Annotated in this window: 51 protein-coding genes and 1 tRNA gene (2 of these 52 running past the window's edge); 38 read left to right on the top strand and 14 right to left on the bottom strand. The window is 42.2% G+C overall.

Annotated features, from left to right (window positions below; all coding sequences use genetic code 11):
• From GLIP_RS05530 to GLIP_RS05430, 21 genes are all read left to right on the top strand, one after another.
• On the top strand, positions 1-218 hold the final stretch of the coding sequence (locus GLIP_RS05530; protein WP_008843606.1) for an ExeA family protein. The gene continues 688 nt to the left of window position 1, outside the view; only the last 218 of its 906 coding nucleotides appear in the window; its start codon lies off the left edge, out of view; it ends in the stop codon at positions 216-218.
• Complete coding sequence (locus GLIP_RS05525; RefSeq protein WP_083880068.1) at positions 161-1,396, top strand: tetratricopeptide repeat protein; 1,236 nt, start codon at positions 161-163, stop codon at positions 1,394-1,396. The genes GLIP_RS05530 and GLIP_RS05525 overlap by 58 nt, the downstream gene beginning before the upstream one ends.
• Positions 1,396-3,168, top strand: coding sequence for a GspE/PulE family protein (locus GLIP_RS05520; protein ID WP_008843604.1), 1,773 nt, complete (start codon positions 1,396-1,398; stop codon positions 3,166-3,168). Before GLIP_RS05525 ends, GLIP_RS05520 begins: the two co-directional genes overlap by 1 nt.
• Positions 3,155-4,384, top strand: a complete 1,230-nt coding sequence (locus GLIP_RS05515) for a type II secretion system F family protein (RefSeq protein WP_008843603.1) — start codon at positions 3,155-3,157, stop codon at positions 4,382-4,384. Before GLIP_RS05520 ends, GLIP_RS05515 begins: the two co-directional genes overlap by 14 nt.
• A gap of 33 nt (positions 4,385-4,417) precedes the next feature.
• Complete coding sequence (locus tag GLIP_RS05510) at positions 4,418-4,948, top strand: hypothetical protein (protein ID WP_008843602.1); 531 nt, start codon at positions 4,418-4,420, stop codon at positions 4,946-4,948.
• 39 nt (positions 4,949-4,987) lie between these two features.
• Entirely contained in the window at positions 4,988-5,629 is a 642-nt protein-coding gene (locus GLIP_RS05505) for a prepilin-type N-terminal cleavage/methylation domain-containing protein (RefSeq protein WP_008843601.1), read from the top strand.
• A 126-nt stretch (positions 5,630-5,755) separates the two neighbouring features.
• Positions 5,756-6,268 carry a prepilin-type N-terminal cleavage/methylation domain-containing protein gene (locus tag GLIP_RS05500; RefSeq protein WP_008843600.1) on the top strand — a complete coding sequence of 171 codons (513 nt, stop codon included), beginning with the start codon at positions 5,756-5,758 and terminating at the stop codon, positions 6,266-6,268.
• Between the two features lie 42 nt (positions 6,269-6,310).
• On the top strand, positions 6,311-6,844 hold the full coding sequence (locus GLIP_RS05495) for a type II secretion system protein (protein WP_040521924.1): 534 nt from the start codon (positions 6,311-6,313) through the stop codon (positions 6,842-6,844).
• Positions 6,831-7,445: a type IV pilus modification PilV family protein gene (locus GLIP_RS05490; protein WP_008843598.1), complete on the top strand. Its 615-nt coding sequence runs from the start codon at positions 6,831-6,833 to the stop codon at positions 7,443-7,445. Before GLIP_RS05495 ends, GLIP_RS05490 begins: the two co-directional genes overlap by 14 nt.
• Positions 7,445-8,266 (top strand): prepilin-type N-terminal cleavage/methylation domain-containing protein, encoded by an 822-nt coding sequence (locus tag GLIP_RS05485; protein ID WP_008843597.1) that lies wholly within the window; start codon positions 7,445-7,447, stop codon positions 8,264-8,266. Before GLIP_RS05490 ends, GLIP_RS05485 begins: the two co-directional genes overlap by 1 nt.
• Entirely contained in the window at positions 8,256-8,690 is a 435-nt protein-coding gene (locus tag GLIP_RS05480; RefSeq protein ID WP_008843596.1) for a hypothetical protein, read from the top strand. Before GLIP_RS05485 ends, GLIP_RS05480 begins: the two co-directional genes overlap by 11 nt.
• 2 nt (positions 8,691-8,692) lie before the next feature.
• Positions 8,693-13,798: a DUF6701 domain-containing protein gene (locus GLIP_RS05475; RefSeq protein ID WP_040521920.1), complete on the top strand. Its 5,106-nt coding sequence runs from the start codon at positions 8,693-8,695 to the stop codon at positions 13,796-13,798.
• A 322-nt stretch (positions 13,799-14,120) separates the two neighbouring features.
• Positions 14,121-15,164, top strand: a complete 1,044-nt coding sequence (locus tag GLIP_RS05470) for a rod shape-determining protein (RefSeq protein ID WP_008843593.1) — start codon at positions 14,121-14,123, stop codon at positions 15,162-15,164.
• A gap of 73 nt (positions 15,165-15,237) precedes the next feature.
• Complete coding sequence (gene mreC, locus GLIP_RS05465; protein WP_008843592.1) at positions 15,238-16,104, top strand: rod shape-determining protein MreC; 867 nt, start codon at positions 15,238-15,240, stop codon at positions 16,102-16,104.
• Between the two features lie 2 nt (positions 16,105-16,106).
• The gene (gene mreD, locus GLIP_RS05460; protein ID WP_008843591.1) at positions 16,107-16,583 is read left to right on the top strand and encodes a rod shape-determining protein MreD; all 477 of its coding nucleotides are present in this window, start codon (positions 16,107-16,109) and stop codon (positions 16,581-16,583) included.
• Between the two features lie 7 nt (positions 16,584-16,590).
• Positions 16,591-17,175: a Maf family protein gene (locus tag GLIP_RS05455; RefSeq protein ID WP_008843590.1), complete on the top strand. Its 585-nt coding sequence runs from the start codon at positions 16,591-16,593 to the stop codon at positions 17,173-17,175.
• Positions 17,165-18,631 carry a ribonuclease G gene (gene rng / locus GLIP_RS05450; RefSeq protein WP_008843589.1) on the top strand — a complete coding sequence of 489 codons (1,467 nt, stop codon included), beginning with the start codon at positions 17,165-17,167 and terminating at the stop codon, positions 18,629-18,631. The genes GLIP_RS05455 and rng overlap by 11 nt, the downstream gene beginning before the upstream one ends.
• Positions 18,628-22,479 (top strand): YhdP family protein, encoded by a 3,852-nt coding sequence (locus tag GLIP_RS05445; RefSeq protein ID WP_008843588.1) that lies wholly within the window; start codon positions 18,628-18,630, stop codon positions 22,477-22,479. Before rng ends, GLIP_RS05445 begins: the two co-directional genes overlap by 4 nt.
• A 2-nt stretch (positions 22,480-22,481) precedes the next feature.
• Positions 22,482-23,294, top strand: coding sequence for a carbon-nitrogen hydrolase family protein (locus GLIP_RS05440; RefSeq protein WP_008843587.1), 813 nt, complete (start codon positions 22,482-22,484; stop codon positions 23,292-23,294).
• Positions 23,287-24,732, top strand: a complete 1,446-nt coding sequence (gene tldD / locus GLIP_RS05435; protein ID WP_008843586.1) for a metalloprotease TldD — start codon at positions 23,287-23,289, stop codon at positions 24,730-24,732. The genes GLIP_RS05440 and tldD overlap by 8 nt, the downstream gene beginning before the upstream one ends.
• Positions 24,713-25,153 carry a hypothetical protein gene (locus tag GLIP_RS05430; protein WP_153886271.1) on the top strand — a complete coding sequence of 147 codons (441 nt, stop codon included), beginning with the start codon at positions 24,713-24,715 and terminating at the stop codon, positions 25,151-25,153. The genes tldD and GLIP_RS05430 overlap by 20 nt, the downstream gene beginning before the upstream one ends.
• Here GLIP_RS05430 and GLIP_RS05425 read toward each other — a convergent pair.
• A complete protein-coding gene (locus tag GLIP_RS05425; protein WP_008843585.1) occupies positions 25,110-26,285 on the bottom strand; it encodes an IS4 family transposase in 1,176 nt (391 codons plus the stop codon). The genes GLIP_RS05430 and GLIP_RS05425 overlap by 44 nt on opposite strands.
• Positions 26,286-26,401: 116 nt before the next feature.
• A complete protein-coding gene (gene yjgA, locus GLIP_RS05420) occupies positions 26,402-26,911 on the bottom strand; it encodes a ribosome biogenesis factor YjgA (RefSeq protein WP_008843584.1) in 510 nt (169 codons plus the stop codon).
• Positions 26,912-26,999: 88 nt separating this feature from the next.
• On the opposite strand from yjgA, the gene pmbA reads away from it, so the two are divergent.
• Positions 27,000-28,331 carry a metalloprotease PmbA gene (gene pmbA, locus GLIP_RS05415; RefSeq protein ID WP_008843583.1) on the top strand — a complete coding sequence of 444 codons (1,332 nt, stop codon included), beginning with the start codon at positions 27,000-27,002 and terminating at the stop codon, positions 28,329-28,331.
• A gap of 2 nt (positions 28,332-28,333) precedes the next feature.
• On the opposite strand, the gene GLIP_RS05410 is transcribed toward pmbA, so the two are convergent.
• From GLIP_RS05410 to GLIP_RS05370, 9 genes are all read right to left on the bottom strand, one after another.
• Positions 28,334-30,169 (bottom strand): putative bifunctional diguanylate cyclase/phosphodiesterase, encoded by a 1,836-nt coding sequence (locus GLIP_RS05410; RefSeq protein WP_153886270.1) that lies wholly within the window; start codon positions 30,167-30,169, stop codon positions 28,334-28,336.
• Positions 30,170-30,405: 236 nt separating this feature from the next.
• The gene (gene arcA / locus GLIP_RS05405) at positions 30,406-31,110 is read right to left on the bottom strand and encodes a two-component system response regulator ArcA (protein WP_008843581.1); all 705 of its coding nucleotides are present in this window, start codon (positions 31,108-31,110) and stop codon (positions 30,406-30,408) included.
• A gap of 62 nt (positions 31,111-31,172) precedes the next feature.
• On the bottom strand, positions 31,173-31,703 hold the full coding sequence (locus GLIP_RS05400) for a YfiR family protein (protein ID WP_008843580.1): 531 nt from the start codon (positions 31,701-31,703) through the stop codon (positions 31,173-31,175).
• The gene (locus tag GLIP_RS05395; protein WP_008843579.1) at positions 31,704-33,347 is read right to left on the bottom strand and encodes an ATP-binding protein; all 1,644 of its coding nucleotides are present in this window, start codon (positions 33,345-33,347) and stop codon (positions 31,704-31,706) included. It lies immediately after the preceding gene.
• A gap of 133 nt (positions 33,348-33,480) precedes the next feature.
• Entirely contained in the window at positions 33,481-33,843 is a 363-nt protein-coding gene (locus GLIP_RS05390; RefSeq protein ID WP_040521912.1) for a hypothetical protein, read from the bottom strand.
• Complete coding sequence (glgA, locus tag GLIP_RS05385; protein ID WP_008843576.1) at positions 33,837-35,255, bottom strand: glycogen synthase GlgA; 1,419 nt, start codon at positions 35,253-35,255, stop codon at positions 33,837-33,839. Before glgA ends, GLIP_RS05390 begins: the two co-directional genes overlap by 7 nt.
• 165 nt (positions 35,256-35,420) lie before the next feature.
• Positions 35,421-36,440, bottom strand: coding sequence for a methyltransferase (locus tag GLIP_RS05380; protein ID WP_008843575.1), 1,020 nt, complete (start codon positions 36,438-36,440; stop codon positions 35,421-35,423).
• On the bottom strand, positions 36,440-37,159 hold the full coding sequence (gene trmB / locus GLIP_RS05375) for a tRNA (guanosine(46)-N7)-methyltransferase TrmB (protein ID WP_008843574.1): 720 nt from the start codon (positions 37,157-37,159) through the stop codon (positions 36,440-36,442). Before trmB ends, GLIP_RS05380 begins: the two co-directional genes overlap by 1 nt.
• Before the next feature lie 78 nt (positions 37,160-37,237).
• The gene (locus tag GLIP_RS05370) at positions 37,238-37,954 is read right to left on the bottom strand and encodes an alpha/beta fold hydrolase (protein ID WP_008843573.1); all 717 of its coding nucleotides are present in this window, start codon (positions 37,952-37,954) and stop codon (positions 37,238-37,240) included.
• A gap of 85 nt (positions 37,955-38,039) precedes the next feature.
• Between GLIP_RS05370 and mutY the strand changes: the two genes are divergently transcribed.
• The 3 genes from mutY to GLIP_RS05355 all read left to right on the top strand — a co-directional run bounded on the left by mutY (position 38,040) and on the right by GLIP_RS05355 (position 39,817).
• The gene (gene mutY, locus GLIP_RS05365; protein ID WP_008843572.1) at positions 38,040-39,101 is read left to right on the top strand and encodes an A/G-specific adenine glycosylase; all 1,062 of its coding nucleotides are present in this window, start codon (positions 38,040-38,042) and stop codon (positions 39,099-39,101) included.
• Positions 39,102-39,125: 24 nt separating this feature from the next.
• Entirely contained in the window at positions 39,126-39,398 is a 273-nt protein-coding gene (locus GLIP_RS05360; protein ID WP_008843571.1) for an oxidative damage protection protein, read from the top strand.
• Positions 39,399-39,741: 343 nt separating this feature from the next.
• A tRNA-Phe gene (locus GLIP_RS05355) sits at positions 39,742-39,817 on the top strand.
• A 186-nt stretch (positions 39,818-40,003) separates the two neighbouring features.
• Here the strand turns inward: GLIP_RS05355 and GLIP_RS05350 are convergent.
• The gene (locus tag GLIP_RS05350; RefSeq protein ID WP_008843569.1) at positions 40,004-40,879 is read right to left on the bottom strand and encodes a hypothetical protein; all 876 of its coding nucleotides are present in this window, start codon (positions 40,877-40,879) and stop codon (positions 40,004-40,006) included.
• A gap of 371 nt (positions 40,880-41,250) precedes the next feature.
• Between GLIP_RS05350 and GLIP_RS05345 the strand changes: the two genes are divergently transcribed.
• From GLIP_RS05345 to GLIP_RS05315, 7 genes are all read left to right on the top strand, one after another.
• The gene (locus tag GLIP_RS05345; RefSeq protein ID WP_008843568.1) at positions 41,251-42,480 is read left to right on the top strand and encodes a hypothetical protein; all 1,230 of its coding nucleotides are present in this window, start codon (positions 41,251-41,253) and stop codon (positions 42,478-42,480) included.
• Between the two features lie 163 nt (positions 42,481-42,643).
• On the top strand, positions 42,644-43,588 hold the full coding sequence (locus GLIP_RS05340; protein ID WP_008843567.1) for a hypothetical protein: 945 nt from the start codon (positions 42,644-42,646) through the stop codon (positions 43,586-43,588).
• Between the two features lie 126 nt (positions 43,589-43,714).
• A complete protein-coding gene (locus GLIP_RS05335) occupies positions 43,715-44,629 on the top strand; it encodes a tyrosine-type recombinase/integrase (RefSeq protein WP_008843566.1) in 915 nt (304 codons plus the stop codon).
• Positions 44,626-46,638 (top strand): AAA family ATPase, encoded by a 2,013-nt coding sequence (locus GLIP_RS05330; RefSeq protein WP_008843565.1) that lies wholly within the window; start codon positions 44,626-44,628, stop codon positions 46,636-46,638. Before GLIP_RS05335 ends, GLIP_RS05330 begins: the two co-directional genes overlap by 4 nt.
• Positions 46,639-46,660: 22 nt before the next feature.
• On the top strand, positions 46,661-47,095 hold the full coding sequence (locus GLIP_RS05325; protein WP_008843564.1) for a DUF6641 family protein: 435 nt from the start codon (positions 46,661-46,663) through the stop codon (positions 47,093-47,095).
• Positions 47,096-47,272: 177 nt separating this feature from the next.
• The gene (locus tag GLIP_RS05320) at positions 47,273-47,680 is read left to right on the top strand and encodes a DUF2787 family protein (RefSeq protein WP_008843563.1); all 408 of its coding nucleotides are present in this window, start codon (positions 47,273-47,275) and stop codon (positions 47,678-47,680) included.
• Positions 47,681-47,745: 65 nt separating this feature from the next.
• On the top strand, positions 47,746-48,042 hold the full coding sequence (locus GLIP_RS05315) for an RNase H1/viroplasmin domain-containing protein (RefSeq protein WP_008843562.1): 297 nt from the start codon (positions 47,746-47,748) through the stop codon (positions 48,040-48,042).
• A 1-nt stretch (position 48,043) separates the two neighbouring features.
• Here GLIP_RS05315 and GLIP_RS05310 read toward each other — a convergent pair whose 3' ends face one another.
• Positions 48,044-48,793, bottom strand: a complete 750-nt coding sequence (locus GLIP_RS05310) for an NYN domain-containing protein (protein ID WP_008843561.1) — start codon at positions 48,791-48,793, stop codon at positions 48,044-48,046.
• Between the two features lie 18 nt (positions 48,794-48,811).
• A complete protein-coding gene (locus tag GLIP_RS05305; RefSeq protein ID WP_008843560.1) occupies positions 48,812-49,570 on the bottom strand; it encodes a DUF2034 domain-containing protein in 759 nt (252 codons plus the stop codon).
• A gap of 128 nt (positions 49,571-49,698) precedes the next feature.
• Here GLIP_RS05305 and GLIP_RS05300 point away from each other — a divergent pair, with 128 nt between their 5' ends.
• The 6 genes from GLIP_RS05300 to GLIP_RS05275 all read left to right on the top strand — a co-directional run.
• Positions 49,699-50,703, top strand: coding sequence for a DUF429 domain-containing protein (locus GLIP_RS05300; protein ID WP_008843559.1), 1,005 nt, complete (start codon positions 49,699-49,701; stop codon positions 50,701-50,703).
• Positions 50,704-50,775: 72 nt separating this feature from the next.
• Positions 50,776-51,669 (top strand): WYL domain-containing protein, encoded by an 894-nt coding sequence (locus GLIP_RS05295; protein WP_008843558.1) that lies wholly within the window; start codon positions 50,776-50,778, stop codon positions 51,667-51,669.
• A complete protein-coding gene (locus tag GLIP_RS05290) occupies positions 51,666-52,238 on the top strand; it encodes a DUF6933 domain-containing protein (protein WP_008843557.1) in 573 nt (190 codons plus the stop codon). The genes GLIP_RS05295 and GLIP_RS05290 overlap by 4 nt, the downstream gene beginning before the upstream one ends.
• A 32-nt stretch (positions 52,239-52,270) precedes the next feature.
• Complete coding sequence (locus tag GLIP_RS05285) at positions 52,271-53,923, top strand: class I SAM-dependent DNA methyltransferase (protein WP_008843556.1); 1,653 nt, start codon at positions 52,271-52,273, stop codon at positions 53,921-53,923.
• Positions 53,913-55,274: a restriction endonuclease subunit S gene (locus GLIP_RS05280; protein WP_083880066.1), complete on the top strand. Its 1,362-nt coding sequence runs from the start codon at positions 53,913-53,915 to the stop codon at positions 55,272-55,274. The genes GLIP_RS05285 and GLIP_RS05280 overlap by 11 nt, the downstream gene beginning before the upstream one ends.
• 5 nt (positions 55,275-55,279) lie before the next feature.
• Positions 55,280-57,671, top strand: the 5' portion of a protein-coding gene (locus tag GLIP_RS05275) for a type I restriction endonuclease subunit R (RefSeq protein WP_040521991.1). Its footprint extends 917 nt past the window's final position; the window shows 2,392 of its 3,309 coding nt (coding positions 1-2,392); its start codon is at positions 55,280-55,282; its stop codon lies off the right edge, out of view.

The following is a 57,671-nucleotide window of genomic DNA, read 5'->3' as shown; positions in this document are numbered from 1 at the left end:
GAACGCCAAGAATTGTCAATGTGTTGTGCCATAAGTCTCTGATGTTGGCATACGGTGAAGGTAAAAAAGAAGTCACGATTCAACATGTGAATCTAGCCATACAGGATACGGAAGCTGCACTTTTGCCGAATAGTCACATGCGATTAATTGTTATCATTGCATGCATTATATTATTAGCACTGGCGGCGACATTCGCTTACGAGAGTTGGCTGCTATGAGTGTCGTCAATAAAATGCTGCAAGATCTAGAAGATCGTAAAGCTAAACCAGACTACTCAGCAGATTATCAGCCTGAAAATGGCAAAAAAGTATCCTTGCGTAGCATTTATATATTGCTCGTGGTGCTGTTGTTTGCTGGCGCAGTTTGGTTCTATAAAGACGCTCTCTGGCTTTACAATAATTCTTCTAATCAAGTTGAAGAATTCGTAGTTTCTACTGAAAAGCCGCAGCTACAACCGGAAAGTAAGATAGAAAAAGATAACAATATAGAATCTAGTCAGGTTAATACATCTAAATTAGAAGTCTCAAGCGAGTTGGCTAAATATGATCAAAAACCCATTTCGGATGAAAATGCGAATACGCAAGTGCCCCGTGACTTGCAGGATATTAATCAGCAGAAGCAGACATTACAACCGGCAGATACTGAGCTTGTGCAAGCTGTTGAACAAAATCAGCAACGAGCAGATTCTGAAAACAACTTAGGGTTAAAAAACGAAGCGCAGATTGATAATAATGTGCCCGCTTTTAAACAAGTGACATCGAAACAAGCGTTGCAACTAGATTCCGAGGAAGGCTCTTTTGAAATTAAATCTAGTGACAAACCGTTAAACAAAGATGAATTGAAACAACAAGTTCAACTAGCGTTAAAACGCGGAGATGAACAAAGCGCAATCAAACTGTTAAACCAGTTGGTTAATGTGACTCCTGAGAATACTTCGGCAAGAAAAAGACTGGCAGCTATGCTGTTTGCTCAAGGTAATCACAGTCGCGCAAATGAGGTACTAGAGCGGGGAATTATTTTGTATCCCGGCAATGTAGAGCTGCGAATTATGCAGGCCAAGCTTTACGAGCAAGCAAAAAAACCAATGCAAGGATTTGAGCTTCTTTTAAGCCACCCGGTTTCAGCCTATCAATCGCCAGATTACATTGCTTATCGAGCGGCGTTGGCACAGAAAGTAGAGCGATTTGAGCAAGCTAAATTGGATTATCAACAGTTAGTAAAAAGCCAATCCGCTAACGCAAAATGGTGGCTTGGTTTAGCAGTAGTCGAAGAACGACTAGGTAACATGGTGGCAGCGTTGGACGCTTATCAGCATGTTAAACAATTATCCCAAATGTCCGTTGAGGTTGAAGAATTTGTTGAGCAAAGAATACGCTATTTGGCAGAGGTTAAATAATGCAGCCTAAAGCTAAAATACGTTTAGGTGATTTGTTGGTTCAAAACAACATTATAACCGAAGAACAACTTATGCAGGCGTTGTCAGCGCAACGTGAATCAGGCCGCAAGTTGGGTGCTGTGCTGGTTGAACAGAAATTTGTTTCTGAGCATGAACTACTGACGTTTTTATCTCAGCATTTAAACGTACCGCTGATTAATATTCCTGAATATCGTGTACAACCGGAAAGCGTCAAACTGCTTCCAGAAGTACAAGCAAGACGCTATCGCGCAATTGTTTTGGATGACAAAGAAGATCATTTGTTAGTGGGGATGAGTGATCCGGCTGACATTAATGCCGTTGATGCATTATCTGCACTGTTATCCAAACCATTGAAGTTGGCCGTTGTTTCTCAGGCCCAGCTCTTCGACGCATATGATAGCTTTTACCGTAGAACTGAAGAAATTGCATCTTTTGCACAAGAACTTGCAGAAGAGTATCAAAATGAAGATGAGTTCGATTTCACCAGCGGATTAGAGTCTGAACAAGACACTGCAGTAGCTAGATTATTACAATCGATCTTCGAAGATGCGGTCCAAGCCAAAGCTTCGGATATACACATTGAGCCTGACGAAGGGCTATTGCGTATCCGTCAACGCGTAGATGGCGTATTGCAAGAAACTATCATTAAAGAAAAGAATATTGCATCTGCGTTGGTTTTACGATTAAAACTAATGTCTGGTTTGGATATTTCCGAAAAGCGTCTACCCCAAGATGGTAGAACTCAGGTGCGCATTAAAGGTCACACAGTTGATGTACGTTTATCTACTATGCCGGTGCAAAATGGCGAATCGGTAGTTATGCGTTTGCTTGACCAATCAGCTGGTCTGTTGACGCTCGACCAAACAGGTATGCCAGGGCCTGTATTACGTAGATTGCGGATTTTATTACAACGACCACACGGTATGATTTTGGTCACGGGGCCTACCGGTTCGGGTAAAACCACAACCTTATATGGCGCAATGAGTGAACTGAATAAACCTGATACTAAAATCATTACCGTAGAAGATCCGGTTGAATATCGATTACCCAGAATTAATCAGGTGCAAATCAATAATAAAATTGATTTAACCTTTTCGAATGTGCTTAGAACTACGCTTCGCCAAGACCCCGATATTATTATGGTGGGGGAGATGCGTGACACTGAAACCGTCGAAATTGGTTTGCGTGGTGCATTAACTGGTCACTTAGTACTGTCTACGTTGCACACAAACGACGCCATCAGCAGCGCGATTCGTTTGCTTGATATGGGAGCGCCGGGCTATCTAGTTGCCAGTTCATTGAGGGCAATCATCGCGCAACGACTGGTGCGCCGAATTTGCGACAATTGTCAGGTTGAATATACGCCAAACGAAGAAGAAATGTTTTGGTTAAAAAACATAGACGCTACTGCTAATACAGCGACGTTCAAAAAAGGAGCAGGGTGCCAATCTTGTAATCAGAAGGGATATCGTGGTCGACTCGGTGTATTTGAATTGTTAGAAATGACAGAGCCAATGATGGATGCATTGAAAAGCTCAGATACAGTAGCCTTTAGCAAAGCCGCACAAAACAGCCCAGGTTATTCACCCTTGGCAAAAGTGGCCTTGTCCTATGCCAAGCTCGGTTTTACAACAGTAGAAGAAGTACTGCGATTGGTTGAGATGGTTGCGGATAGTGAAGGCAAAGTAGACCGTGAACTCGCACCAGAAGAAACTGAACACAAAGAAGGTGGAGTAGATGGCTCAGTTTAATTACACCGGCAGGACATCCAATGGTGAATTAACCAGCGGCTTGATTGACGCTGTTGACGCTTCTACTGCGGCCAAAACGCTACAGAGTCGTAACGTGACTCCGTTGAATATATACGAAACAACTGAGCAAAGTACTGGGAAAAAACAAAACGACGAAATTAATTTTTTTACACCGAATGTCAGTCTCGAAGATCTAGTTATTTTTGCCCGTCAAATGTATTCGCTTACGCGTTCAGGCATCCCAATTTTACGCGCTGTGAACGGCTTAGCAGATACAACGAATTCGAAACGCATGGCGGTTGCATTAAATGATGTAGTGGAACAGTTGGAGCGAGGCCGCACATTCTCATCCGCTCTACATCAACACCCAGAGATATTTAACCAGTTGTTTGTGTCTGTTGTGCATGTGGGTGAAAACACCGGTAAATTAGATGAAGCATTTCTACAGCTATCAGATTATCTGATTCGCGAGCAGGAAACGCGCAAACAGGTTAAGTCGGCCATGCGCTATCCAACGTTTGTGATTATTGCGTTAGTCGCAGCACTAGTTGTTATGAACATATTTGTTATTCCTGTATTTGCCGATATGTTCAGGAAGTTTGATGCAGAACTTCCATTGATGACGAGATTCTTAATTGGTATGTCTGACATGTTCGTGACTAAATGGCCGATTATGCTCATTGTCATTGGCGGCATAATATTTGGCGTGACACGTTACTTGAATAGCGATGTAGGTCGTTACAAATGGGATAAACGCAAATTAAGGTTGCCGGTAGTAGGAGGCGTACTCGAACGCACCTTGTTAGGCCGTTTTGCGCGCAGCTTTTCCATGATGTTGGTATCAGGTGTACCGTTGACTGCTGCATTAAACTTAGTGGCTGATGCGGTAGATAATAAATATATGTCGGAACGCATTTTGAATATGCGTCGCAGTATCGAAAAGGGTGAAAGTTTGTCCCGTGTGGCTTATGCAAGTAATTTATTTACACCGTTGGTTATGCAAATGATCACTGTAGGTGAAGAAACTGGTCGGGTAGATGAATTGTTAGCGGAAGTAGCAGATTACTACGAACGTGAAGTTGATTATGATTTGAAAAGTCTAACGTCTAAAATTGAGCCTATACTCATCGTTATAGTGGCGGTCATGGTTCTGATTTTAGCATTGGGTATCTTTACTCCGATGTGGGAAATGATGGGCGCATACAAAGGTAGCTAAGAGATCAGTAGAGTGTGAAATTAGGAAACGAGATTGGATAAGAATCAGGCTGGGCAAGAAAGCACCAGTAAATTATTTGGTAAAATAATCGTGTTAATAGTGTTTGTCACTATTATCACTAGTTTTATTTTTTATTTTAATAGTAGCTCGCCTGATATGAAGTATGTAGCGATGGAAAATTTGCAACAGCGATTTTCTCAAAGTGTGACTAATTCGCACTGGCAGTGGCAAGCCGAAGGTCGCCCAAGGATGATAGTGCTAGTGCACTATGAATCCCGTCCCGATGACAATAGACAAGCCGTTGAAAAAGATAGACGGCCAATTGAAATGGGGCGAAATGGTTATCCTAAAACCATCGGTAGTACAGAGGGGTGTGCCAAGTTATGGCAGACCATATTGAATATTTCAATGACTGTAGAAGGCTTCAAGGTCTACGCGGACTATTACAGTGATAGTGATCCGGAAGACAGTATCGACGATGCAAAATGTCGATTTAGGTTATCGGTAGGCCCGTATTTTGATTATCAAATAGCCAATGGACACGTGAGCGCTTTGAAAAAATGATCAACAAAAAATATAAATTAAAAAACTTAGGAGGTGGATATGAACAGGCTTAAAGAAACCTCTTTTCAGCATAAGGGTGAGTTAATAATGAATACAAAACAGCGAGGTTTTACCCTCATCGAACTGGTAGTCGTGGTCATTGTATTGGGGCTGTTAGCCGCTACCGCTTTACCTCGAATGTTAGATATAACCAAAGATGCTGAAGATGCCACAGTTGAAGGTGTTGCTGGTGGATATGCTTCAGGGGTAGGTCTGGTCAGGGCTGCTTGGGAACTAGAAGGCCGTCCAGAAGAAAATTTTGGTACTAACAGTACAGCAATCGTAATTGATGGTGTGCAAGTGGGTATTGATAAAGATTCAGGTTATCCCACGGGGCAGTTAAGTAATGATGCTAGCAGTGAAGATGACAATATGAACAACTTAGATTGTGAAAGTATCTTTAATCTGATTATGCAAAGTGCACCAACTATTTCTTCTGATTGGAATAATCGTCCTTTTGAAGACTTCAGATATTTTACTAATGCCAGTGAAGGTACTGGTTCTGGTGGCAACGATTTATGCTTTTATTACTTAACCCAGACGATTAAAAACCGTACTGTAGAGCCGACTGATAGAACGGTAGGGAACGGTTTTATTTACGATCCAAGAATTGGGCAAGTAATTGTTTTTAGTAATAATTAATCCAATTTTTAGCATTATGAAAAATGATAGCCAGGTATAAAAAAACATACCTTTAAATCGCCCTAACCTATATTAAATAGAATAAAAATTTGTCATTATAATTTTTGAAAAACTGAGGATAATACCATGCAACAACAACGCGGATTTACACTAATAGAATTGATCATTGTAATAGTGATTTTGGGGATCTTGGCAGTGACGGCTGCACCGAGATTTATTGATTTAAGCAGTGATGCTACCGCTTCTACACTTAAAGGTGTAAAAGCAGCAATGCAAAGTGGTGCGCAGCTAGTTTATGCAAAATCAGCTATTGCTGGTCAGCAAACAGTTGGTAATGCGGGTGACGCGACTTCACAAGTCTCTGTGAGTGGCGTAGACGTACAAACTGATTTTGGTTACCCAGATGCTGAACTGATGACAGAAGCTATGCTTGCTGGTTGGGTACAACTAGATATCGGCGTTGACTTCAATTTGGTCATTGGTGATGGTGACGCAGATACTCCAGCTGCAGGCACTTTTGGTATTGCACCAGGAGCAACTGCTACAGACTACACTAGTGATGCTTGCCATGTAATTTATGAAGATGCAGCCAGTGCTAATGGCGCTCCGACAATTACAGTAGTTGATACTGGTTGTTAATTAGCAAAGCCACTTTAAAACTGGTTTTGCAGATGTACAACGGTGAGGAACTCATCAGCCATTAATCATTCAATCGGCTTCACTTTAGTGGAGCTGATTGTTGTGGTTATATTGATTGGAATTCTTGCCGTTACCGTGGCCCCCCGTATTCAAAGCGGCGGGGGCGTAGCGGAATATACATATCAAGCGCGGCTCATATCTTCGTTGCGTACTATGCAACAACGCGCAATGAATGACACCCGCGATGGTTTTTGTTTTCAAGTCAACGTATTTACTGACGCAAACTCATCTTTTGGACCGCCAACTCTTACTTATTCCAACACCAATAAAACACTTTCCTGTTCGTCCACGATAGATACCAGTGAAAGCGCCGAATACGTAGTAGCAAACATAGATGAAATGTTAGCGGATAATGTGACTATCACCAGCGGTGGTGGCAGCATTAAGTTTAATCGTTTTGGTTGCCCAGATACAGGCAATGGCTTTTGCGCAAATAACGTAGAGGTGATTTTTCAGGGGGAAAGCACAGTAGGGGTTTGCATTGAGTCACAAGGGTATATTCATGCCTGTGATTAATCATAATCAACTAACAGTCCAACGCGGCTTTACGCTAATTGAGTTAATCGTCGGTATCGTGATTTTTGCAATCGCACTGACCTTTGTTACTAGCTTGATTGTTCCTCTTTCAGGAAAAAGTGTCGATCCGATTATGCAAGTTCGGGCTACTGAGTTGGCGAATACCTTTATTAAAGAAATTACAGCTAAAGCCTATGATGAAAATAGTTTGGGAAATAGGCGCTGTAACGACGATCTGAATAATGATGGCGACTATGATGATGCTGGCGAAATCGCTTGTACTGCATCTAACAATTTAGGACCCGATGCATCTGAAACTCGCACAGCTAGTCTCTCTAACTTTGATGATGTAGATGATTATAACGGCTTGCAACAGGGACGCGGATATACAGATTCGGTTATTCGCAATTCGTTAGGTGAAGAATTAATAATTGATGGTCAAAACCTTTATGCAGGCTTTAGTGTCTCAATAACGGTGACCTATGATGGCGACTTGAATGGCACTTCGGATTCTAATCAGTCGTCAAAATTGATTTTAGTGAATGTTGTAACCCCCAGTGATGAAACGTTGCAGTTTTCTGCATATCGGAGTAATTACTAATGCGCCGTTTTAAACATCAAGGCTTTACTCTTATTGAGCTCATAACGGTACTCGTGGTGTTAAGTGTAGTGTCGGTAGGTATAGCTGGGTTTATTCGCACAGGAACTGATATTTATGTTGATGTTGCTGAGCGTGACAAGTTGTTGAGTCAAGGTCGGTTTGCAGTTCAGCGTATGAATTTAGAAATACGTAATGCGTTACCTAACAGCTTACGGATCGCCGGCGATAGCAGTATTCAGTGTCTTGAATTCCAACCTATTTTGTTTAGCAGCTTCTATTTTGATATTCCGGTAGCCCCCGAGCCTGCAACCAATGAAATCAAGCTGATTGCCACCGATGCAGCCATTAATGAGTACAGTTATGAAAGTGGACAGGCATTGATTGTTTATCCCACTTCTGTAGATGATGTTTATGATATATCTTCGCGCAGGTACACACTTGGTGGGGAACCGGAACTTGATCCCTCAGACTCTAAAAAATTGCTCGTCACTTTAGCGTCTAATAGCCAATTTGAAACAGACTCCCCGAGTTCTAGGGCATATATAATTGGAGCACCGGTAAGTTATTGCGTAACAAACAATAAACTGTATAGAAAACAAGCGTATCCTACTTCGTTTAACCAAACTACGTCCATTTCCGGAGCCGTGTTGATGGCGGAACACGTTCAGAATGATTTAGCTGGGTCTGGGCAAGATAAGCCATTCCGTATTACCGAAGCGTCTCTCACTCGCAATGCGTTTGTGATTACATTATTAAGATTTGAGCTGAATGAGGAGCTCGTTGTGTTTAACAACGAGGTACATATTCCTAATGCGCCATAATTATCTTCACGCTAGTTTACAAAAACAGTCGGGTAGCATGATTGTGATAGCGCTATTTGTCATTATTGTCATGGCTCTTCTAGGGCTGACGATGGTGAAATTGTTAAATTCATCGGCAGACGCCGTTATCCATGAAGTATACGGTGCACGAGCTCTGCATGCTGCACAGTCTTCTATGGAAATTAACATCAAGTCAGCATTTCCTCTCACTCAGGATGGTGCTGGAAACTGTGATAGTTTGACTACTATTGCCTTTGCAACCGTGCCTGGATTACAGAATTGTTATGCGATTGCCAGTTGCACGTTAACTACCGGGTTCGTGGATGAAACCACGCAATATTATCATTTTGAGAGCACTGGTATTTGTAGTGCAGGCAAGGTTACTGCCAGCCGCAGTGTTGCTGTTGACGCAATTGTGGAATGATTATGCGCATTTTTATTAGTTTATATTTATTGTTTTATAGTGCCTTGGCCATAGGGGCACAATGTGAAGCAGTTTTTCCTAACGGAGTACAGAGTTACGCTAGCAACGGTTCGCTGACTATGGGTACAGGTTCGAAGGTAGTAAATGCCCCCTCGTCAGTTTTACCTTTCGTTTATGGCAATCTCAATGTTCGCAATGGCGACAGTTGTGGGTCAACTGATTGTACTGTGTCTGGCCGAGCATCGACGCAAATGGATAATAATTCAAGCTTCCCTTCTTTCAACGGAAGCAGCATTAACGTTAGAAGTGGTGTTATAGGAGAGGGGAATTATAACAGTAATGTTTACAATTCTGTGACCTTGAAATCGGGAACATCTTCCTTTTCTAATAACTACTCAACCTATTATATTAATAATTTCAATATTGAATCTGGCACTAATATTAATATGAAACCCGGTACATATTGGATAAAAAACTTTAATGTTAATAGTTCAAATTCCAGTAATGATATTGGTATTAATGTTGTGGGCAGTGGCACAGTTTATATATATGCGCAGAATGTCACGATAGATACAAATCGTGTGGTCAATGGAATGACAGATGACGCGATGATTATGTTGAGATCATTTAACAGTGTGATATTAAATTCGTATGCAGAAATGGATGCTTTAGTTTATGCGAATAATTCAGTAACTATCAATACAGGTGCAATTTTAACCGGTTCCATCGCGGCGAGATATGTCACATTAAACAGTTATGCAACGGTTAATTATGTTTCTAATCTTTTTGCCAAATACGAGTTTTCTGATGTGTGCGAGTATGAAGCGCCAAGCAGCCTACAGGCAAATTATCAGTTTAATGAGTCAGTATGGAGTGGTGACAATAGTATCCTGGATAGTTCTGGAAATGACTTACATGCAAGCCCTATTGGAGGTGTGTCTCCCATCTCGTATTCTGGAGGTAGCTGCCGACTGCTAGATGTACCTAGCAATACCAGTTCATCAGAAAAAGATGCCATTGATACAGGTATAGATATAAATGACTTAGGTAATTCTGGCAGTATTTCTTTTTGGTATCGAAGTAATTTGTCATGGTCTGATAGTACTAAAAGACAGCTTTTTGATGCGTCTAATCAAGCTCCCTCTCAAGACAAATATTTTTACTTATCATTAGGCGGTGGTCGGCTGCAGTTTGGTATTGAAGACGAAGATGACTACGATGTAACAGCCGATTACACGGGGCTTTCATATGACGCTGAACAATGGGTACACATCACGATTACATGGGATTTAGATAACAGTGAGCTCAAGATCTATCAAATTGCTAATGGTTCGGGTTACGTACTAACGACCACTGACGGCAATTTATCAGAGGTATTAGGCGATATGGACACCTTATATATTGGTGACAATCGCAGTAATTATATCGTACACCAAGGAACGGGGAATTCTGCCGACGGACAGTTTGAAGAAGTGCATATTTACAATTATGCCATTTCCACTCAAGAAGTTATCGACTTGGCCAGTTCTGAACCATCCTGCGATGAGCAAGACGGCGTTTTAGTTTCCCACTGGCCCATGAACGTTTGTTCTTTAAACGGTAGCGCAGATGAAGTGATAGATATTATCGCAGGAGCTAATGGGCAAGCGGTTGATGGGGCTGATATCGATGTTGATGGCAAACTTTGCCAAGCAAGTGAATATGCGGGTAACGGCGAACATATTAATATTCCTCATGATGACACCTTTGAGCTCACAAGCGGCACAATCTCGATGTGGTTCTTAATTGAAGATTTAGATGCACCAAATAACTCCTATTTAAATGGTCGAGCTTTGTTTTCTAAGGATTCTTCTGGGTTTGACAGTGGTGGTGGCCATTTAACTATTTGGGTGGGTGAGAATGGAAGTATCAATGCCAGACATCAGTCTACTTCAGATAGTTATTACGCACGTTCTTCTTCTGGCCAAGTATCTGAAAATCAATGGCATCAATTGGTCTACACCTTTGGACCAGATGGGATAAGAATTTATTTGGATAAACAGGCTGTTGCTAGAAATTCTTATACGGGCGGCATTTCCGGTAATCCAGAGCCAATCATATTAGGCGCAGGTGCTACCCATTCTGGGGATAACGAATCTTCACCGGGCGATCTCAAGGACTATTTTGCAGGAAAAATTGATGATGTTCGCTTGTATACAGGACAGCTGAGTCAAACTGAAATTGATAGTCTGTACGACGAAAGTGAAGATTCTTGCATAACCTGTGAAGTTGACATGTTAATGGCTCAATATCAATTTGAACAAAGTGAGTGGAATGGTTCTGGCTCGGTAACCGACACATCTAATAATGGATATCACGGTACCCCATTAGGATTAGCATCGCCAATTAATCCGTCCGAACAGGTTGCATGTCGAGCTATGGAAGTACCTTATAGCACCAGCCAAACGGGCGAGTTTTATGCGATTGATACAGGTTTAGATGTTAATAGTATTGGTAGTAAAGGAACAATTTCATTTTGGTATCGAAGCAATGAAGCATGGAATTCGGGTAATTCAAGACAACTTTTTGATGCTTCCACTAACGTAGGTAACGTAAACGATTCAAAATATTTCTATTTAAGTATCAATAGTGCCGGCAGGCTTGTGTTTGGAGCTGAAGATGATGCGGATAGAGGATTTGGCGCGCAAACAAGTTTACAGTATCGCTATGCCGCTGATACCTGGGTACATGTGGCTGTGTCCTGGGATTTAACTTCCGATAATGTCGAGTTCTACTTGGATGGTGTCGAACAAGCTTCTTCGAACCAAAGTGAAAACAACCTAAGTGATGAACTAGGTGAGTTGGATACTTTGTATATAGGCGATAATCGTAGTGGTTATTTTGTGGGTAGTAGCACACGAAATTCTGCAAATGGTGAATTTGACGATGTGCGAATTTACAATTACGTACAAAACAATACTCAAGTTAATTTCGATAAAGATGCATTGACAACCTGTTCTTTCGTTTACAAATATTTGATTGAACACGACGGTAGTGGGCTTACATGCGAAGCTGAACCTATAACGATAAAAGCCTGTGCTAATGATAGTTGCAGCGAACTTTATGACCAAGATATTACGGTTAATATGAGCCCAAATTCGGGCTGGCCAGATGGCGGTAGTGTCACAATTTTAGGCGATACGCCAGCTAGTTTAAGTTTAACCAAAACGACTACAGGGACAGTCACATTAGATGTGGAAAACGAAAATGTTGAATGTACCGGAGTACGCGGCGGAAGCTGTGATTTAACCTTTAGTGATGCTGGATTTCAGTTTATTGGAGCCACAGCAGCAGATCCGTTTCCAGATCAAATTTCTGAAAGTCGCTTTAGTGCAGCGCAGTTACGCGCTGTGAAGTCGGATGATGTGAATGGCAGCAATGTGTGCGTAGCCGCGCTGGAAGGACGTCAATCATTGGTGTTTAATTTGAGCTGTGACGATCCATCTACATGCTTAACTGCGATTGAAACCGGCAATACCAGTATCGTTGAAGGGTCTGATGCAAGCGTAACTTTAAGCTTCGATAGTGAAGGTGTGGCATCACTAAGCGGCTTTTCTTATGCAGACGCAGGACAAATTAGTTTATCGGTACAAGGAAACCTTGATGGCAGCAATTATACTCAAGGCACAACTCAATTTGTGGTTTATCCTGACTCTATTGTTGCAGAAACGGCTTCTGATACCGCTTTAAGTCGAGCTGGTGCTGAATTTATTGTTAACGTTTCAGCTCGAGGCAGTGAAAACGGTATTTTACCTAACTATCAACCGAAACAAGTTGAGTTATCACTTGAACGCACATTGCCAGAAAATATGAGTGGTCAAAGTGGTGTGCTTACTTATGCTCAAAGTGACACCATTGTTGCATCCGATAACGCGTCTTTTGAATCAAGCGTAATTAGCCTGAGAAACGGCAACATTTCCTATAACAACGGCATTTATTCTTTTACGGCTGATTACGCTGAATATGGCGCGGTCAACTTTGATATTCGGGATGCGAATTATTTTGATCATGTAATCGGCTCAGCTTCTGCAAGTGCTAGCCAACCTAAATTATTAGGGTTATTTTTACCCGCTTATTTTGATGTGTCAGCTAATACTCCTCAGCTTGCGGATAGTTGTGAACTGACATCCGGGTTTACGTATTTAGGACAAAGTAACGAGTTTGAAACTGCGCCACAGTTTGTGGTGACGGCATACAATGCTAAAGGAGAAATCACAACGCATTATCAAGAAGATACTTTGTGGTCATGGTTGGCTAACGCGGATGAAAATAGTATTGCTCTTTCAGATGACGGACACAGTGGAAGCATCAGCTTTTTTAATGCCGCGGATATGGATGTAACTGACGAAGGCGTGGCAGGGAGTCGCACATTAACTATAAACAATGCACAGATACTCTATTCAAAGTCTGTCACGCCTTATGGGGCGTTTTCTGCCAGTATGGAAATGAATATCTTACCTTCTTTTTTCACTGACGATACCTACGGTAGTGCGCCGATTTGTTACCACCAAAGTTATGCTGCAAATGATGACTGTGATACGGAAGATTCAGTTGCCGGGCTTGATGATACTAACAACCTAATTACGTTAACGAATATTAGCGGTACTGAATACCGTTGGGGACGAGTCACAATTGATAACGGGTTTGGTCCCGAAACAGAAAATCTATTGTTGGCCGTGTCTACTGAATACTATAACGGTTCTGCCTTTATCAGAAATACAGCAGATACTTGTACTGCGTTGACCCTAACGGCAAATAACTTTTCCGTTACTGATGCGAATAATGAGAGTTCGTCTGCGATTAGCGTAATGACAAGTAATTTTGGTGTTACCAGTGGGAAAACATTAAGTTTTGAAGGTATTGGCGTGGCCAACGTCGATAAGTCTGTCATGGGCGAATATCGAATTGAATTATTACCAGTAGGGGATAACACCATCACCTGGGATGATTATTTGCAATACGACTGGAATGGGGATGATAGTGGTATTGGCAATCCGTCGGCCATCGTGACGTTTGGCCAATTCCGAGGTAACGATCGGATCATACATTGGCGAGAAACAGGTAATTAGAGTAGTGCAGTACCTTCAGGTTTGTAGCATGGGATTTATCCCATGGCATGTTTAGATAATTTCGTGGGGCTAAAGCCCCACCTACAGATTTGTAGTATGGGAATTAGGATTTGCAGTTGTAGCATGGAATTTATCCCATGAATTTTGTGCTAAAAAGCACAATGCATTCCTTAAAATCTCACTTTTCCCCATCAATCACCTAAAAATCGTTATTCTTTAGTAGTTAACCGGCTATATATCTATTCTTTACTTGCTGATTCACAGGGGCATTGGTAAAGTTAGCGGATCATTATTACTATCTCCAACAGGGTGCGGTCTGTTCATGTTTAAAAAGCTTCGAGGAATGTTTTCAAACGATTTATCAATCGACCTCGGTACGGCAAATACGCTAATTTATGTCAAAGGTCAGGGAATCGTTTTGAACGAGCCCTCTGTAGTTGCTATTCGTCAGGAACGCGCAGGCGGGCCCAAAAGTGTCGCCGCGGTAGGTACTGCTGCGAAACAAATGCTTGGTAGAACACCTGGAAACATCAAAGCAATTCGTCCGATGAAAGATGGGGTCATCGCCGACTTCTACGTGACAGAAAAAATGCTTCAGCATTTTATTAAACAAGTTCATGACAATAACTTCCTTAAGCCTAGCCCTAGGGTTCTGGTTTGCGTGCCTTGTGGTTCAACGCAAGTCGAACGCCGTGCAATTCGTGAATCAGCGTTAGGTGCCGGAGCTAGGGATGTCTATCTCATAGACGAGCCAATGGCGGCGGCTATTGGTTCTGGATTACCTGTTTCTGAAGCGACAGGCTCTATGGTGGTTGATATCGGTGGTGGTACCACAGAAGTTGCTATCATTTCACTAAATGGCGTGGTTTATTCATCTTCGGTACGTATCGGTGGTGATAAATTTGATGAAGCTATCATCAACTATATTCGCCGTAACTTCGGTTCACTTATCGGTGAAGCGACGGCCGAACGTATCAAACACGAAATTGGTGCTGCTTATCCTGGTGAAGAGGTAAGAGAAATTGAAGTGCGTGGCCGTAATTTAGCCGAAGGTGTACCCAGAGGATTTATGCTCAACAGCAACGAAATACTAGAAGCGTTGCAAGAGCCGCTAACAGGTATTGTGTCTGCTGTTATGGTGGCATTGGAACAGTCACCACCTGAACTAGCCTCTGATATTTCTGAACGCGGCATGGTATTAACCGGCGGTGGTGCACTATTGAAAGATTTAGATCGTTTACTCATGGAAGAAACAGGTATTCCTGTAGTCATCGCTGATGATCCTTTAACCTGCGTTGCACGTGGTGGAGGTAAAGCGTTTGAGATGATAGACATTCATGGTGGTGACCTGTTTAGTTACGAATAGTCTGGACAAGGGAATAATTGTGTCAGACAAATTTGACGTTTTACAATCATTATCAAACAGGTATTTAGTTTAGATGAATACTATGTTTACACGAGGGCCATCCATTGTCAGCAGACTAGCGTTGGCCTTAGTTGTTTCTGTGGTATTGATTTTTGTCGACCACAAATACGACGGTTTCGCCTCAGTAAAAGTTTATTTAAACTCACTTGTGAGTCCCCTGCAATACATAGCAAGTCTTCCCGGACAAATCCTCAGCTCTAGTGCCGAAAAATTTTCCACCCACAAAAAGTTGCTTGAAGACAACGAACATTTAACGTTACAGGCGTTAAGCATGTCTGAAAAACTGCAGCAGTTTGAATTGTTAAAAGCTGAAAATGACCGACTACGAACGCTTTTAGGTTCACCTATCTCAGCACCTGTACAAAAAATGGTGACTGAACTAATGGCAGTGGATAATAACCCTTTTAGTTTGCAAATTATTGTTGATAAAGGTGCTATTAATGGGGTTTATGAAGGGCAAACTGTCCTTGATGATAAAGGCATTGTCGGGCAGATTATGGAAGTGGGCAGTACCAACAGCCGGGTTCTCTTGTTGGCCGACATTACCCATGCTATTCCTCTTCGAAATGCACGCAATAATGTGCAATTGATTGCTAATGGGTCGGGGCAATTTAATGAATTAATTCTGGAACATGTTGCTCACAGTGCTGATATTCAAGTGGGTGATTTGTTGGTGTCCTCAGGCTTGGGAAATATCTTTCCAGAAGGTTACCCCACCGCAACTATTACCTCTATAGTCCGTGACGAAAGTCGTCCTTTTGCGCAAGTGACCGCAACCCCCATTGCACAGCTCGACAGATTAAGATACTTGCTTTTATTGTGGCCGGATGATGCGCCTACTCAGCCCAACCTGCAGCAAACTGATCAATCGGTGAATTAGTCATGAAGCTTCGTAATTACATCATTCTGTTGAGTATTATTATTGCTTTGATTTTGCAAATCGTCCCTATGCCGTTAACGGTCGATCAATTTCGCCCTGATTGGGTATTATTGGTGTTGTCATATTGGGCGTTAGCACTCCCTACTCGGGTTAATGTAGGCGTTGCATTTATAGTCGGCCTGGTACTCGATATATTAATGGGCACAAGTTTGGGCGTGCATAGCTTCGCTTTGTGTATCAACATTTTTATTCTGGTTTCGAACTACCAACGATTACGTAATTATTCCTTGTGGCAGCAATCTTTTATCATAGGCACATTGGCAGCGCTTTATCACCTCGTCGTATTTTGGTTACAGCACTTGCAAACCGATGTTAGTTTTCTATTTAACTATCTCTGGCCGGTATTAACGACGATGTTAATGTGGCCTTGGATTTTTGCATTATTGCGCAAAGTCAGACGGCAATTCAGAATTACTTAAGGTCCGCATGTTATTGCTAGCATCCCAATCTCCAAGGCGAAGAGAGCTATTAACTCAATTAGGTGTGAAGTTTACTACACTTAATGTAGATATTGATGAAACTCAATTGATAAATGAACGCTCTAATGATTATGTCTCTCGTTTAGCGATAGAAAAAGCCAAGCAGGGTTGGCTACAAAGTCACGACATAAATGGCGCGTTGGGCGCAGATACTATTGTGGTTGTGGGGTCAGGTAATGATGAAGTGATTTTAGGTAAACCAACTGATTTTCAACATGCAAAATATATGTGGCAACAATTAAGTGGTAAGCAACATACTGTGATGACGGCAGTCGCCCTACAAACTAAAACACAATGTTATCAATGTATGGTTGCTACTCAGGTTTACTTCAAATCATTATCAGAAAGCGAAATGCATTGGTATTGGAACACCGGCGAACCTCATGACAAGGCCGGTGGATACGGTATCCAAGGCTTAGCGGGACAGTTTATTAAGCATATTAAAGGTAGTTATAGTGCGGTAGTAGGCTTACCTTTATATGAGACAAGTGAATTAATAAAACAGGCAGGAATTGAGCTGTATGAGTGCTGAATTACTAATAAATGTAACACCTTCAGAATCGAGAGTTGCCTTGATTGAAAACGGTATCTTGCAGGAGATACACGTTGAGCGCCATACCAAACGTGGCTTAGTAGGCAACATATATCGTGGCAAAGTAAGTCGTGTTCTTCCTGGAATGCAGGCCGCATTTGTCGATATCGGTTTAGATAAAGCCGCGTTTTTACATGCGTCAGATATTGCCTTTCATAATGAAGTCAGTGATGAGATGTCAACCACCGCAATTGCAAAAAAAGATATCAGAGATTTGCTGCGTGATGGTCAAGATATTGTTGTTCAGGTAGTAAAAGACCCGATTGGTACAAAAGGTGCCAGATTAACCACAGATATTACTATCCCATCACGTTATTTAGTGTTTATGCCCAGTGTTGACCACGTAGGGGTATCGCAAAGAATAGAAGATGAAGCAGAGCGAGAAAGGTTAAAGTCACTGGTGCAGGAATATTGTAGTGATGATGGTGGTTTTATTTTGCGTACCGCAGCAGAAGGTGTACAAGAAAAAGAACTGATATCGGATGCGGAATTTTTAAAACGTTTGTGGGCAAAAATTCAAACTCGTATGAAAGGTCGAAAAGGAAACGTGTTATACGAGGATTTACCCTTGGCGAGACGTGTACTTAGAGACTTCGTAGGTACACAACTGGATCGCATTCGTATCGATTCTAAACTGTCTTTTCAAGAGTTACAGCATTTCACTCAAGAGTACGTACCTGAGTTAAATAAGCTGCTCGAATATTATCAAGGCGAGCGCCCCATTTTTGATCTCTACGATGTGGAAAATGAAGCGCAACGTTCGTTAGAGCGTCGTGTCGAACTAAAATCAGGAGGTTACTTAATCATTGACCAAACTGAAGCCATGACCACGATCGACATTAATACAGGGGCATTTGTCGGTCATAGGAATCTCGAAGAGACCATTTTCAACACCAATATTGAAGCGACACAAGCGATTGCTCGTCAACTGAGACTCAGAAATTTAGGCGGTATGATTCTCATCGACTTCATCGATATGACCGATGAAGATCATAAACGCCGAGTCATGCACAGTTTAGAAGCTGCGACCAGCAAAGACCGGGCTAAATCTAACATTCATGGCTTCACTTCACTGGGGCTAATCGAGATGACCCGCAAGCGCACGCGCGAAAGTTTGGAACATATCCTGTGTGGCGAGTGTCCAGTATGTAAAGGGCGTGGTTCTATTAAAACTGTCGAAACGATATGTTTTGAGGTGATGCGTGAAATTGTTAGAGTGAATCGTGCCTATGACGCAGATAAATTCGTGGTATATGCGTCACAAGCGGTCGCTGAAGCGCTGATGGGGGAAGAGTCCCATATGTTAGCTGAATTAGAGGTATTTGTGTCAAAACAAATAAAAGTGCAAACAGAATTGTTATATAACCAAGATAAGTTCGATGTGGTAATGATGTGAAGTCAGCTTCCTACTATGCCGCTTACTTAGTTAAAAAACTATGGACGCTAGCAGCTATTTTGCTAGTGCTTGTAGCTGTGAGCATCAGCATAGTGCGCTTTTCTTTACCCTACATGGACGAAAATAAGCAACGCATTGAAACCTTTTTAAGTGACCGTTACGGCATAGATTTAAGTATTGGAGAGCTTAGCGCAAATTGGGCTAAAAGTGGTCCATCACTTGTCCTCAAAGATGTAAAGCTCAAACAAGACCAACAATCACCAATTGGTTTAGAAATAAGCGAAACGCAAATTGAAATCGATTTTTGGGGTTCAATCGTTGCCAGACAAATTCAGTCTCGACGGTTTGAACTCAACGGGCTAGCGCTATCTATTAATCTGGCACGTATTCAAAGTTCAGAAAGCGGCTTTCCCGTGGTGGATGCCCTAGAAGACTTATTCTTGCAGCAACTGCATCGCTTTTCCGTTCGCAATAGTGTAATTGACGTGACCACACGTTATGACCAACAGTTAATTCAAGTACAGCAATTGAGTTGGGTAAACAAGGATGAGCGTCACCAAGCAGTAGGCCAATTAAGAGTCGTTGAGTTGGCCAATAACTCAACGACTTTCATGCTTGATCTGACAGGCAACAAAGACAATCTCAGCGGTACATTTTATGCCCGAGGTGAAGAACTCGATTTATCTCCTTGGTTAAATCAGCTAATTCGCACCCAGAATCAACTAACTCAAAGTAGAGGTAATTTTACGTTTTGGGCAGAACTAAATCAAAGCCGTATTGAAAGTGTGCAAATGCAACTGGATAAAAGTGAGTTTTCTTGGACTTCTCCTGAAAGTAAGGTTGATGCAGCGATTATTGGCGGCAATATTCGTGGTGTGCCTGATCAGTTTGGCTGGCAAGTAAATATTGATGATTTAATCTTAGAATCAAATCAACAAAGCTTGGTTACCAGTTGGAAGGGACACATAGGTCGTGACGGTAATACGCATTTCAATATGCAAGCACCGGTAAATCTGCAATCACTATTGCCCGTTTTACCGCTCGCGTTTGACAAACAAACAATAGATTTTTTTGATCAACTTGATCCGAATGTGCGCGTTGACGAGCTAGCGATGTTGGTTGGTAAACAGTTTTTAGCTACTGCTAATTTTTCTAATGTGAGCTGGAATCAAGTGGATGCCTTACCCGGTGTTAGTGGGTTATCAGGTCGCTTTAGTATGTACGACAACCTAGGCAAACTAACCATTTCGGGAAGTAATGGCGAATTTACTGCTAATAATACGTTGGATACGAATTTAATCTACGATTCCATCGATCTTGAAGCATTATTGGACTGGCAGCCCAGAGGATTGATCGTTGAGATACCACAGCTATCTTTGGCAGGTCCAGATCTTAATTTAGCGTTGCAAATGGCGTTTGATAGCAAAAGCAATCAATTAGATCTTAGTGCTAATATTGGTGAGATAAGTGCTGCTCAGGTAAAACAACTGTTCCCTGATCAATATATGGGGGCCGAGACCAAAAAATATTTGCAGAATGCGATGCTAAGTGGACAGATTGCTGCTACTCAAGTGTTGTGGCAAGGAGCGCTAGATCAATTTCCATTTGCAGAAAATCAGGGCGTTTTTCAAATTACTGTTGATGTTAATAATAGTGAGTTCAAGTTTGATCCAAATTGGCCGAAGCTCACCGATTTAGATATAGATTTATTGTTTGAAAATAAAAGCCTGTCTATGCTGGCTCACAAAGGTAAATTAAAGAATGTCGCTTTATCTCAACTTAAAGCCGTTATTCCTGTTCTGAACAACAGTGCGGTACTCAATATAGATGCAGATGTAAGTGCGAACAGCAGCGAAGTAACAGAATTAATACTCGATAGCTTTTTGGCAGACAACTTAGGTGCAGTGCTGACGGATGGCGTAAACGTCAGTGGTATGTTGGCCACCAAATTAGATTTACATATTCCTTTATCTGGTAAAGACGTAATGGCAAAGGGAGAAGTCCGTCTTAATGGCAATCCTGTCTATTTGCCCAGTTTGAAGTTAAATTTTGACAAAATGCACGGGGTCGTTTCGTTTGCTAATGAAAAAGTTAACTTTAATGGGTTAACGGGGGAGCTGCTAGGTCAAAAAATCTCAGCTAACTTCGCTGGGCACTCAGATTCTTCGGGTGCTTACAAAGCAGATATTGAACTGCAAGGTGACTGGCAATTGCAGCCGTTATTGTCACAACATCAGCCTAGCCTAAACGAATATGTTAAGGGTAAAAGTGCTTGGCAGGCCAATACTCAACTAACACTAAACAAAGACAGTTACGCATATGAGTTTGAGTTAATTAGCAATTTACAGGGTCTAGAGTCAGTTTTACCTGCACCATTTAATAAAAATAGTGAAGATGAAACAGTATTTTTTGTGACGGGTAAAGGTGAAGACCAAGCATCTAATTTCAGTTTTCTGTTAGGGGAATCCATATCATTTGAAGGTGTACTCCCACACGATACGATGCAATTTTCCCGCGCTCATTTATCTATTGGCGAAAGTGAATCTTTAGCGATGGGACTTGGGTTTAGTATATCGGCTAACGTGCAGCAAGCTAACTTCGATGCTTGGTATCAAGTCATTTCAAATATCATTAGTGACCTACCCAGTGGCAATGAAACCCCTATTTTGTCAGCACCACAACGGGTTTACGTGAACGCTGATACGATGATAGTCGCTGGCCAGAAAATTAATCAACTTGAATTAGTCGCAAAACACTCCACTGACGATTGGCTTTTAGAGTTTAATGCCGATCAAATTAGAGCCAAAGTAACCCTGTACGATGATTGGTTAAATCGTGGGGTAGATATTCGCGCTGATTTTATAGATTTAGCGCAGTGGCACGAAGATCCAAGCGAACTGCAAACGCCGCAACCCATATTACAGAATCTCCCTCCTGTTTCATTTGACTGTAAAAGCTGTCGGATCTTTGGACACGACCTAGGTAAGGTCGATTTTTCACTATCTCGGGCCCCTACGGGTATGCAAATCGATAGTTTACGGTTAAATAATAGTAATGGTATTTTGTATGCTAGCGGAGATTGGTTTATCTCACCAGAAAGAACAAGTACAGACCTCAAAGGTGAGCTTAGTAGTCCAGATTTCGGTGCATTTTTGAAGGGATTCGGATTTGATTCTGGAATTAAAGACTCCAAAGCGAATTTTAAATTTGATCTCAGTTGGCAAGACTCGCCACACAAATTTTCCCTAGCCAGCCTCAAAGGGGGGATTGATTGGCGTTTAACAGACGGTTATTTATCTGATGTGAGTGACAAAGGGGCGCGCATATTCAGTATCTTAAGCTTACAATCTTTGGTTAGAAAACTCAGTTTAGATTTCAGAGATGTATTTGCTAAAGGCTTCTTCTACGACAAAATGAATGGCTCATTTCAAATTGTTAATGGCAAAGCCGATACCCGAGATATGGTCATAGACGGTGCCGCAGGAGAAATGCTGATTGCGGGTTATACTGATTTAACCAGTAAAGAATTGAGCTATCAAATTGAGTTTGCGCCAAATGTGACTTCGAGCTTACCCTTACTTGTGTACTGGATGGTAAACCCTGCTACGGCTATTGCGGCCTTAGCGATTGATCAGGTACTTACAGAAGCAAAAGTTATTTCTAATGTAAAATACTCAGTCACAGGGACCTTAGATGATCCTATTCTGACTGAATTGGATAGAAAGAGTAAAGAGGTCGCGTTACCTGCCAGAAACATACCTAATAAAAAAGATGTTGAAGACAAACCTCCGCAGGTATTGCCCGACGAACGAGTAAATTTGCAAATCAATAATGATACAAGGGGTTAATAATGGCTAATTTGGTGGCATGTCAGCTCGTGTCTAGTCCAGATGTATCGGTTAATCTGAAACAGGTTGAAGATTTTATTGCACAGCAAAACGCTGGTGATTTAGTTGTCTTGCCAGAATGTTTTGCGTGTTTTGGCGCAGGTGATGCAGCTTTGCTATCGATAACTGAGGAATTGGATGAGGGTCCGATTCAGTGCGCCTTATCGGCAATGGCCGCCAAATACAAAGTTTGGTTAGTCGCAGGTACTATTCCCTTATCAACCATTAAGTCGGGTAAATATACAGCGTCTTGTTTGGTTTTTGACGATGCCGGTCGTCGCGTAGATGAGTATCAAAAGATTCATTTATTTGACGTAGAAGTAGAAGATGGGACCCGCAATTACCTGGAATCAAAATACACACAAGCCGGCGAAAAGGTCGTTGTCGTGGATTCACCTTTTGGAAAAATCGGCGTCGCAGTGTGTTATGATGTGCGCTTCGCTGGCATGTTTGTGGCAATGGGTGATATTGACGTGCTGGTATTACCTAGTGCTTTTACTCGCACCACTGGTAAAGCCCATTGGGAACCTTTGTTAAAAGCCAGAGCGATTGAAAAGCAATGTTATTTAGTGGCCGCCAATCAAGGCGGTGTGCATGCCAATGGTCGAGAAACTTACGGTCATTCATGTGTGATATCGCCTTGGGGTGAAACATTATCAGAAATTGCCACAGGAACTGGAACGGCAAAAGCAAAGTTTGAACCTTCCGAAATCAGTAGAATTCGAACCAATATGCCGGTTCAGCAACATAATCAATTCAGGAGTTACCTTGTCTAATTTGGTTGAAAAAAATTTATTACATGCCGCAGATTTGGATTCTGGCAAAGTGGTATCCGCGTTAGATCTGATATGTCAGCATCAAAATGATTTTGCCGATATCTATTTTCAATCAAGTCAACACGAAAGCTGGGTGCTAGAAGACGGAATTATTAAAGACGGTAGCTACAATATTGAAAAAGGCGTCGGCGTGCGTGCCGTTAGCGGTGAAAAGACAGGCTTCGCTTATTCTGACGATATTAGTTTGGAAGCGTTAACAAAAGCAGCAACAGCATCTCGCACGATCGCCAACTCCGGTGGAAACTTTAAAGTCAAAGCTAGCAGTAAAAAACAAACCACCGCCCGATACTATGCTCAAAACCCTATTTTGGACATGCAAGAGCACCAAAAAATCACTTTGCTTCAAGATGTTGATAAGTATATTCGCGATCAAGAACCATTAGCCACACAGGTTGTGGTGAGTATTAGTGGCGTGTATGAAGAAGTTTTAGTTGCCGCCACAGATGGTACTTTTAGCACAGATATCAGACCTCTTATTCGACTTAACTGTTCCATATTAATTGAAAATCAAGGGCGTCGTGAGCGTGGTAGTGCGGGCATGGGCGGACGTTACGGTTATCAATATTTTTTAAAAAATGAAGGTGATAAACCTCGTTTTCAACTGCTTGCCGATGAAGCAATCCATATGGCACGAATTAATATGCAAGCTATTGATGCGCCAGCGGGATTGATGCCAGTTGTATTAGGTGCTGGCTGGCCTGGAGTGTTGCTACATGAAGCTGTAGGTCATGGTCTTGAAGGGGATTTTAATCGTAAAGGTGCTTCAACTTTCAGCGGGAAAATGGGTAAACAAGTCGCGGCAAAAGGAGTCACAGTCGTTGATGACGGTACACTCGCTGATCGACGAGGCTCATTATCTGTTGATGACGAAGGTACACCGTCTCAACGAAATGTCTTAATTGAAGATGGAATATTAACTGGCTACATGCAAGACAAGTTAAATGCGCGACTAATGGGAGTTAACCCAACAGGAAATGGTCGTAGAGAATCTTATGCGCATCTACCTATGCCCAGAATGACTAATACGTTTATGTTAGAAGGGCAATACAGCCCAGAAGAAATTATTAGTAGTATTGATAAAGGTATTTATGCTCCTAACTTTGGTGGTGGGCAGGTCGACATTACTTCCGGTAAATTTGTGTTTTCAACCTCAGAGGCCTATCTGATTGAAAAAGGAAAAATCACCACGCCGATTAAAGGTGCTACGTTGATCGGTAACGGCCCTGAAGTTATGCAAAAAATATCGATGATTGGCAATAACCTGAGTTTAGATAAAGGTGTCGGGGTTTGCGGAAAAGACGGACAAAGTGTTCCCGTTGGCGTTGGCCAGCCGACTCTTAAAGTGGACGAATTAACCGTTGGGGGAACATCACTGTAGCGCGGGATTTATCCCGTGGAGTCGTGATTTTTATCGCGGGGCTAAAGCCCCACCTACAGGTAGCATGGGATTTATCCCGTGGAGTCGTGATTTTTATCGCGGGGCTAAAGCTCCACCTACAGGTAGCATGGGATTTATCCCGTGGAATTGTGATTTTTATCGCGGGGCTACAGCCCCACCTACAGGTAGCATGGGATTTATCCCATGGAGTCGTGATTTTTATCGCGGGGCTACAGCCCCACCTACAGCTAGCGCGGGATTTATCCAATGGAGTTGTGATTTCTATCGCGAGGCTAACGCCTCACCTACAGGTAGCACGGGATTTATCCCGTGGAGTTGTAGCATGGGATTTATCCTGAGGGATCCCCACAGCGGCATCAACATTTTGCATCCTCCACTAGGGCTTCGATGGATGCTTTGAGCATGTTCTCATTTAGATAAAACCGAGAATGCTTGAGCAGTCTCAGAGCTAAATACCCGTAAGATAGTACGCGCCGGCTCGTGGTGGTGTTTGCTTGGAAATGGCGGTGATAGCCCTGGGCTTCTGCCGCTTTACCCACACAGTATAGATAGAATTGTACCATCATGGCTAAGAGTAAAATGACTTGCAGACGTTTTTCACAGCGACTTAAACTACGGGATAATCCCAGTCCATAGTATTCATTTTTACAATCTCTAAACGATTCTTCAATGGCCATTCTACGTGAATATAAATGGACAAGCTTATTCGCACTGAATTGATGCTGCGGAAGGTTGGAGACTAAGAACCAAGGCTCTTTGGCTGACTTGCTATGACGCTTATTAATATTGTCTTTGGTCACCACCCCTTTTCTATTTACATTATGTCGTTGTTTGTTTTTCCCTTTGAATAAAACGCCTCGACACGAATACTGACTTCTTTTCGATAAAGTACAAACGGGAAGCTCCATGGCCTTAGAAGAGGCTCGAGTATGATAATCACTTACGTAGCGCCATTGATTTTCCGTCGCCAATTTACATTTCACACTGCCGCGGGTTCTTGCCAACCAATACCAGTTGAGTCGGCTCACTTCCTTAAACCAAGGTATTTTAAACCCGGCATCTGTGCAAATAATCGGTTGGCAGTCACTCGGTAAGAGTTTAGCTAACCTAGCTAAAAAACGTTTCTGAATCACCGGCTGAGCATGTTGTTCCTCAGGATGCACCTCCTCATACAAGGTAATCGCCCGTCCTTTAATGGAGATTGCTGCTCTTAACATCACAAAGTTATAGTTGTACACCGTTGACCAGTCAATATGAATTAACGGATGTTTATCCGTGATAAACAAGCTTTGTATGATTTGATAATAGCGAGGAATAACCCGGTGTAGTCGAGGATTTCCCAACAGTCGGTCAATCCGTTTAATACTGTGCTTTTCAATGCCACCAGTGTCACAAGCCGCATTTCTTCCCATCGCTGTTAAGGTTAATTCAGAGCCATTTATGAGGCTTTTAGCAGCGGTAAACAGTGAGGTGGTAATACGCGGATCTAAAACGTTTGAATCTAAGGTAAATAAATCTGATAATAGCTTCATAGTGCTTGAGTTTGGTTATTTTTGTTTTGTGGTGAAATATATAATACCAAATTTCAAGCACTTACTTCTTTTTACTGTGGGGATTCTTCAGGATTTATCCCATGGAATGGCAGGTCCTACAAGTTTTCCTTGAGATATTGAAACAATTCTCTAGCCGCTTTAGGTGGCTTATTCAATTCTTGCTGCTTTTTTGCTTGTCGTGCGTATTGACGTAACTTTTGACGATCTAATTCAGGGTGCTCATTTAATAAGGCTTCAATGTGTTTGTCGCCCAACAATACCTTATCCCGAGCTTCTTCCACATGATGGAACTGTTTGGTTTGCTGACGGTGAGCCATCTGCAATTGATCCAACGCGAGCTGAATTGGCTGAGTGTCTCGATGACGCATCAATTTTCCAATTAATTGCAATTGGCGTCGGTACCCATCTTTTTTCTTGTTGATTCTGCGGGCTAGTTCAACAGCATCGGCCAGTTCATCGTCCATTGGGATCTTGGCTAATGAAGCTGCACCTAGATCTACTAATGTCTCTCCCAACTTTTGGATAGCAAGACTTTCCTGCTTAAGTTGAGTTTTGCTTTTGATTTCTTGATCTGCACCGTTTTCGGTAAAATTCGTATCGCTCATGATAATGTCTTTAGTGTTACACTATGCTAATTGTAACCCAGCTAATACGACACAGCATTAAAAGTTGTGCATTGAAAGTGAGTCTTATATGCAAATGGAGCAACAATTAGCCCAAATTCAACAAGCCGTTGAAGATGTTTTGGCATTGGCCAAGCAAAAAGGGGCGAGTCATGCTGAGGCTAGCATGTCTAAAGTCGAAGGAATTTCCGTCTCGACGCGATTAAAAGAAGTTGAAACTGTCGAATTTACCAATGATGGTGGCTTAGGAATAAGCGTTTACTTTGGTCAACGAAAAGGCAGTGCTTCAACAGCTGATTTGAGTATCAATGCGCTTAGTTTAGCCGTAGAAAAAGCCTGCGAAATTGCAAAATATACCAGTGAAGATCCGTTTTCTGGTCCGGCGGACGAATCTTTAATGGCTTATGATTATCCCAATTTAGATATGTATCATCCTATTGAGTTAGACACTCAGCACGGTATTCAACAAGCTTTAATCGCAGAAGAAGCGGCGTTAGATTTCGATCCTAGAATCACTAATTCTGACGGCGCTTCTTATAACGCCAATATCGGAATGAAAGTCTATGGAAATAGTCACGGCTTTATCGGAGGTTATCCTAGTAGTCGTTACAGTCTCAGTTGTGTCGTTATTGGTGAAGATAATGGCGATATGCAGCGAGATTACAGCTACACAGTTAATCGTCAGGCTGATTTAATGACTTCAGCTGCACAAATTGGTAAAGAAGCCGCTGAATTCACATTAAGCAGATTAAATGCGCGTAAGTTAAAAACAGCTAAAGTACCGGTGATTTTCCATCGTGACGTCGCGGCCGGTTTATTAGGGCATTTTGTCAGTGCGGTGAGCGGTGGTAGTTTATTCCGTAAGTCGTCTTTTTTGCTCGACAGCTTGAACACTCAAGTATTACCTGATTGGTTTGAGATTCTTGAGCGTCCACACATTGCTTCTGGACTGGCAAGTTCACCATTTGACAATGAAGGTGTGAAAACTGAAGACATGACAATAGTCAGTCAGGGCGTGTTAAATCACTACCTATTAACCAGTTATTCTGCACGTAAGATGGGAATGCAAACCAATGGACATGCAGGTGGTATTCATAATTGGTTGATAAAGCACACAGGACATAGTGACCAAGCTCTATTAAAAGAAATGGGAACTGGATTACTGGTTACCGAGCTTATGGGGCAAGGCGTGAATATTGTGACTGGTGACTATTCGCGGGGAGCTGCGGGTTTCTGGGTAGAAAATGGTGAAATTCAATATCCTGTACACGAAATTACCATTGCAGGTAATTTAAAAGACATGTTGATGAACATCTCAGCTATTGGTTCGGTTGCTGAGACTCGCGGTAGTATTCACACTGGCTCTATTCTGGTCAGCAATATGCAACTCGCGGGAGGATAAGTTTAGCCTGAATTTGCATTTTGTTTAGACGAAGATGCAATTCCGGTTAAATTAATGTCTTCGATAGGGCCTGGTCGATAAAAGTAATAACCCTGCATATGCTTACACCCAAGTGTAAGTAGCAGGTTTTTTTGCTCTTCGCTTTCCACACCTTCTACCGTACAACCCACATTAAAACTAGTGCATAACTCTAAGATGGTTTTGACCACGCCTTGACTACGTATATCTATATGCAAATTGTGCACAAAGCTACGATCTATCTTTAGCGAGTCAAAGGCAAGCTTGTGAATATAACTTAGACTCGAGTAACCGGAGCCGAAGTCATCTAGTGCTACTTTAAAACCTTTTTGCTGTAATTCTCGAGTGACGTTTGAGCAGTGGTCCAGATCAGACATCATGATGGTTTCAGTAATTTCAAATTGCACTCGATTAGCTGGAACGTCATATTTTTGCAAAACTTGTGAGAGCTGTTGAATGGTGTCTGGACTAATAATATCGTGCACTGAAAGGTTAAATGATAAGAACATGTGACTTGGCCAACGTTTAAGGTCGGTTATCGCTTTCTCGAAAAGATATAATGTGATTTCAGTCACAATGCCGGTTTTTTCTGCGATTGCGATGAATTGTTCCGGAGGTATTTGACCTAATTCACTATGATGCCACCGAGCAAGCGCCTCTAAACCTACAATCTCATCATTAAATCCGTCAACTATAGGTTGGTAGTGCAATGACATCTGCTTGCTACTTACACTTTGTGTCAAAGCCAATTCCACTCGCGACTTTTCTCTAATTAAACGCTCATGCTCGTTATTAAAGATGATTGACGCACCTCGAGATTTACTTTTAGCCTCATATAACGCGAAATCAGCCCTATCCATCAGTTCTTCAGCAGTATTGCCAGCTTCAGGGTAGATTGCAAAACCGCAAGACCCAGAGATTTGAACGAGTCCAGTGCGCATTTTAAACGGTACTTGTAATGCCGTCGTTATGCGTTTTCCTAATGCATGAATTTCTTCATGGACCTCACTGTGATCAATGACTAGTGCAAACTCATCACCGCCAATTCTGGCGAGAAAACAATCTTCACTGAGTAGCTTACGAAGTCGCTCACTTACATCTGATAGCACGCGATCTCCTGCGGCATGACCATGTATATCATTAACAGGTTTAAAACCATCTAGATCGATTAAACCGACGATAAAAGAATGTTTGACGGTGTTCGATGCTAGCTTTCGGTTTAAGTGATTGGCAAAACTTCTTCGATTAGCTAACTTAGTCAAACCGTCCTGATTTGCTAATATCTCGTTTTGGTCGTTTAACTTTTGAGTGTGTCTATGTTGTTGTTCTAACTCTTGTTTAGCATTGATAACTAGTGAAAACGCACGGTAATAACTTAATGTTACGGTAACTAATACAATTGTCACCAAAGCGAAATTACTCGCAATCGCGATAAAAATCGGTTCGCCGGTAAAAACGAAAAATACAACAAACGGTATGCCTACTGAAATCGATATTGACCAAGCAGCAGCAGGTAAGTGAATTAGACATACAATGATGCCTATAACGGTTATCGACATGTAATAGATGACGTGGGAACGCAGTGCGAAATCCCCATAAAAATACAGGGTATAACTCCAGATTGAAAAACCTACCCCCATAATTACAGCAAATAACACCGTCATTTTTATTTGATGTTTTGCTTCTTTTAACGAAAAATTTTTATGCCTGAAACCGTACCATTTTAACGCACGAGTGATGCAGCCAAAACTTAATATCGCCGCCATATACAATGTCAGATAGTCAGGAGCAACACCATAGTGCGTATAAGCGAGCGCCAAAGAGTTGGCTAACAGAATAGAATAAAGTAGAGGTACTTTGGTGAGTAACTCTTCAAATTGCGCAAAAATAACTTGAGGGCTGCGTTCGCCACCATTCGCTTCTTGGCTGAGATATTCTAAAAGTCTGATAATTGCCTCGAAGTGCTAAAAATTACACATAGTAAAATGATGAGATTAAACGTAAAAAAGGGCTGTGACAGCCCTTTCGAATGCGTTCAAAGCATCAATCGCTACTCTTACATATCGACAGAGCCGCAGAAGCGATAACCTTCACCATGGATGGTAACAATCAAATCTTCTGAATTTACTTCCGATTCAAAATGCTTACGTATGCGACGGATAGTCACATCAACCGTACGGTCATTAGGACGCAATTCACGGCCAGTCATTTCCATGATTAATTGTTCTCTGGTAAGTATTTTTCCAGGGTTGCTCAAAAACAAATGCAATGCGCGAAACTCACTACGAGGCAAACGGAATTCATTTTGACTAGGAGATATCAAGCTGCGGCTATCACCATCTAGAATCCAGCCATTAAAGCTAACACGACTTGGTAAATCATCATCATCGTTATTACTAAGAGTTCTATTGAGTAAGTTTCTAGCTCTGATGGTTAATTCTCTTGGATTAAAGGGTTTAGTCAGATAATCATCTGCACCAATTTCCAATCCTAAGATGCGGTCAACATCGTTGTCTCTTCCCGTAAGAAAAATCAAACCGACATTTTTGCGGTCTCTTACTTCACGAGCAAGTATAAGTCCATTCTTGCCTGGTAAGTTGATATCCATCACTACCAGGTTGATGTTATTGTTTTCGAAAAAATCATGCATTTGGCTGCCATCTTCAGCCTCGAAAACGTTATAGCCTTCCGCTTCAAACAGGCTCTTCAATGTAGTTCGTGTAACTACTTCATCTTCAACAATTAATATATTAGGCGTCATTGTTTTTATCCGTTTTTTTACAATACATTTAGTTTACCAGAAAATATCTTGAAATCAGGCTATTATCCACTGAATTTAGCATACTTTAGTAGTCTCGCGCTGAATTTTACTGGCGAAACTTCGTACTGGTCCTTATTTATATAAATTCTTATCTTGTCGTACTCTTCAATCAAACTCATCAAGCCGCCATTCTTAATAAAAGACGCTGTCTCTCCAATAGTGACAATCGATAAGCTAGTTTGTTTCAATTCTTTAACTAAAGTTAATGATTCATTCACTTCATCAACAAAAATGTAGTGACAATGATGTTCAATAGCCTGTGATAAACTTTGCACTCGCTGTAAGTTTATATTTTTTTCACTTCGATCGATTAAACCCGCATTTTGCAACATTAAAAAATGTTTGTTTGAGGCATCTTCAATTAAACAAAACTTCAGATCGACGGGTTCGTTTTCCCACCGAGAATAGTTGATAACGTGGATAAAGAATGTTGAACGAATCGAGATTGTTGATACTTCGAAATCGTTTTTATTAGCATAAATTATCGTACTCCATGTCACTGTTAAGGCAACAATTATTCTTATTAACATCATTTATGAACTCTTTACCATAGTACTTGCGTTTACTTTTCTGACTGGAAACAGAATCGTAAACTCCACTCCTTTGTTTATTTCACTGGTAATCGTGATGGAACCGTTCAGGGCTTGGGTTATAAGGTTGTACACCAAATGCATGCCCAAACCACTGCCACCTTGGCCACGTTTGGTGGTCACAAAAGGATCGAATATTCGTTTTCTTAGGTGTTCGGGAATACCTTTGCCATCATCAACATAACGTATTTTTATTTTGTTATCGGTAATCATCTCCACATAAATATCGATATTGCCTTTTTGTATGAATTCAAAACCATGAATAATAGAATTCATTATGAGATTCATCATTATTTGGTTTATTGGACCGGCTTTTGTTTCAATGTATAAATCGCTAGGACAATGCACAGTGACTACATGATCATATTTTTTCAGCTTTGGACGCATCGACAACAAAATTTCATCCATTAGCTGAGAAAAACTAAATGTTCGGTTACTCTCGCTAGTTTGATCAACTGCAACTTGCTTAAAGCTAGAAATGAGTTCCGCTGCGCGATTTAGATTTCGATAGATAATGTTTAGGTTTTCCTGACCTTCGGAAATAAACTTGGATAACGTACTGGCCTTTAATGTTTTAGCATCGAATTCCTTTTCAATATTTTTAAGTCGGTCCAGCATCATTGTTGAGGCAGTCACGCCCAATCCGATAGGAGTGTTAACCTCGTGCGCTACACCTGCAACCATATCTCCTAAGGACGCCATTTTTTCATTTTGAACCATCTGCCGCTGAAATTGATGGAGTTTTTCAAGGGTTTCAATGAGTTCTTGATTTGCCTCTTTAAGCGCTACGGTGCGCAATTGGACTTTTTCTTCCAAACTTGCATGCAACTTCTGCTGTTCCATCTCAGCATTGTCTCTTTCTTGCAGGTAATGCTGCGTGCGATCGAGCATATCGTTAAACGCTCCACCTAATATATTTAACTCTTTGATGTTAGTATTTTCAGCTCGACTTTTGTAATCTCTTTGTCTCGAAATGCGCTGCACCAATGTAACTAAGTTTGTAATGGGATCTGCGAGTGCTTTTTGTAATCTTAAGGTCAGCAAATAACAGATGATTAAAATTACTACCAAAGCAGCTAATGTGGTTAAAATCGAACTAGCGATCAGTTTATTTAAGATATCAGCAGAAACCCTAATATAAACATAACCAAGTAGCTCATTGTTATTTTCTATAGGCCGAATAAACTCATAATGGTTATCAATTTGTACAGGTTTTTTTAACTCATCTATACGGCTCCACATGGGAGGTATAGGCAGTTGATCTGCTCGATTATAACTTGTGAAAAATGTTGGGTTTTGCCCCTCCACATATTTATAAATGTGAACGGCTTCAATGAATTTGGCTGCGCTTAAGATAGTTAGATTGTCATGCTCAACGATATCATCATCAAATTTTATACTTGTGCTAGCATTACTACCGATAAGTTCCGCATATACTAATACTTGTTGCGTTAACTCATTCTTATAATTTGTTATTTGATTAATCAATGAAATGCTTGACGTAACAACAAGGGCTAAAGTTGTAATTCCCATCACCACCCAAACAATGAGTGTTTTCAATGATATGTTTTTTACGCTAAATACCATAAAGTTTCGTCGGTTTCTAATTTAGGCTTTGGGCCGCTATCAATAATAGTGATATAAATTGGCTAAAAAGAAAACTTTTTGACGAATAAAAGTGAAAAGAATCAAAGACTATGGATTAAATACGTTTTTTTTACTACTTTCGTATAACTTCAAGTAGGGTTTTCTCATCGATATTTAATTTTATTGAGGCTTTATTCAAAGTCAAAATTTGCTCCACTTTTCCAGCGTCGTCACTTGCTTCTATGCGTAATGAACTAAAATCTGCCATACATATACACATCATTTCTCCTTGTTTAATGTCGTAATTAGCAACATCAACAGGTGAACGTTTATATAATATATTGGGACAAGCGCTATTACGCTCCGGCAATTGAATGCACTTGTCCGGTATTGCTTGCTGTGCAACTGCTGAAAAACCAATGCATAAAGCAATCGCAAAAATAAATAATCGAACAAATTTCAAAGTCGCCAGAGCGACCTTAGAGTAACTCAGCATGATTGATAAAGTGCCTCATATTCTAATGCTGCTTGATGCCAGGTAAATCGGGTATTCATGCCACGAATCTTCATTTCATTAAAACTGTCTGGATATTCGTAATAATGTAAAAGAGCGCGATAGATACAGCCAAGTAAAGCAGAACTATCCGGGCTTTCAAACACAAATCCGGTTGCTAAATCAGGTTGATGAGCTATATCAATAACGGTATCTTTTAATCCACCTACAGCACGAACAATAGGTACAGTACCATAAGCTAAACTATACATTTGGTTTAGTCCGCAAGGCTCAAACAGCGAAGGCATTAAAAAGAAATCACTACCTGCTTCTAACAAATGCGCTAGTTCAACACTAAAAGTTTCTATAAATATAAACTTGTCAGGATGAATTTGTGCATGACGATGTAATACTTCACTAATCGAAGGATCGCCTGTTCCAACAATTAATAGCTGAACATTGTGTTGCAGTAAATCTTCTAGTATCGGTAAGATATAACCGAACCCTTTTTGTTCCGTCAATCGGCAAACCATACCAATTAGCGGAACTTTTTGGTTTTGCTCAAAGCCTGCAGTTTCTTGAAGCTTTCGTTTACACTCCTGCTTTCCTGCAGGGTTGTTTGCGTCGAAATTGATAGGTATATATTCATCGGTTGCAGGGTCCCACTGAGTATAATCACACCCGTTTAAGATGCCTGAGACATCTTTCCTACGTGCAGAAAACTCGTTATACAGCATATGACTGCCTAAAGTGGTCAACAGTTCGTTAGCGTAATTTGGACTAACAGTGTTAATTTTATCGGCATAACGAATCCCAATTCGTAGGAAATTCAATGCGTCGCCATCGAGTTGGTTGTGTAATGCTGAATGATGATTCACAAAGGGTATTTGGTCGATTCTATGAGTACCATGAAAGGCACCATTGTGAATGGTTAATACTGTTTTACTTTGTGCAAAGAAGCCGCTGTTATCGATTTTCAAAAAGTATGGCGTTAGAGCTGTGTGCCAGTCGTTGCAGTGCACAACGTTGGGTTTAAACTCAATCGCTCGGCTGGTTGCTAAGGCCGCATCTGCGAAAAATGCAAAACGTTGCGCATTGTCAGCAAACGCATGATAACCATCCGTATAAAAACCATCTCGATGAAAATAATCGGGAAAATCCACACAAAACACAGGTATATCTTGTATATTAATTTGGCGTATATTGAATGAATAGGTGTTGTGATTTGAAACAATACTTTGCGACGCAACTATTGGAGCATCAAATTTTTCGGCTAGTAGTTTATAGTATGGCATTACTAAGATGACATCATGGCCTAGCTTTTTAAGTTCGATGGGCAAAGCCTTAGCTACATCTGCCAAACCACCTGTTTTAGCTAAATCTTCTACTTCGGAAACGACAAAAAGAATCTTCAATATATATTTCTCCAAATTTACACAACAGAGTATTGCGCATCTGCGTCTTCTAATATTGAGCAGATTACATGAGCAACAGTGTCGCTAGCAAGCGTCGAAAAGTGAGACTGCTAAAATTCAACACTGCGAATTAGCTATCTATTTTGTATATTAAATAACTGTATTCTATTTTTGGGCTCTGTAAAGGCTAAATTTCGACGTTTGTGCTAGTGTTGAAACCGAGTTTAACGATCCTTTAATAATATCAGGGTAGGGTAAAAAACGATTAGCAACCAACATTAATATGCCTTTTGGTCCTAATGCGAACTTTACTTGTTTGATAAACTGGTCTGTCACACTGTAATCAGTTTTTATACCCGTATGAAACGGCGGGTTTGTCAGTACAGTATCAAATTTTTGCTTAATTTCCGCAAGACCGTTAGAAGCTAAAACTTTACCCTGAAGGTTATTCGCCGACAAACTTAGTTGACTACAATAGGTTGCTACCGCACTAACATCGCATAAAGTTAAATTGATCCCAGGATTGTTTTTTGCTGCGAAACAACCTATTACGCCAGAGCCCGAGGCGAAATCCAAAACATTACCTGTAAGTTGTTCAGGTAAGTTTTCAATTAATAATTGCGTAGCGGGATCAAGAGCGCCAGCGCTAAATATACCCGGCATAAACGCGATCTTACATGTCGTTTTACTTACTTGAATATCTTCGTATTTTATAAAGGATTTGATGTCGAAGGTGGCGGTGTTTTCCAAAAGTGCGCAATACAGACTGCAATGGCGAGCTGAATCGATTTTATTTATGCGCTGAGAAACGTTTGCGAAAAGCTTATCTGCACTTTTAATCCCCGATTTATTCTCACCTACCAGAAAAATGTTGCTATTGGGCTTTACGCATGCAGCCATATTGGCAATTAATAAGCTAGCATGCTCTTTTGATTTAGGCATATATATCACAGCCCCATCAAATAATTTGCCTTCTGACTGCTCTATCGGATAATGGGCTTCAAAAACATGTTTTTGATTATTAGGGCATTGTTGATACACATCAAAAAATTGATGAAATCCATAAATGTCAGCGTTGCTCAGCGCTGAGAAAATATCGGCTTCTGGAGGATTAACAAATAGCCACTTACCGGTTTCAAATAATTCTTTGTTGCGCACAAGCACTTGGCTTGTGGTCGATAACATTAGCTCACTCTCTCAAACATCAAGTCCCAAACTCCATGGCCTAAACGGTGTCCACGTTGTTCAAACTTAGTTAAAGGACGATTTTCTGGTCGAGGAACATAATCGTCGTGTTGTGATAAATTCTTAAACCCTTCAGCTGACGACATAACTTCTAGCATATGCTCAGCATAATTCTCCCAATCCGTAGCCATGTGGAAAACCCCACCAATTTTTAGTTTGGCACGCAGCTTTTGCACAAAATCAGGTTGAATTATTCGACGCTTATGATGACGTTTTTTGTGCCATGGGTCGGGAAAGAATAGTTGCAATCGGTCAATACTTTGATCTGCAACACAATCAGCCAATACTTCAACTGCATCATGTTCAAATACACGAAGGTTACTTACACCTTGCTCGTCGGCCTCGGCCATACACGTACCAACACCTGGACGATGAACCTCGATACCAATGAAGTCTTTGTCTGTTTCGTTGGCCGCCATTTCGACTAATGATTTGCCCATGCCAAAACCAATTTCAAGGACTATAGGGGCAATTCGGCCAAACACCTGTTCAAAGTCCAGCTTCCCATCGCTATGTAACAAGCCCATGGTTGGCCAGAATTCCTCAAGGGCTTTTGCCTGTCCTTTAGTTAAGCGCCCCTCGCGCTTAACAAAACTGCGTATTTTTTGCACATACACGCCTGCAGCTTCGGCTTCTTCTTGAGTTTTAAACTGGCTCATGGAAATTATTTCTCTTATTTATTGAATTATTTTGCAATCTGGCCCGATATTTTACCTTAGATTAGACCGCTGCACTAACTAAACTAGAATGGTTTCCAAATGACTTGCTAATTTTTCTGGTTTAGTGAGTAGCATCATATGCGCAGTACTATCAATTTGATAAAAATTAGCTGAAGAAATCGACTCAGCATGTGCTTTTATTTGGATTGGATTGGCAACTTGGTCATGTTCAGCAACCACAAAATGAATTGGGAAAGGACTGTTTTCTAGTTGTTTGGAAATATCAGGTCTGGGTGTGGTGGACTGAATATGCGCTTTGAGCACACTAGGACCTAAATCAGCTTCCATGTCTTTAACGGGAGCGACTAATTCTGCATTATCCAATTCCGTTGATGTAAAGAACTGGGCTAATCTAGTTTTATTTAAAGCAACAGGTTGCTTCGCGTCAATCATTTTAATCAATGCCTTGCGCTGCTGAACCTCTTGTTCACTTAAACCATTCGGACAATAGCCAATCATCGTTAAAGACGCGACTTTTTCTGGCAATTGCATAGCCGCTAAAGCTGCTATGTAGCCTCCCATAGAAAACCCAACTAACTGAACTTTTCCCTCATATGCAGTTATGCGATCACAAGCCAGAGCCATCATTTGTTCTAACGTATCTGCCCATTGTAGAGGGACATAACTACGCTGAGCGATATTAAGTTTTCGCCATACTGGGATAAAAATTCGTTCGTCACAAAGTGTACCGGGGAAAAATACAACAGGCGTGCTTATTTCTCGCATCTTAATCATCTATTTAACCAAAATTCTTGTATGATCATAGCAAATCAGAACACCAATAACTGCTAATTAAAAAGCAGCAAAATAAAAAGAGCGTATGCACAATCCAAATCCGGAATCTACATTTAGCCACAAGTTACTCAACTGGTACCATCAACACGGTAGAAAAGACTTACCTTGGCAGCAAGATAAAACACCTTATCGCGTGTGGGTGTCTGAAATTATGTTGCAACAAACTCAAGTTAAAACTGTTATCCCTTTTTATCAGCGATTTATGCAAAGGTTTCCTAATGTCACGGCGTTAGCTGATGCGCCGATCGATGATGTTCTGCATCTCTGGACAGGATTAGGTTATTACGCCAGAGCGAGGAATTTACACAAAGCAGCGATAACCATACGCGACCAATTCGCTGGTGTATTTCCAGATGAGCTCGAGAGTGTGATGTCTTTATCTGGAATTGGTCGCTCTACTGCAGGCGCTGTGCTTTCGATAGCAAATGGTAAACATATTAGTATTCTAGATGGCAACGTTAAACGTGTTCTAACTCGCTACTTCGCTGTGCATGGCTGGCCCGGCACTAAATCAGTAGAACAGCAGTTGTGGGAATATGCCGACCAGCTAACACCCGCAAAAGATACAGGTTTGTATACGCAAGCTATTATGGATTTAGGGGCGACTCTTTGCACCCGTTCAAAACCCAATTGTGATGCCTGTCCTTTACAAACTACTTGTTTAGCTTACGCGCAAGGCAAGCAAGCAGAGTTACCTACCAAAAAACCAAAAAAAGCCATACCAGTACGAAACACGGTTATGCTGTTACCCATGTGGCAGCAGCAAGTGTTAATTTATAAACGTCCCGATTCAGGTATCTGGGGGGGGTTATTTGGTTTGTATGAAGTCGATAATGTGGAAGAGGCAAAGTTAAAAGCAGCCAGCCTTAACTTAGGTGAGCTATACATCGAACCGCTCACTGAATTTAGACATACTTTTAGTCATTTTCACTTAGATATACAACCTTTACTCATGCACCTTAAAACGCCTCCAGTTTCCGGCGTGCAGGAACAAGAATCACTTTGGTACGATCTAAAATCTCCTGCCAATGTGGGATTAGCTGCGCCAACCATCAAACTTTTTAGTACACTACGTAAAAATCTTTAACAGAAAATTTAGGATATATTGATTATGAGCAGAACAGTTTTTTGTCAAAAAATGCAAAAAGAAGGCGATGGACTGGACTTCCAACTTTATCCAGGTGAAATAGGTAAAAAAATTTACGACAATATTTGCAAAGAAGCTTGGGCCGATTGGCAGAAAAAACAAACGATGTTGATCAATGAGAATAAACTTAATTTGATGCAACCAGAATCGCGTAAGTTTTTAGAAGAGCAAATGGTAGGATATTTGTTTGAAGGAAAAGAACCTGACATTGAGGGATATGTTCCTCCTTCGTCTTGATTCGGACTAAAATAGTCACTAAATAATAGAAATTCTGCTGGCTTTTCGAACAAACGAACCAGAAAGATTAAAATAAATTAAAAATCGGTTGACTTGAAAGCCAAGAATCCGTTTAATACGCACCCACGGCGCTACCAAGTATACTTTTTAGCGTCGTACTTAGACGTAAAGTCAGTGCCTCGATAGCTCAGTTGGTAGAGCAGCGGATTGAAAAGTGCAAGCACTTCCAATCAGATTTACCAAAAAAGCTTTTGGAGCAATAGTTTTAAAGTTAGTAAGCACTTAGGTTTTTATTGCAAAGTTTTGCAAAGAGCACTAAAGCTTACATAGCACAGTTTTATGTGCCTCGATAGCTCAGTTGGTAGAGCAGCGGATTGAAAATCCGCGTGTCCCTGGTTCGATCCCGGGTCGAGGCACCATTATTCAGAGAGCCCTGCATGAAAATGCAGGGCTTTTTGGATCATGGACGATGGAAAAATACAGGTATACGCTGTTGTACCCCTGCGGCTGTAACGCGCGACACAATTCTCAGTCGAGGCTCCCTTCCTATTGGTGTCATCTATTTCACTAAATCTAAAGGATTATTTCTTTGCAAAGCGTGGTCGCTACTTTTCTCTTTTGCTATCTAAATCAACCAAAATAAAATCCGACTCATCCTCTACAGGAGTGAGCTTACTTACGACGTGATCTACACCGTCCTGAACGGGCTTCATTTTTCCAATTCTATATTTCTGGTTTGCCTTCACCTTCACATCATGAGCGATTAGTGCTTTAAGCGCGTCATAAAAGTTTCCACTATCTTCTAAGACTGTTAAGATTTTTTGATTGCTCGCAATCTGTTTTTCCAACTTTTCTACTAGTGACCGCTGCCGCTCTAGGTCGCTGACAGAACAAATGTCGTACTTTTCACCGAGCTTGTCTGTGAAAGCTTGCAATGAAGGCTCGTCAAAAAATGCTTGCCTATCTTCCAAATATTCCTTCACCTTTTTGTTGATAGGAATACGATCACGTTTGGCATCCTTTTTCTTTTGAGAAATTCGCTTTGTCCATCTGTCCCAATCATCCTTATCAATAACTTCTTTCAATGCATTAAGCAGAGCTTCTATCCATTCCATGGATTTGATTAACATCGGGGTTTCTTCATTGCTATTTCTTATATCTACCTTCAGCGCACCGTGTTCTTCTAACCACTTTACAAGCGGATGAAGCCTGTTTAATGCCTGTTTCGCTCGTATCTTCGGTTTTGAACCGGAAATATCCCCATCGAAGTAAGAGAGATAGTCTTGCAATTGGATAAAGAGTTGAGATTCTTGCTCGCCAAATTTACTCGAATGTTCGTCTATGAAAGCATTAGTTTCTTCATTCACGTTTATTGACACTTTGCATGTAGGCGGTACTTCCTTACCTTCACTGCAATGAGCCAGAAGATTCTCAATGTGTAGAATCCAAACATCAATATCTTTACTTCTTTTTCCTGCCATCACCAACCTCTTTAAGTGGTAGACTCTACCATTTATGGTAATCTAAGCAGAGAATAGATCAAGCCAAAAATTCTACAAATTTAGAGATTGATGGGTGGTACTGAGAATTATGTAAGCGGTAGTTCTGAGTAAAATGTTAGTGGTTATTCACATAATATTTTCCGAGATTTGGAAACTAGCAGTTGTTGATATTGCAAAAATTGAGGTTTCTATTGAGGCGCTACTCTGAGGTGTTTAGACACAATCAAATCGGTGTTTATCGTACATTCTAGAAATCTGTAAATAACAGTTGGGAATAGTAATTTAACGACAAGACGCGATGAAACGTGTGTCACATCTCTAACAGTATTACATGTATACAGATAACCAATATGACAATTAATAAGACTAAGACATCCAGCAATAACAAAGTTGAACGTACGTTTAAAAAGCATCGTTATGGCCGCAAAAAATGCAAGCTAGTATTGGCCGAAGAGATTAATTTTCAGATTAATAAAGTGCATAGAGATTCGCTGCTGGAGTATTACCTTTCCGATGATCCGCAGCATCGTATCGATATTGCTACCCAGCTAGTATCTGACCCATCATTCATCAAGCATCAGACCAATTATTTTCATAGACATATCGACACAGGTCACTTACTCGCAGTCGATATAGATAACTACGCTGCTTCATTTAATATTAGCTTTGCACGCGCAATTGCTATTGCGAAGCGATTATATGATGGCAAAGGACCTGATGGTTGGGTTGTTTCTCCTATTACGGACGTCAGAAAGCGCAACGGCGAATTTAAATACTACAGTCACAACTTCGAGATAAAGGCACACAAACATCAGAAGATCATTTTCCAGCTTGGTAATAATTCAATAAGTAAAAACGATTCTCGTCAGCATTGTCGTCTTAGGTTCTGTCCAAACCTAGTGCGACGCAGACATATTAAAAAGTTTTTCAAGTGGATATTTAAATCTTTCAAGACCGAACGAGAGCACGCAGTCGCCAATTCAATGCTGTTGTGTAATGATCTTGGCATACAGTGGCAAGGTATAGCTGGCTTTGCTCTCAATCACGATAGCGAAGCAGAGCGATGTGAAGTGCGTCCAGAAAACGCTTTGGCTAACAATGTTCCGGTAGAAACGGTTTACTTGATGCGTGGTGCGTATATTGGTGTGGATACTGATATGTTGTACGACCCAGTGCTCAAACTGTGCAACAAGACACTGAGCACAACGAAGAATGCTAACAAACGAGTATTGCTTGAAAACATCGCTATCGCAACAAGGTACGAGAGTAAATGGAGGTATCAAAGAGGTGATGAGATATACCGTTATGACGAGCTAGATAAACTGCCACATCCAATGGAGCGTGTTGACTTTATATCACCAGAGATATTCAGTGCATTACCTGAACGTTTAGCAAGACAACTGGTAATCCAAAAAACGCCCAGCATTTACGAGCATCTTAATAGAGAAGACACCAAAGTTGTCGTCAGAAGTGTCAACAAGCATACCCATACTATTCCACAGACAACGGTGGCAAAACTCAAATCGGCAGTCACTAAGCCGTTCGTACAAAGTATCCAGCCAGCGAGGTACTCCAAGTAACAAGTAGATCTGAGAAATGCGTGTTTGCTAATGTCAGGACCACTACAAAGCATCAATCAGAACAGCGGTTTAACTAAGCTATGGCTATGGCTTTGGACGAGTTTCCGGTTCAGACTTTATTTGTCGCGACAACAAGTTTACCTGAACTTTTATAGGAAATATTATGACTGAACCAGAATATGATTACGAATGCATACCATTAGTTCGCCCTGACATGCTTTTGTCGTTAGAAGAGCTTAAATGCTCATTAGGTGGACTAAAATTTCATTTAGATGAAATTTTTGAGTGTCTAGACAACGATGATTTTAACTGCACTGATGGTGAACTCAGTGAATATTTAGTAGAAGTAACCACTCCGATGTTGAGCCGAATAGCAGCTGAACTACTGGCGAACGGTTCAATGTTCTATTGTTCAATCGATATGCATGATCTCGAACATAAGTCAGAGCACTTAAAACCTATATATCGAAGCTTTGATATTTCGAGGTATAGCATCTTTGATGAGCGGTGGATGGATATGTTAACGAAGGATATTCCGGATATCTTTTTGTCAATGGGGCCGTCTAGTAGCTGGCAATCAGAAATGGACTGTAGTGCCAATTATAGTGTCTACCCTGAATATATAGGGGCATGCATAACAAAGTACGGGTTTGAGAAAACCAAAAACATGTTTGTGACCTGTTGGAAAGCGGGATTTAGAGCTCAAGTGTTTTCTAGGGCAATCAAAATTTATGAAGCTGTGGTTTTAAGAAGTAATGCGCTTTCAGAGAATGACTGGAGCTTTGACGAACACGTTATAACTTTGGATTTTGGTTCTAATGAAGAACGCCGTACCTTCGGAGATAAATGCTTTCCAGCGCAAAAAATCAATTTTCAATCCAATTATGATGTTTCACTTGGGGAGAGCATATTTCCTTCAGATAAGCACCAAAAAGTTGAAAGAGAATTGTTCGTTCACTTGCTAACCATGCTTGATCCCAATAATACATCAAAGATGCGGCTTGCAAGAGCATTATCAAAGCTGGTGTTAGAGGTGTGCGATGCTCGATTCGAAATGTTTGGGATCACGATTGAAAGTTCGAGGCTAGAGATTCATTTTAATCATTGATTTTTACATACTAAACAGGTCAAAAACAGCGGCAGGAATCCTTTGAAATAGGCGTTACATTATGGACATGGCTGTGTTCCAGCAGTCTCCAAATCCCACACTAAAACGCTTATTCAGGAGGTTCATATGGATGCACAGTGTCCGTATCAGCTGTATTTGGCTCGATTATCACCCAATAGCAGGCGGTCAATTCAGGCTCAGTTAGAAGGTATTGCTGATGTCATGGGTTGGCCGCTTGTTGATTTACCCACCAAACTTGCCCGTGTTGATTATGCACAGGCGCTTTCAATTCAAAACTCACTTCTACGCGAAGGCTTTGCACCACGCAGTATCAACCGAGCCATGATGGCGATACGAGGTGTGGTGAAAGCTGCCGTTATCACCAACCAAGTGGACCAACAGCACTATCTCAATCTTCAATCTGTTCCCAAAGTAAAGCATGGGCAGCATGCCGGCACGCCGCTTACGGTGCATCAGGTGCGAAAGCTATTCCGGCTGCTGGCACAAAACCGCACACCGTTAGGACTGCGCAACTATGCCATCTTCGCGGTGATGCTTGGATGTGGTCTGCGCAGGAGCGAAGTCGCTGACTTAAACATTGGGCATTACGACAAGGAAAAACGCACGCTGTTCGTAGCCCAAGGCAAAGGCAACAAGTCGCGCACTGTCTACTTGCCTGACTGGGTGCAAGTCACCATCGAAGACTGGATAGAGGTGCGTACTGACAAGCCTGGCTACCTATTCTGTACGGTAAAACGCGGTGGTCATGCGCATACCGCTAATCCTATTAACGGTGAACTGGTTTACTCGCTCGTTAAACGCTACTTCAAAGACCTAGGTTTACCTACTGTCACACCACATGACTTACGCCGAACCTATATCACCCGACTATTAGACCAAGGTGCTGACCTCAATACAGTCAGACAAATGGCAGGGCATTCGGATATTTCAACCACCGTCATTTATGACAAGCGTGATGACAAAACGATGCGCAACGCAGCAGATGAACTCAATTATGGTGATGCAGGTCTGCCGCTATGACGTCGCGCAATTTGGTATCCAGTGCTCTGCCTGCACTGGGCTCAAAGCTGGCTTTACGCCTGTTAGAAGTTACACCATCACACGTCGATTTTGACTGGCCTGCCACGTTGCCCAAGGTGATAGATAAACACGTGCGCTTTGCTAAGGCGGTAAAGAAACAGGACGTTAAAAAGGTACTGTTATCAAACCTTGCTTTATCACCTGAAGAGCTGCGGTTATCACGAAACGTCGATAAGGTTTGTGAGCTGTTTGGCCTAGCACATCCATGTAGCGAGATAATGCTGTTCACGATGCTTTTATCCATCAATGAAGGCTTCGCCAAACTTTACTCCGACATGGAATTTACCGTCCAGCGTTTAACTAACCAGCGTATCTTATGCCACATGTTCGAGTCGCGCATTGAGGCTTTACACGATGCACAGACGAAGCTCTTTGAGCTTGGTTTTGTCGACAGTATGGACATCGATAATCTATCGACCTTGGGACTGCCGTACTTTCTACGCAATGCGTTACTGACGACAACGATTAAGACAAAAGAGCAGTTGCTAGCACCACTGATGACGAGCAGCCCAGAGGCGCAGTTTGGTCTTAAAGACTTTGCTCATATCAACCATGATTTGGTGAGCGAGTACCTCAATGCCGCAATGGATAAACAGGTTTCGGGCGTTTCGCTTCTTCTATATGGCGCAAGCGGCAACGGCAAGACCGAGTTTGCCCGAACGCTCGCGAAAGTCACTCATCGTCAGCTTATCGAGGTACGTGCAAAAGACACCAAACAGACCGCTACGCAGAATGAATTCGGACACCCATTTGCCAGCGATGAACGGCTGCAAAGCCTAAAGCTGTTACAAACCTTATTGGGCTGTAACAGTAATGCCATGTTGTTAATTGATGAATGTGAGAGCCTGTTTGACCAAGCCGATACCCGATATACCAAAGAGCGGCTACAGCGGTTTATTGAACACACCCAAGTGCCGTGCATCTGGATTACCAACTATATCGACTGGCTTGAGCCTAGCTATATTCGACGGTTTAAGCTGGTGATGGAAGTCACCGCGCCGCCTGCGTCGCAGCTTGAATCCATTATCCAGACATCCAGTAAAGGCTTGCGTCTGTCCAAGACGTTCAAACATCAATGGGCAAAGACAGATAACCTCACGCCAGCGGTTATCGATAATGCCTGCCATGTTGCCCATTTGGTAAATCACTCAGGTAACGATGCCGAAAAGACGGTTATCGAAGTGGCTGAAAACACCTTAATCGCATCTGGCCTGTTGGAGTCTGTACCGCAATACCAAGGTGAGATGCCGTTTGATATGAGCTTGCTCAACATTAAAGGTCCTAAGTCGCGAATTCGCGACATCGACAATGCGATTAAATGCGATGCGCCTATTCGTGTATTACTTACCGGACCACCCGGCACAGGTAAAACCGCACTGGCTCATCATCTAGCCGAGGTCCACGACAAGGTAATTATCCGCGTCTCGGCATCGGATGTGCTCAGCAAATACGTAGGCGAAAGCGAACAACAGGTTTCTGAACTGTTCTATCGTGCCCATCGTGAACAGGCAATATTGCTTCTCGATGAAGTCGATAGTCTGTTAGCAAACAGGCAGCATCTAACCGCCCAACACGATGTTCAATTGGTCAATGAGTTGCTGACACAGCTTGAGTGCAATACACAGCCCGTGTTTGCCGCTACCAACTACGCAGCCAAGTTAGACCATGCGGTGCTGAGACGCTTTGATATCAAGCTTGAATGCACATACTTGTCAGTTAAGCAACTGCACAAGCTGTACAAGCAAACGCTTGGCATACGCGCTCTCACTCAGTCTGAGGCCTCTACACTCAGTCAGCTTAAGCATATTACGCCAGGTGATTTGGCAATCGTTGCCAGACACATGCGTTTTAACCCCAAGACGGACCACCGCACACAAGCACTCTCACTGCTTGTTGAGGAAAACCGTCGCAAACAACCTAAAACCCCAATCGGCTTTATAGCCAACTAAACCAACCTAGAAGGTATACAACATGACTACATCAGTATTGAGTTCGCTCAAGGTAATCGCTCGTCCTAAAATCGAGCCAAAGCCACCTGTTCTCGGCAAACGTCTCAAGCTTATTGAAAAGCTTGAGCAGCAAAAAGAAATGGCTGTCTGCATGATTGAGAACCGTCGTTTCGAAGCCTTTCGGGATAAGAAAGTCAAAAATCCCGAGACAGGCGAAGTCACCGTTCAGCGTCGACCTACCACAGTTAGGCCTTGGTATTACGAAAGCGACGACCACTACTATCTGGAAGTCAAAGTGAACAATAAGCCTATCGAGTTGCAAAAAGGAAAACCGTCGATAGATATCGGTGATAAGGCCAAACTGCCTGAGGTCATCGACACCATCATCAAAGCAACAGAGTCAGGTGAGTTGGATGAGTTTCTACTCAAACCTGCCGTGCCGAAGAAGGCTAAGTAATAGAGCACAGAGTGCGGAGCACGCTCATTGTGTTATCCGCTTCTGCTCATCGAGAAATAGGGTACTGCCGCAAAGATAGGTGCTTGGCTTACCTGCATACCAATAAATTAGCGTTTTTCAAACGAATTTAGCGCCGAAAAGCGCACATCACATTCAATCTAATACTCGAGGTATTTTATGCGTATTCATTACGATGGACTGGCTTTGCCAGTATCAACTAAATTTGTTCATGAACTTGACAACCTGTTAAGAAATAACAAACAGCACAGTGAGGCGGTTACTATTAATTTTCGAGATCCCAACTATTGTGCCAAGAGAGGGGGCTTTCATCCGGTCGAGATAAGACTCGAGCAACGCGACAACATGTGGCATTTCTGCTACATCACCGATTTTGCCTACATCGGTAGTGGCCCTTATGCGGAGCTGACAAAAGAGCTCGATTTTGATTTTCAGTCGGGTGTTTTTCAAAATCTATTCGGGGTATTCCCTATCGAACAGGCAAAAGATATGTATCAGATTTGGGAGGGCAACTTCTTGTATTACCTGCTTGAGTTAGAGGCTTTTACTGTGAGTATTTCCGATTAAACCCGGTGGCATTTCTGAAAACTGTAAACAGATAAGGAATTCTTAAACACAGTAAGGACAAGATTATGCCAAGAGGTTTTGACGATATAAAAATTTCCCGCAGACATGCAGCCTATGTCGTATTCGAAGGTTTTGAGCCTGGCGTTTACGCTACTTGGGAAGAGGTAGATGCTCAAGTTAACGGTTTTCATAAGAATAAACATAAAGGTTTTCAGAGCCTCGAAAAAGCAAGGCGTGCTTACAAGCGTTATCTAAAGGAAAAGAGAGCGATATCTAAAGCGAAATCCAAACCCAAGAAGCAGAAACCCATCAAACGGTCAGCCGCTATCGATGATGACCTTCCGCCTTGGGATTTCGATTAGCCTAAGAGGTTGCAACAATGGGGCGGTACAGAATGATTTGTGTCGTCCCTTTTCCTTTTTGTCTCGTCATTTCAAAAACGGTCGACAGACTTGAAATAATATCGGTAACTTTTGCAGCACCATAAGTTCTTGGGTCAAAGTCAGGCTTCGCACGTTTTAGGAAGCTACCAGCTGGGCCCGCATTCACCCATCCATCGTCATTTTGATAAAGCTCCCATGCTTTAAGAAGTGCCGGTATTAACTCCTCTGCACCATTGGAAGCATTAGTCTCTGTTTGCTTGGACTTTCCTGTTTTAGGTACTTTTCCGGCTTCAAGGTTTTCCGTAAAGATAAAGTCATCACAGGCATTCCTGAACGACACTGGCGTTTTCTTTTCACCTACACCAAAAACAAACTTCTCTGACTCTCTCAAACGAGATGCGAGTTTCGTAAAATCACTATCACTGGATACCAATGCAAATGCGTCGATTTTTTCAGAATAGAGTAAATCCATCGCATCTATGATCATGGACGCGTCGGTGGAGTTCTTTCCGGTGGTATAGGCAAATTGTTGAATAGGCTGGATGGCTAACTCATTGAGTGACGTCTTCCAGTTCTTCAGGGCTTCAACAGACCAATCACCATAGGCTCGCTTGATAAGTACATGACCGTGCGCGGATATCTCATCCAAAATGGCAGATAGCTTCGATAGTTGGGCGTTATCAGCATCAATGAGTACCGCTACTTTTTTATGAACATCCAAGTCTTTCATCTATTTTCCTTAAAATATCTATTCGGTATAGCGGCATTTGGGAAAGCTGGAACATCCCAAGAAGGTATTTCCTGCATTGGTGCCACGCTTAGCTTGCCGTTCAACTAATTCACTGCCACACCTTGGGCATGATGCCTGTTGGAGCGGTGCTATATTGGGCTCTGCTTGGACATCTTTAACGAGCAACAATAGGTCATTTCCAGAAAGTAGCTCGATAGTCTTATCAGATGCGAAATCTATCGCCTGTTGGGTAAATTTACCTGAACAGATGACAATAACCTTGTCTGCATTACTGGCGGTTAATACACCAAACATCTCGCGTACCACACTGACACCAACTTTTTGTGCCTTCCATTGTTTGCACTGAACAAGCATACGCTCTTCGCCTTTTCTCAGTTCTAGGTCAATCCCACCGTCAGCACCAAAACCACCTTCGGTTACTCGATAACCTTGTCTTCGATAGGCTTCTGCCACTAGCTCCTCAAAATTTCGCCAATGCAATTGCCGAATGGTTTCGATACTTTTTTGAGCATCTAATTGCTTGGCTTTGCGACGCGAATTAAAAAACGAAAAAGGCGCAATGAGTAATATGAAAATTGCAAAATAAGGCGCAGGAATAGCGATTGCCTTAAATACCATGTTGATAAGCTGGTTATCAGTTTCAACAGAAGGCAGTACCTGACCCATTACAACATAGGTAATTGCTGCTGTTATAACCGACACCCACCACGGTGCTTGGAAAAGAAGGTTAGCAAAAGAAGTATTTTTTCTTGGCATAGTTGAACATCCTTGTTAAATATCGAAAATATAATAACTCAGGCAATGTCTTGATTGGGTATTAATTCCAATCGTGTAGTATCGTTTAATAATGAAATGTTCATTCCTGACAGATAGGAGAGGCAAACATGGACGTGTTTATCGGTATTGATGTCGCTTGTGCTAAAGGTAAGTACCTGCCACTGGTGATTTGTACTCAAGAAAATGGGCGATTAATACCGTTCCCGTTAGCCAGCTACCCAATAAAACCACCGAGAGGTTTAGGCAACGCACGGACCTTGGATGACAAGGTTAATCAGGCATTTGCAGAAAATGTCGCCAGTTACATAGAAACGGTATGCGACGCATTCTATTTAAGCCCAATCCGAATAGGTATCGACTCTCCGCTTCTGCCAAGGGATAACCATCTTGATCGTAGATTTGCAGAACAGGCCCTCGATAGAGCGAGTATTAGTTGTTACACCACTCCTTCTGCCGATGACTTTAAGGTGATTAAAGCAAAAGGTATTGCACATCTTGAGGCGGGTAAGCCAATACAAAACCTACCACATGCCCACCAAATCTTTATGCTGTTGGGTTTTGCGTTGAACGAACGGCTAAGCAAAGTCGCCGAATGCATCGAAGTCTATCCCCACGCGACAGTCAAACAGTTAGGTGTTGCTGACATCCACAAAAGCAAAGGAAATCAGGCAGAATTGCAATTGTCTGCCATGTCGCATTACACCGGTTGGCCTAAAACTGACGACGATTGGTCGCAAGCAGACAGTATGTGCCTTGGACCGATGCATGACAGAGTGGACGCCTACAGTGCGGCATGGGTAGCAAGCTTACCTGAACAGGAACGCATCTGTTTTGGTGACCCTGAGAAAGGCGATGCTATCTGGATACCAAAAGTTGAGCCGTTTAACAGTCCAGCGATAAAGCTACCGACAAAGCCTAAACCCACAACAAAGAAAAAGCAGTCTGTTTCTAATGCAGGCCATCAGCGTTCTTGTCCTGCCTGTCATCAACATGAATTTAAACGCTGGCCGTTTGGATGGGATGCGCATGCCGCGCATCGATGCACTGGATTAACAGAGGTCGAGCCTGAGGCAAGAAAGAAGGAGTTTAAGCGCCGATTTATGAGCAGTTAGACGCGTATATTCTTTACAACCGTCTCAAAATAAACCACACTGGACTAAAGTATAGAAAAGTACACAGGGACGATGCTCGACTCCATCAGCTTTGCTCAAAAACAACGCCTTGCCTACATCGACTTTTGCCTATTGTTCAAAGGTGCGATTTATCGTCAGGACTTAATTAATCGTTTTCAGGTCGGCTTATCGGCAGGCTCACGCGATTTTAGTATTTACAAAGAGCTCGCGCCGGATAACCTGTCTTACGATTCGCGAGAAAAACGTTACTTTCAGACGCCTCAGTTCAAGCCTGTTTTCGAGCACGACGCAAGGCGTACCTTAACCAAACTTGCCAACGATATCTCAGACGGGTTTGATGCAATAGGCGATATACACTTTCCAGTAGAAGCACCATCCAGTCTGAATGTCCCAGACATCTTTATCGTTGCGCGCCTTGTTCAGGCTATTCTCAATAACAAAGCGGTTAGCGTTATTTACACGTCACTTTCTAGCGGCTCGAATGCCAGAGAGCTCGTACCACATTCCATCGTGGACAATGGCCTACGCTGGCACGTTCGCGCCTTTGATCGTAAGAGTCAAAGCTTCCGAGACTTTGTGTTAACGCGCATTAGCAAGGTAACAATTAAAGACACGCCTAACGAAGATGAAAGCGCCCAAGCAGATACCGAATGGCAGCGCCTTATACCACTTCAGCTTGTGCCGCATCCGAAGAATGTTGAACATCCAACCGCGATAGAAATGGATTACGGCATGGAAAACAAGCAACTTCTTATCGAGGTACGGGCGGCAATGGCTGGTTACCTGTTAAGGCGGTGGAACGTGGACTGTACCGAGCGAGGCACATTAAAAGGTGCGGAATATCAACTTTGGCTGCAAAACCGTTTTACGCTCAACAATGTGCAAAACTTGGCGATTGCACCGGGGTATGAAGCTAAAGGTAACGGAAGCGGAGGTGGTAATTGATCCTTCATTGCACCAAAAAGCTTTACGCCAAGTTACCTGAGAAGGTGAAAGCTACAGAACAACCTGCGACTGCTATAGGCATACAGGCGCAGTGGCTCAATTGGCATGCAAACCTGATCGCTATTCAGCGTAGACAGTGTGTCATCGCAGTGCATGATGCGACGCGTTTCACTTTGTTTATCCCATGCCTAACCAAGAAAGACTTCACAAACCTTGATTGGCATTTTAACGACGTGTTTATTAACACCTTGCTGAAAAGCGATTTGCCGCCTGAACTGGTTGATGCCGCTGCGACGAACTACCAACCACTTACGTTCGATACAATCTGCAATCGTTCGGTGCAAGGTACGATGAATCAGGTGTCTCAGGAAATTGATTATGGATTGTATTACAAGAGCGCCTCGGTAGCGGGTATCAACCCGTACCGATACAGCGCAGATTTAAGCCATAGGCCCTGTGGCGTAAAAGGTCAGAAAGATTACATATGGCCAGATAGAGAAATGGCCCAGTTACTACAAAAATTACCAAATACAAATGCCGATAGTGCAGCAAGTATGAATCTGCACTAGTGGCGAATGGAACAAGAATATGGAAACAAGCAATGAGTAAAACAACGAAAAAGTCATCAGCTAATAAGAAAGAAATCGTCTTTGAAGAAGCCCTATGGGATGCAGCCAATAAGCTTCGTGGAAGCGTTGAATCAGCAGAATATAAGCACATAGTTCTCAGCCTTATCTTCCTCAAGTTCATCAGCGATAAGTTTGAAGCCCAACGAGAAAAGCTTAAAGCAGAAGGCATGGGCGACTATGTTGATATGGTTGAGTTTTACACTAAAGATAATGTGTTCTACCTACCTGAAGAAGCCCGCTGGTCGACAATTCAAAAACAAGCCAAGCAAGACGATATCGCGGTTAAAATTGACACTGCATTACATACCGTAGAGAAAACCAATCCATCGTTAAAAGGCGCATTGCCTGATAACTACTTTTCGCGTTTGTCGTTGGACGTAAGCAAGCTCGCCGCACTCATTGACACCATTAATAACATCAATACCGTGGCTAACGAATGCGACATGAGCGAGGAAGACTTAGTAGGTCGAGTTTATGAATACTTCCTTGGTAAGTTTGCCGCTAACGAAGGAAAAGGCGGTGGCGAGTTTTATACACCGAAGTCTGTGGTTACCCTGATCAGCGATATGTTAGAGCCCTACAAAGGCAAGATATACGATCCGTGTTGTGGCTCAGGCGGTATGTTCGTGCAGTCGTTAAAGTTTATCGACAGTCACAAAGGCAATCGCAAAGATATTTCCATTTACGGTCAGGAATATACCAACACCACTTATAAACTGGCGAAGATGAACCTCGCGGTTCGGGGTATCTCTGCCAATCTCGGTGACATTGCCGCAGACACTTTCTTTAAAGACCAACACCCAGACCTAAAAGCCGATTACATTATGGCGAACCCACCGTTTAATCAGAAGCAGTGGCGTGCCGACAATGAACTCACCGACGACCCTCGATGGGCTGGCTTTGACGTACCGCCAACAGGTAACGCTAACTATGCGTGGATCATGCACATGATTTCTAAGCTTAGTGAGCACGGTACGGCAGGCTTTGTGTTAGCGAATGGTTCAATGAGCTCTAACACCAGTGGTGAAGGCGCTATTCGTCAGAAAATCATCGAGAACGACCTCGTCGATTGCATGATTGCGCTTCCCGGCCAGTTGTTCTACACCACACAAATCCCTGTTTGCTTGTGGTTTATCAGTAAGAATAAACGTGAAGATAAAGAGCGGGGCTACCGCAACAGACAAGGCGAAACACTGTTTATCGATGCCCGAGAAATGGGCAGTATGATTAGCCGTGTGCACAAGGAACTAACTACCGAAGATATCGCTAAAATTGCAAACACTTACCATGCATGGCGACAGGATAACCAATCCATTGAACAGGCACTCGCAGAACAACAAAACGACGCCCCGACACAAGAGCTGCTAAAGGAACACAAGCAGCTTGATTCATACGAAGATATTGCCGGTTTTTGTAAATCCGCAACCTTAGACGAAATAAAAGCTAACGATTACGTGTTAACGCCAGGTCGATATGTCGGTGCCGCCGCCATTGAAGATGATGGAGTTCCATTTGAGGCGAAAATGCGTGAGTTAAGCCAAGCTTTATTCAGCCAAATGGAAGAGGCTGAGCAATTGGATCAAGCTATTCGCCAAAATTTAGCGGGGTTGGGATATGCAAAATAACTGGCGAAAAGTGCCCCTGAAAGACTACTGCATAAAAATCGGCAGCGGAGCAACTCCGAGAGGTGGAAGTAGTGTATACAAAGATTCAGGTGAGATATGCTTGATACGCAGCCAAAATATATACAACGAAGGATTTAAACACGACGGCTTGGTTTATATAGACGAAAAAGCAGGAGAGAAGCTTAATAATGTCGTATTAGAACCATTAGATATTCTTCTTAATATTACTGGCGACTCCGTCGCTCGTGTTTGCTTGGTAGATATAAATGTACTTCCAGCTAGAGTTAATCAGCACGTAGCTATTATTCGCCCAAAACCATCAGAGTTTGACGCAAGATTCCTTCGGTACTATTTGGCTTCTCCTTATGCCCAGAAGTTATTGCTAAATTTGGCTAGCGCAGGCGCGACACGGAATGCGCTAACCAAGTCGATGATTGAGGGATTTGAAGTCCCACAGCCAAAATTAGAAATTCAAACTTATATAGCTGACCACTTGGAAACTTTGGACAACAAAATCCAATTAAATCAACAAACCAACCAAACCCTAGAGCAAATGGCGCAGGCGCTTTTTAAAAGCTGGTTTGTCGATTTTGACCCGGTAGTGGATAACGCGCTAGCGGCAGGTAATCCAATACCCGAAGAATTGGCCTATCGAGTCGAAGTTCGCAAAAAGGCCAAAGCGTTACCTGACTTTCAGCCTTTGCCAGAACATATCCGAAACCTATTCCCCAACGAGTTTGAGCAAACAAGTGAGCCTAATGTTGGTATAGATGGTTGGGTGCCGAAGGGATGGGCATTAGGAGTGTTAAGTGATTTGATGGTTTTGCAAAGAGGGTTTGATCTACCAAAGCACTCTAGGACAGATGGTGAATTTCCACTAATGGCGGCAAGCGGCCAAGATGGAACGCACAATCAAAGTAAGGTAGCAGGTCCCGGTGTAGTTACAGGTCGAAGTGGTAAACTGGGAGTTACGACATTTGTTGATGAAGATTTTTGGCCACTCAATACGACACTTTGGATAAAAGAGTATAAGGCATCAAATCCTTATCATGCGTTTTTCTTTTTACAATCTTTACCTTTAGAAGAATTCAACTCAGGCTCTGCTGTTCCTACTCTGAATAGGAATCATGTTCATAATTACACATGTTACATCCCATCAATTAATGTTGCAGAGGCTTTCAAAGAGATTGTTTCTAAATACTTCAATAAGGTATCTAAAAACTCAAAACAAAATACTACTTTGATGCATATTAGAGACTGTTTGCTTCCAAATCTGATCTCCGGCGAAATCCGACTAAATTCAGCAGGAAAAAGCGGTATCGATCAAAAGGCTGAATTACAGGGAGTGTAAGTATGCTGAATTTCACCGAAGCACAATTAGAGGCGGCAATTATCGAGTTGCTAGAAGGACAGGGATATCCTTATGTGCCAGGTAATCAGATTGCGCGTGCGCCTACCGACGTTATCATTAAAGATGACCTGCGTACGTTTTTAGCCAAGCGATATACCGATGATGATATTACCAGCGGTGAAATCGACAGTATAATACGCCAGATTGAGCTTCTGCCTGCCAGCGATCTATACGAAAGCAATAAAACGTTTTGTAAATGGCTAAGTGATGGTTTTCTGCTTAAGCGAGAAACTAGTAGCGAAGCAGGTAAAGCCTCCCAGAAAGACTTGTATATTCAGCTTATTGATTACGATAACGTGGTCGAGTCACTGCTTCCAGTATTACTAAGCGGCAAGTACGAAACAAACCTTATAGAGCAAAACCATCAACAAAAGGTGGCCGAGCAACACCCTGAATTCGAAACGATAGTTTCAGCCACTAAAGACAGCAATATCTATAAAATCGTTAATCAGCTTGAGATAGAAGGTGCTGAAGGCGAGCTTCGCATACCTGATGGCATTCTGTATATCAACGGCTTACCTATCGTGGTGTTTGAGTTTAAAAGTGCGATTCGTGGCGAAGAAGCCAGCATTCACGATGCTTACGTGCAACTCACAACACGATACCGCAGAGACATCCCCCAGTTATTTATCTATAACGCACTTTGTGTCATTAGCGATGGCGTTAATAACAAAATGGGTAGCTTGTTTGCACCTTATGACTTCTTCTATGCGTGGCGAAAGGTGACAGGGAACGAGTCGATTGAAAAAGACGGCATCAGCTCATTGCATACACTGTTGGAAGGTTTGTTTGATAAAGCGCGTCTTCGTGATGTGATACGTAACTTCGTGTTCTTTCCTGACACCTCAAAACATGAAGTGAAAATTGTCTGTCGCTATCCGCAGTATTATGCCTCTAGAAAGTTATACCAAAACATTAAAGACCATCGTAAGCCAATAGGCGACGGTAAAGGTGGTACTTACTTTGGGGCAACGGGATGCGGTAAGAGCTTTACCATGCAGTTTCTAACCCGCTTGTTGATGAAAAGTGTTGAGTTCGAAAGTCCAACCATAGTGCTGATTACAGATAGAACCGACTTGGATGACCAGCTCTCCCAACAGTTTACCAATGCCAAAGGTTATATTGGCGATCAGACTGTAGAGTCGGTAGAAAGTCGTTCTGATTTGCGTGCTAAATTACAAGGCCGCAACAGCGGCGGTGTGTTCTTAACCACCATCCACAAATTCACAGAAGATACCCAGCTATTGACCGAACGAAGCAATGTAATTTGTATCTCAGATGAGGCACACCGAAGTCAGACTAATCTTGATCAGAAACTGCGCATTGTGGAGAAAGGTCCTAATGCAGGTGTTAAACGCACTTTCGGCTTTGCCAAGTATTTGCATGACTCGCTACCTAATGCCACCTATGTGGGCTTTACAGGTACACCGGTAGACGCCACCTTGGATGTGTTCGGTCAGGTGGTCGACAGCTATACGATGACAGAGTCTGTCAAAGACGAGATCACCGTTAGTATTGTGTATGAAGGTCGCGCAGCCAAAGTGGTATTGAACAATGCCAAATTAGAAGAGATTGAAGCCTATTATCAGCAATGCGCCGAAGACGGCAGCAACGAACACCAGATTGAGGAAAGTAAGAAAGCCTCAGCGAACATGACGGCTATTTTGGGCGACCCTGACCGTATAGAGGCTCTGGCGAAAGATTTTGTAGCGCACTACGAGCAGCGACTATTAGAAGGCTCAACCACCAAAGGCAAAGCCATGTTCGTGTGCAGTAGCCGCGAAATCGCCTGGCAGCTCTATCAAGCACTTAAAGACATTAAGCCCGAATGGTTTGAAGTATTGGAGTGCGAAGCAGGCGCAACACTGTCTGAACAAGAAAAGAAAAAGATTAAGCCGATAGAACGGGTAAAAATGGTAATGACCCGTGGTAAAGACGATCCCAAAGTATTGTGGGATTTACTCGGTACCAAGGAAGATCGTAAAGAGCTTGATCGTCAATTCAAAAATGAAAAGTCCAATTTCAAAATCGCCATTGTGGTGGATATGTGGTTAACCGGTTTCGATGTGCCATTCCTCGACACGATTTACATCGACAAACCCATACAGCGCCACAACCTGATTCAGACTATATCTCGTGTTAACCGCAAATACGAAGGCAAAGACAAGGGGTTAGTCGTTGATTACATCGGTATAAAAAGCCAGATGAATAAAGCGTTGGCTCAATATGCCAAGACAGATGAAACCAATTTTGAAGATATCGCCCAGTCTGTCGTGGTGGTGAAAGATCATTTAGACCTTCTTGCCAAGCTGACCTACGGCTTTGATGCCAGCGACT

The sequence above is a fragment of the Aliiglaciecola lipolytica E3 genome (assembly GCF_000314975.1).
Lineage (GTDB): Bacteria > Pseudomonadota > Gammaproteobacteria > Enterobacterales > Alteromonadaceae > Aliiglaciecola > Aliiglaciecola lipolytica.
This window is presented reverse-complemented; position numbering and strand designations above follow the sequence as displayed.

Bases quoted from the DNA above. Each gene is read 5' to 3' on its own strand.
- GLIP_RS05525 (WP_083880068.1), top strand. From the start codon at position 161: ATGCATTATATTATTAGCACTGGCGGCGACATTCGCTTACGAGAGTTG.
- GLIP_RS05520 (WP_008843604.1), top strand. From the start codon at position 1,396: ATGCAGCCTAAAGCTAAAATACGTTTAGGTGATTTGTTGGTTCAAAAC.
- GLIP_RS05515 (WP_008843603.1), top strand. From the start codon at position 3,155: ATGGCTCAGTTTAATTACACCGGCAGGACATCCAATGGTGAATTAACC.
- GLIP_RS05505 (WP_008843601.1), top strand. From the start codon at position 4,988: ATGAACAGGCTTAAAGAAACCTCTTTTCAGCATAAGGGTGAGTTAATA.
- GLIP_RS05500 (WP_008843600.1), top strand. From the start codon at position 5,756: ATGCAACAACAACGCGGATTTACACTAATAGAATTGATCATTGTAATA.
- GLIP_RS05490 (WP_008843598.1), top strand. From the start codon at position 6,831: ATGCCTGTGATTAATCATAATCAACTAACAGTCCAACGCGGCTTTACG.
- GLIP_RS05485 (WP_008843597.1), top strand. From the start codon at position 7,445: ATGCGCCGTTTTAAACATCAAGGCTTTACTCTTATTGAGCTCATAACG.
- GLIP_RS05480 (WP_008843596.1), top strand. From the start codon at position 8,256: ATGCGCCATAATTATCTTCACGCTAGTTTACAAAAACAGTCGGGTAGC.
- GLIP_RS05475 (WP_040521920.1), top strand. From the start codon at position 8,693: ATGCGCATTTTTATTAGTTTATATTTATTGTTTTATAGTGCCTTGGCC.
- GLIP_RS05470 (WP_008843593.1), top strand. From the start codon at position 14,121: ATGTTTAAAAAGCTTCGAGGAATGTTTTCAAACGATTTATCAATCGAC.
- mreC (WP_008843592.1), top strand. From the start codon at position 15,238: ATGAATACTATGTTTACACGAGGGCCATCCATTGTCAGCAGACTAGCG.
- mreD (WP_008843591.1), top strand. From the start codon at position 16,107: ATGAAGCTTCGTAATTACATCATTCTGTTGAGTATTATTATTGCTTTG.
- GLIP_RS05455 (WP_008843590.1), top strand. From the start codon at position 16,591: ATGTTATTGCTAGCATCCCAATCTCCAAGGCGAAGAGAGCTATTAACT.
- rng (WP_008843589.1), top strand. From the start codon at position 17,165: ATGAGTGCTGAATTACTAATAAATGTAACACCTTCAGAATCGAGAGTT.
- GLIP_RS05440 (WP_008843587.1), top strand. From the start codon at position 22,482: ATGGCTAATTTGGTGGCATGTCAGCTCGTGTCTAGTCCAGATGTATCG.
- GLIP_RS05425 (WP_008843585.1), bottom strand. From the start codon at position 26,285: ATGAAGCTATTATCAGATTTATTTACCTTAGATTCAAACGTTTTAGAT.
- yjgA (WP_008843584.1), bottom strand. From the start codon at position 26,911: ATGAGCGATACGAATTTTACCGAAAACGGTGCAGATCAAGAAATCAAA.
- pmbA (WP_008843583.1), top strand. From the start codon at position 27,000: ATGCAAATGGAGCAACAATTAGCCCAAATTCAACAAGCCGTTGAAGAT.
- arcA (WP_008843581.1), bottom strand. From the start codon at position 31,110: ATGACGCCTAATATATTAATTGTTGAAGATGAAGTAGTTACACGAACT.
- GLIP_RS05400 (WP_008843580.1), bottom strand. From the start codon at position 31,703: ATGATGTTAATAAGAATAATTGTTGCCTTAACAGTGACATGGAGTACG.
- GLIP_RS05395 (WP_008843579.1), bottom strand. From the start codon at position 33,347: ATGGTATTTAGCGTAAAAAACATATCATTGAAAACACTCATTGTTTGG.
- GLIP_RS05390 (WP_040521912.1), bottom strand. From the start codon at position 33,843: ATGCTGAGTTACTCTAAGGTCGCTCTGGCGACTTTGAAATTTGTTCGA.
- GLIP_RS05380 (WP_008843575.1), bottom strand. From the start codon at position 36,440: ATGTTATCGACCACAAGCCAAGTGCTTGTGCGCAACAAAGAATTATTT.
- trmB (WP_008843574.1), bottom strand. From the start codon at position 37,159: ATGAGCCAGTTTAAAACTCAAGAAGAAGCCGAAGCTGCAGGCGTGTAT.
- GLIP_RS05370 (WP_008843573.1), bottom strand. From the start codon at position 37,954: ATGATTAAGATGCGAGAAATAAGCACGCCTGTTGTATTTTTCCCCGGT.
- mutY (WP_008843572.1), top strand. From the start codon at position 38,040: ATGCACAATCCAAATCCGGAATCTACATTTAGCCACAAGTTACTCAAC.
- GLIP_RS05360 (WP_008843571.1), top strand. From the start codon at position 39,126: ATGAGCAGAACAGTTTTTTGTCAAAAAATGCAAAAAGAAGGCGATGGA.
- GLIP_RS05350 (WP_008843569.1), bottom strand. From the start codon at position 40,879: ATGGCAGGAAAAAGAAGTAAAGATATTGATGTTTGGATTCTACACATT.
- GLIP_RS05345 (WP_008843568.1), top strand. From the start codon at position 41,251: ATGACAATTAATAAGACTAAGACATCCAGCAATAACAAAGTTGAACGT.
- GLIP_RS05340 (WP_008843567.1), top strand. From the start codon at position 42,644: ATGACTGAACCAGAATATGATTACGAATGCATACCATTAGTTCGCCCT.
- GLIP_RS05335 (WP_008843566.1), top strand. From the start codon at position 43,715: ATGGATGCACAGTGTCCGTATCAGCTGTATTTGGCTCGATTATCACCC.
- GLIP_RS05330 (WP_008843565.1), top strand. From the start codon at position 44,626: ATGACGTCGCGCAATTTGGTATCCAGTGCTCTGCCTGCACTGGGCTCA.
- GLIP_RS05325 (WP_008843564.1), top strand. From the start codon at position 46,661: ATGACTACATCAGTATTGAGTTCGCTCAAGGTAATCGCTCGTCCTAAA.
- GLIP_RS05320 (WP_008843563.1), top strand. From the start codon at position 47,273: ATGCGTATTCATTACGATGGACTGGCTTTGCCAGTATCAACTAAATTT.
- GLIP_RS05315 (WP_008843562.1), top strand. From the start codon at position 47,746: ATGCCAAGAGGTTTTGACGATATAAAAATTTCCCGCAGACATGCAGCC.
- GLIP_RS05310 (WP_008843561.1), bottom strand. From the start codon at position 48,793: ATGAAAGACTTGGATGTTCATAAAAAAGTAGCGGTACTCATTGATGCT.
- GLIP_RS05305 (WP_008843560.1), bottom strand. From the start codon at position 49,570: ATGCCAAGAAAAAATACTTCTTTTGCTAACCTTCTTTTCCAAGCACCG.
- GLIP_RS05300 (WP_008843559.1), top strand. From the start codon at position 49,699: ATGGACGTGTTTATCGGTATTGATGTCGCTTGTGCTAAAGGTAAGTAC.
- GLIP_RS05295 (WP_008843558.1), top strand. From the start codon at position 50,776: ATGCTCGACTCCATCAGCTTTGCTCAAAAACAACGCCTTGCCTACATC.
- GLIP_RS05285 (WP_008843556.1), top strand. From the start codon at position 52,271: ATGAGTAAAACAACGAAAAAGTCATCAGCTAATAAGAAAGAAATCGTC.
- GLIP_RS05280 (WP_083880066.1), top strand. From the start codon at position 53,913: ATGCAAAATAACTGGCGAAAAGTGCCCCTGAAAGACTACTGCATAAAA.